At 61.7% G+C, this 56,893-nt stretch carries 50 protein-coding genes and 1 riboswitch (1 of these 51 only partly in view); of the genes, 27 read left to right on the forward strand and 23 right to left on the reverse strand.

The genetic code is table 11. From position 1 onward, the window contains the following. The 5 genes from ACIPSK_RS16950 to ACIPSK_RS16970 form a co-directional block, all read left to right on the forward strand. On the forward strand, positions 1–301 hold the end of the coding sequence (locus tag ACIPSK_RS16950) for an ABC transporter ATP-binding protein (RefSeq protein ID WP_162116700.1). It extends 491 nt beyond the left edge of the window; the window shows 301 of its 792 coding nt (coding positions 492–792); its start codon lies beyond the left edge, outside the window; it ends in the stop codon at positions 299–301. Then, positions 298–1,080, forward strand: a complete 783-nt coding sequence (locus ACIPSK_RS16955; protein ID WP_446532950.1) for an ABC transporter ATP-binding protein — start codon at positions 298–300, stop codon at positions 1,078–1,080. The genes ACIPSK_RS16950 and ACIPSK_RS16955 overlap by 4 nt, the downstream gene beginning before the upstream one ends. An 11-nt stretch (positions 1,081–1,091) precedes the next feature. After that, entirely contained in the window at positions 1,092–2,186 is a 1,095-nt protein-coding gene (locus tag ACIPSK_RS16960) for a pyridoxal-phosphate-dependent aminotransferase family protein (RefSeq protein WP_162116702.1), read from the forward strand. A gap of 72 nt (positions 2,187–2,258) precedes the next feature. After that, the gene (locus ACIPSK_RS16965) at positions 2,259–3,122 is read left to right on the forward strand and encodes a glycerophosphodiester phosphodiesterase (RefSeq protein WP_210254175.1); all 864 of its coding nucleotides are present in this window, start codon (positions 2,259–2,261) and stop codon (positions 3,120–3,122) included. Between the two features lie 129 nt (positions 3,123–3,251). Continuing rightward, a complete protein-coding gene (locus ACIPSK_RS16970) occupies positions 3,252–4,907 on the forward strand; it encodes a GGDEF domain-containing protein (protein WP_162116704.1) in 1,656 nt (551 codons plus the stop codon). A gap of 45 nt (positions 4,908–4,952) precedes the next feature. Here ACIPSK_RS16970 and ACIPSK_RS16975 read toward each other — a convergent pair whose 3' ends face one another. The 7 genes from ACIPSK_RS16975 to ACIPSK_RS17005 form a co-directional block, all read right to left on the reverse strand. Further along, complete coding sequence (locus tag ACIPSK_RS16975; protein ID WP_162116705.1) at positions 4,953–5,762, reverse strand: inositol monophosphatase family protein; 810 nt, start codon at positions 5,760–5,762, stop codon at positions 4,953–4,955. Further along, positions 5,762–6,766: a LacI family DNA-binding transcriptional regulator gene (locus ACIPSK_RS16980; RefSeq protein ID WP_162116706.1), complete on the reverse strand. Its 1,005-nt coding sequence runs from the start codon at positions 6,764–6,766 to the stop codon at positions 5,762–5,764. The genes ACIPSK_RS16975 and ACIPSK_RS16980 overlap by 1 nt, the downstream gene beginning before the upstream one ends. Continuing rightward, positions 6,750–7,529, reverse strand: coding sequence for a glycerophosphodiester phosphodiesterase (locus ACIPSK_RS16985; protein ID WP_162116707.1), 780 nt, complete (start codon positions 7,527–7,529; stop codon positions 6,750–6,752). Before ACIPSK_RS16985 ends, ACIPSK_RS16980 begins: the two co-directional genes overlap by 17 nt. Further along, complete coding sequence (locus ACIPSK_RS16990; protein ID WP_162116708.1) at positions 7,529–8,584, reverse strand: ABC transporter ATP-binding protein; 1,056 nt, start codon at positions 8,582–8,584, stop codon at positions 7,529–7,531. Before ACIPSK_RS16990 ends, ACIPSK_RS16985 begins: the two co-directional genes overlap by 1 nt. After that, entirely contained in the window at positions 8,584–9,426 is an 843-nt protein-coding gene (locus ACIPSK_RS16995) for a carbohydrate ABC transporter permease (protein WP_162116709.1), read from the reverse strand. The genes ACIPSK_RS16990 and ACIPSK_RS16995 overlap by 1 nt, the downstream gene beginning before the upstream one ends. Positions 9,427–9,428: 2 nt before the next feature. After that, on the reverse strand, positions 9,429–10,730 hold the full coding sequence (locus ACIPSK_RS17000) for a carbohydrate ABC transporter permease (RefSeq protein ID WP_162116710.1): 1,302 nt from the start codon (positions 10,728–10,730) through the stop codon (positions 9,429–9,431). 66 nt (positions 10,731–10,796) lie between these two features. Continuing rightward, positions 10,797–12,143 (reverse strand): extracellular solute-binding protein, encoded by a 1,347-nt coding sequence (locus tag ACIPSK_RS17005; protein WP_162116711.1) that lies wholly within the window; start codon positions 12,141–12,143, stop codon positions 10,797–10,799. Positions 12,144–12,392: 249 nt separating this feature from the next. Between ACIPSK_RS17005 and ACIPSK_RS17010 the strand changes: the two genes are divergently transcribed. Both ACIPSK_RS17010 and ACIPSK_RS17015 read left to right on the forward strand, forming a co-directional pair. Then, positions 12,393–12,851 carry a YbaK/EbsC family protein gene (locus tag ACIPSK_RS17010; protein ID WP_026154683.1) on the forward strand — a complete coding sequence of 153 codons (459 nt, stop codon included), beginning with the start codon at positions 12,393–12,395 and terminating at the stop codon, positions 12,849–12,851. 84 nt (positions 12,852–12,935) lie between these two features. Beyond that, the gene (locus ACIPSK_RS17015) at positions 12,936–13,931 is read left to right on the forward strand and encodes a Tim44 domain-containing protein (RefSeq protein WP_017969238.1); all 996 of its coding nucleotides are present in this window, start codon (positions 12,936–12,938) and stop codon (positions 13,929–13,931) included. A 25-nt stretch (positions 13,932–13,956) separates the two neighbouring features. Here ACIPSK_RS17015 and ACIPSK_RS17020 read toward each other — a convergent pair whose 3' ends face one another. Then, positions 13,957–14,988: a hydroxyacid dehydrogenase gene (locus ACIPSK_RS17020; RefSeq protein WP_162116712.1), complete on the reverse strand. Its 1,032-nt coding sequence runs from the start codon at positions 14,986–14,988 to the stop codon at positions 13,957–13,959. A gap of 276 nt (positions 14,989–15,264) precedes the next feature. Here ACIPSK_RS17020 and ACIPSK_RS17025 point away from each other — a divergent pair, with 276 nt between their 5' ends. From ACIPSK_RS17025 to cydX, 7 genes are all read left to right on the forward strand, one after another. Next, positions 15,265–15,864 (forward strand): HupE/UreJ family protein, encoded by a 600-nt coding sequence (locus ACIPSK_RS17025; protein ID WP_162116713.1) that lies wholly within the window; start codon positions 15,265–15,267, stop codon positions 15,862–15,864. A gap of 290 nt (positions 15,865–16,154) precedes the next feature. Beyond that, positions 16,155–16,733 carry a GbsR/MarR family transcriptional regulator gene (locus ACIPSK_RS17030; protein ID WP_026154685.1) on the forward strand — a complete coding sequence of 193 codons (579 nt, stop codon included), beginning with the start codon at positions 16,155–16,157 and terminating at the stop codon, positions 16,731–16,733. 4 nt (positions 16,734–16,737) lie between these two features. After that, positions 16,738–18,474, forward strand: a complete 1,737-nt coding sequence (cydD, locus tag ACIPSK_RS17035; protein ID WP_162116714.1) for a thiol reductant ABC exporter subunit CydD — start codon at positions 16,738–16,740, stop codon at positions 18,472–18,474. After that, a complete protein-coding gene (locus ACIPSK_RS17040; RefSeq protein WP_162116715.1) occupies positions 18,471–20,162 on the forward strand; it encodes an amino acid ABC transporter ATP-binding/permease protein in 1,692 nt (563 codons plus the stop codon). The genes cydD and ACIPSK_RS17040 overlap by 4 nt, the downstream gene beginning before the upstream one ends. A gap of 74 nt (positions 20,163–20,236) precedes the next feature. Further along, complete coding sequence (locus ACIPSK_RS17045; protein ID WP_162116716.1) at positions 20,237–21,817, forward strand: cytochrome ubiquinol oxidase subunit I; 1,581 nt, start codon at positions 20,237–20,239, stop codon at positions 21,815–21,817. A gap of 6 nt (positions 21,818–21,823) precedes the next feature. After that, complete coding sequence (gene cydB / locus ACIPSK_RS17050) at positions 21,824–22,978, forward strand: cytochrome d ubiquinol oxidase subunit II (RefSeq protein ID WP_162116717.1); 1,155 nt, start codon at positions 21,824–21,826, stop codon at positions 22,976–22,978. A gap of 99 nt (positions 22,979–23,077) precedes the next feature. Further along, complete coding sequence (gene cydX, locus ACIPSK_RS17055; RefSeq protein WP_162116718.1) at positions 23,078–23,200, forward strand: cytochrome bd-I oxidase subunit CydX; 123 nt, start codon at positions 23,078–23,080, stop codon at positions 23,198–23,200. A gap of 42 nt (positions 23,201–23,242) precedes the next feature. Here cydX and ACIPSK_RS17060 read toward each other — a convergent pair whose 3' ends face one another. The 5 genes from ACIPSK_RS17060 to ACIPSK_RS17080 form a co-directional block, all read right to left on the reverse strand. After that, the gene (locus ACIPSK_RS17060; protein WP_162116719.1) at positions 23,243–25,246 is read right to left on the reverse strand and encodes an aldo/keto reductase; all 2,004 of its coding nucleotides are present in this window, start codon (positions 25,244–25,246) and stop codon (positions 23,243–23,245) included. Between the two features lie 37 nt (positions 25,247–25,283). After that, a complete protein-coding gene (locus ACIPSK_RS17065; RefSeq protein WP_162116720.1) occupies positions 25,284–26,366 on the reverse strand; it encodes an ABC transporter ATP-binding protein in 1,083 nt (360 codons plus the stop codon). Positions 26,367–26,386: 20 nt separating this feature from the next. Then, positions 26,387–27,223 carry a carbohydrate ABC transporter permease gene (locus ACIPSK_RS17070; RefSeq protein ID WP_162116721.1) on the reverse strand — a complete coding sequence of 279 codons (837 nt, stop codon included), beginning with the start codon at positions 27,221–27,223 and terminating at the stop codon, positions 26,387–26,389. Next, positions 27,220–28,080, reverse strand: coding sequence for a carbohydrate ABC transporter permease (locus ACIPSK_RS17075; RefSeq protein WP_162116722.1), 861 nt, complete (start codon positions 28,078–28,080; stop codon positions 27,220–27,222). The genes ACIPSK_RS17070 and ACIPSK_RS17075 overlap by 4 nt, the downstream gene beginning before the upstream one ends. 87 nt (positions 28,081–28,167) lie before the next feature. Beyond that, positions 28,168–29,442 carry an extracellular solute-binding protein gene (locus ACIPSK_RS17080; RefSeq protein WP_162116723.1) on the reverse strand — a complete coding sequence of 425 codons (1,275 nt, stop codon included), beginning with the start codon at positions 29,440–29,442 and terminating at the stop codon, positions 28,168–28,170. An 84-nt stretch (positions 29,443–29,526) separates the two neighbouring features. On the opposite strand from ACIPSK_RS17080, the gene ACIPSK_RS17085 reads away from it, so the two are divergent. From ACIPSK_RS17085 to atzF, 8 genes are all read left to right on the forward strand, one after another. Then, the gene (locus tag ACIPSK_RS17085; RefSeq protein WP_162116724.1) at positions 29,527–30,444 is read left to right on the forward strand and encodes a helix-turn-helix domain-containing protein; all 918 of its coding nucleotides are present in this window, start codon (positions 29,527–29,529) and stop codon (positions 30,442–30,444) included. A gap of 212 nt (positions 30,445–30,656) precedes the next feature. After that, positions 30,657–30,765, forward strand: a riboswitch (guanidine-I (ykkC/yxkD leader). Positions 30,766–30,840: 75 nt separating this feature from the next. Beyond that, on the forward strand, positions 30,841–31,914 hold the full coding sequence (locus ACIPSK_RS17090) for a putative urea ABC transporter substrate-binding protein (RefSeq protein WP_162116725.1): 1,074 nt from the start codon (positions 30,841–30,843) through the stop codon (positions 31,912–31,914). 65 nt (positions 31,915–31,979) lie between these two features. Then, positions 31,980–32,798, forward strand: coding sequence for an ABC transporter permease (locus ACIPSK_RS17095; RefSeq protein ID WP_162116726.1), 819 nt, complete (start codon positions 31,980–31,982; stop codon positions 32,796–32,798). After that, positions 32,795–33,625 (forward strand): ABC transporter ATP-binding protein, encoded by an 831-nt coding sequence (locus ACIPSK_RS17100; RefSeq protein WP_162116727.1) that lies wholly within the window; start codon positions 32,795–32,797, stop codon positions 33,623–33,625. Before ACIPSK_RS17095 ends, ACIPSK_RS17100 begins: the two co-directional genes overlap by 4 nt. Then, positions 33,622–34,443 carry an urea amidolyase associated protein UAAP1 gene (locus ACIPSK_RS17105; protein ID WP_162116728.1) on the forward strand — a complete coding sequence of 274 codons (822 nt, stop codon included), beginning with the start codon at positions 33,622–33,624 and terminating at the stop codon, positions 34,441–34,443. Before ACIPSK_RS17100 ends, ACIPSK_RS17105 begins: the two co-directional genes overlap by 4 nt. 11 nt (positions 34,444–34,454) lie before the next feature. Beyond that, a complete protein-coding gene (locus ACIPSK_RS17110; RefSeq protein WP_017969257.1) occupies positions 34,455–35,105 on the forward strand; it encodes an urea amidolyase associated protein UAAP2 in 651 nt (216 codons plus the stop codon). Between the two features lie 3 nt (positions 35,106–35,108). Beyond that, positions 35,109–38,648 (forward strand): urea carboxylase, encoded by a 3,540-nt coding sequence (gene uca, locus ACIPSK_RS17115; RefSeq protein WP_162116729.1) that lies wholly within the window; start codon positions 35,109–35,111, stop codon positions 38,646–38,648. 1 nt (position 38,649) lies between these two features. Then, a complete protein-coding gene (gene atzF, locus ACIPSK_RS17120; RefSeq protein WP_162116730.1) occupies positions 38,650–40,455 on the forward strand; it encodes an allophanate hydrolase in 1,806 nt (601 codons plus the stop codon). Between the two features lie 97 nt (positions 40,456–40,552). On the opposite strand, the gene ACIPSK_RS17125 is transcribed toward atzF, so the two are convergent. Genes ACIPSK_RS17125 through ACIPSK_RS17135 form a run of 3 tightly spaced genes read right to left on the reverse strand, consistent with a single transcriptional unit; the run spans position 40,553 to position 43,100 of the window. Then, entirely contained in the window at positions 40,553–40,963 is a 411-nt protein-coding gene (locus tag ACIPSK_RS17125) for a VOC family protein (RefSeq protein ID WP_162116731.1), read from the reverse strand. A gap of 18 nt (positions 40,964–40,981) precedes the next feature. Beyond that, on the reverse strand, positions 40,982–42,079 hold the full coding sequence (locus tag ACIPSK_RS17130; RefSeq protein ID WP_162116732.1) for a Gfo/Idh/MocA family protein: 1,098 nt from the start codon (positions 42,077–42,079) through the stop codon (positions 40,982–40,984). Positions 42,080–42,089: 10 nt separating this feature from the next. Beyond that, complete coding sequence (locus tag ACIPSK_RS17135) at positions 42,090–43,100, reverse strand: Gfo/Idh/MocA family protein (protein WP_162116733.1); 1,011 nt, start codon at positions 43,098–43,100, stop codon at positions 42,090–42,092. Positions 43,101–43,466: 366 nt separating this feature from the next. Here ACIPSK_RS17135 and ACIPSK_RS17140 point away from each other — a divergent pair, with 366 nt between their 5' ends. Further along, positions 43,467–44,627: a fumarylacetoacetate hydrolase family protein gene (locus ACIPSK_RS17140; protein WP_162116734.1), complete on the forward strand. Its 1,161-nt coding sequence runs from the start codon at positions 43,467–43,469 to the stop codon at positions 44,625–44,627. Between the two features lies 1 nt (position 44,628). Here the strand turns inward: ACIPSK_RS17140 and scpA are convergent, their stop codons facing one another. Beyond that, complete coding sequence (gene scpA, locus ACIPSK_RS17145) at positions 44,629–46,767, reverse strand: methylmalonyl-CoA mutase (RefSeq protein WP_162116735.1); 2,139 nt, start codon at positions 46,765–46,767, stop codon at positions 44,629–44,631. Positions 46,768–46,887: 120 nt separating this feature from the next. On the opposite strand from scpA, the gene ACIPSK_RS17150 reads away from it, so the two are divergent. After that, positions 46,888–48,246 (forward strand): LLM class flavin-dependent oxidoreductase, encoded by a 1,359-nt coding sequence (locus ACIPSK_RS17150; protein ID WP_162116736.1) that lies wholly within the window; start codon positions 46,888–46,890, stop codon positions 48,244–48,246. Between the two features lies 1 nt (position 48,247). Here ACIPSK_RS17150 and ACIPSK_RS17155 read toward each other — a convergent pair whose 3' ends face one another. The 5 genes from ACIPSK_RS17155 to ACIPSK_RS17175 form a co-directional block, all read right to left on the reverse strand. Beyond that, positions 48,248–48,901, reverse strand: a complete 654-nt coding sequence (locus ACIPSK_RS17155) for a methionine ABC transporter permease (RefSeq protein ID WP_162116737.1) — start codon at positions 48,899–48,901, stop codon at positions 48,248–48,250. Then, positions 48,882–49,970, reverse strand: a complete 1,089-nt coding sequence (locus ACIPSK_RS17160; protein WP_162116738.1) for a methionine ABC transporter ATP-binding protein — start codon at positions 49,968–49,970, stop codon at positions 48,882–48,884. The genes ACIPSK_RS17155 and ACIPSK_RS17160 overlap by 20 nt, the downstream gene beginning before the upstream one ends. 361 nt (positions 49,971–50,331) lie before the next feature. Further along, positions 50,332–51,171: a MetQ/NlpA family lipoprotein gene (locus ACIPSK_RS17165; protein WP_162116739.1), complete on the reverse strand. Its 840-nt coding sequence runs from the start codon at positions 51,169–51,171 to the stop codon at positions 50,332–50,334. 241 nt (positions 51,172–51,412) lie between these two features. Then, a complete protein-coding gene (gene msuE, locus ACIPSK_RS17170) occupies positions 51,413–51,973 on the reverse strand; it encodes an FMN reductase (protein WP_162116740.1) in 561 nt (186 codons plus the stop codon). Positions 51,974–52,190: 217 nt separating this feature from the next. Further along, entirely contained in the window at positions 52,191–53,393 is a 1,203-nt protein-coding gene (locus ACIPSK_RS17175; RefSeq protein WP_162116741.1) for an MFS transporter, read from the reverse strand. Between the two features lie 356 nt (positions 53,394–53,749). On the opposite strand from ACIPSK_RS17175, the gene ACIPSK_RS17180 reads away from it, so the two are divergent. Both ACIPSK_RS17180 and ACIPSK_RS17185 read left to right on the forward strand, forming a co-directional pair. After that, the gene (locus ACIPSK_RS17180) at positions 53,750–54,208 is read left to right on the forward strand and encodes a helix-turn-helix domain-containing protein (RefSeq protein ID WP_162116742.1); all 459 of its coding nucleotides are present in this window, start codon (positions 53,750–53,752) and stop codon (positions 54,206–54,208) included. A 27-nt stretch (positions 54,209–54,235) separates the two neighbouring features. Next, positions 54,236–54,373 (forward strand): hypothetical protein, encoded by a 138-nt coding sequence (locus ACIPSK_RS17185; protein ID WP_162116578.1) that lies wholly within the window; start codon positions 54,236–54,238, stop codon positions 54,371–54,373. 666 nt (positions 54,374–55,039) lie between these two features. On the opposite strand, the gene ACIPSK_RS17190 is transcribed toward ACIPSK_RS17185, so the two are convergent. Then, the gene (locus ACIPSK_RS17190) at positions 55,040–55,186 is read right to left on the reverse strand and encodes a DUF1127 domain-containing protein (RefSeq protein WP_003552150.1); all 147 of its coding nucleotides are present in this window, start codon (positions 55,184–55,186) and stop codon (positions 55,040–55,042) included. A 716-nt stretch (positions 55,187–55,902) separates the two neighbouring features. Between ACIPSK_RS17190 and ACIPSK_RS17195 the strand changes: the two genes are divergently transcribed. Then, the gene (locus ACIPSK_RS17195) at positions 55,903–56,832 is read left to right on the forward strand and encodes a TauD/TfdA dioxygenase family protein (protein WP_162116743.1); all 930 of its coding nucleotides are present in this window, start codon (positions 55,903–55,905) and stop codon (positions 56,830–56,832) included. Positions 56,833–56,893: the final 61 nt, after the last annotated feature.

Here is a 56,893-nt window from a genome sequence, read left to right on the forward strand (position 1 = left end):
TGCCCTGCTGATCGCCGACGAGGCGACCAGCGCGCTCGACGTCGTCGTTCAGGCCGAGATCGTCCGCCTGCTCGACGGGCTGGTACGCGAAGACGGCATGACGCTTGTCTTCATCACCCACGACATCGCGCTTGCCTCCGGCTTCGTCGACCGCATGGCCGTTTTCCGCAATGCGAGACTGGTCGAGGCAGGTCCGGTCCGCTCGGTGCTTTCGGCGCCTGAGAGCGACTATACAGCCGCCCTTATCGCCAGCCATCGCGACCTCGCGACGCCGCCGCTGATCGCGGAGGTGCCGTCATGAACGACAGGCTGCTTTCCATCGAGAACCTGTCGAAAGGGTATTCTTCTGCGGGACGCCGGATTGCTGCCCTCGATAATGTGTCGCTCACCATTGCGGCCGGGGAAACGCTCGGTCTCGTCGGCGCCTCCGGCAGTGGAAAATCGACGCTGTCGCGCATCCTGCTGCGGCTTCTGAGCGCCGATGCCGGCTCGATCCGTTTTGAAGGAGAGGATTGGCTCGCGCTGAATGGCGCGTCTTTGCGCCGCCGGCGGGCGCGTATGCAGATGGTGTTTCAGGATCCGCTTGCAGCCTTCAATCCCCTGGCGAGCGTCGGTACAGTGCTCGATGATCCGCTTCGCATCCACGGCGTTGTCGCGAAAGATCGACGTGCTCGCGAGATCGCCAAGCTGCTCGAGCGAGTCGGCCTTACCCCAAGTCATGCCGCCCGGCCGGTGCGTTCGCTCTCCGGCGGCCAGCGCCAGCGCGTGGCGATTGCGCGGGCGATTGCGACGCGGCCGTCGCTGCTGGTGCTCGACGAGGCGGTCTCGGCGCTCGATGTGACCGTGCGCGGCCGGATCCTCGAACTCCTGGTCGATCTGCAGAAAGAACAGGGCATTGCCTGCCTGTTCATTTCGCACGATCTTGCCGTGGTCCGGGCCGTCTCCCACCGCATCGCGGTCATGGATGGCGGACGGATCGTCGAGACCGGCGCGGCAACGACGGTCGTTGCCGCGCCGCAATCCAATGCCGCCCGCGCGCTTATTGCCGCCGTCCCTCGTCTCGTGACCGATCCTTGCTGAAGGAAGTATCCATGTCCGATCTTGGTTGGAATCCCCTGCATGGCGTGCCCTCCTATCCCGCGGAGCGCTACGCCGTTCTCGCCGACAGAATCGGCGGCATATTGCGCAGCCGCAACGATATATTGCTGGTGCAGGCCGAGGCGGTGGTGGCGCTGGAGGCGGCGGCGGTCAGCGTTGCGCGCCCCGGCCTTTCAGCACTCAACATCGTCACTGGCCCCTATGGCGGCTGGTTCGGTCAATGGCTGCGGCGGGGTGGCGCAGCGGTCGCCGATATCGTCGCCGAACCGGGCCTGCCGATCGAGATCGAAGCAGTCGCAAAAGCGCTCGACGCCGGTCCTCACATCGATGTGCTCGCGCTGGTTCATGCCGAATCCGCGAGCGGCATTCTCAACCCCCTGCCAGAGATAGTGGTGCTCGCCCGTAATCGCGGCATCGTCACCGTCGTCGACGCGGTCGCGTCGGTCGGCGGCCATCAGCTCGATGTCGATGATCTCGGCATCGACATCGCCGTGATCGGCCCGCAGAAGGCGCTCGGCGGTCCGGCTGGCGTGTCCGCGCTTTCGGTCAGCGGCAGGGCCTGGGATCTGATGCTCAGTGACGGCGCACCGCGCGATTCGATCTTGTCTTTGGCCGATCTAAAGACCTGGGTCGATGGCGGCCGGCGTGGCCTGCCGGGAACACCGGCGCCGCTGGAATTCTTCGCGCTGGAGGCGGCGCTCGACCGCATCGAGGCTGAAGGCCTGGAGAATGTCGTCGCCCGCCATGCGCTGGCGGCATCGGCGACACGAGCCGGGCTTTCCGCACTCGGAGCCCCGGCCTGGGTGCCGGCAGTAAAGGCGTCGAACCTGGTCACGGCCGTGCCACTGCCGGAGGCGCTGGCGCCTGCTGCGCTGATCGCAACTGCTGGGCGGCTGGGGATTGAGCTGACCGAAGGCGTCGGAACCGCGCCGGTCCGTCTGGTGCGGCTGAACCACACGGGTTCGCGCGCCACATTCCAGACGGTGCTGTCGAATGTCGTGGCGTATGGCGCCGCCCTCAGGAAGGCAGGCCAACCCTCGGATATATCAGCCGCTTCGGAGGCAATATCCGCAGCCTACAGTCAATGAAAGCCATACTCGGCCCTTGATAATCATGGTTCATCAAGGCAGGAGAGTAGCAATCGTGGAGACTTGGTGCAGATGACAAGATTGCTGGATGCGCAGGGCCTGGAGATTTCGCATGAGGGGCACCGCACCCGCCTGAAATGGCACCGCTTGCGCAAGCAGTTTGCCGATCCGTTGTTCTCAGCCGAAGTGATGGCGGAGGGATTTGCAGCAGGCGCCTCGATGGAGCTCGATCTGCGCGTGCGTGCCGACGGCGGTTTCGTCGTGCTGCACGACAAGGAACTCGAAGGTGAGACGACAGGACATGGACCGGTCGCCGAAAAGAGCATCGGCGATCTCCGCAATATCAACATGCAAGAGGGCGACCGGCCGCTGATCCTCAGCGAGGATCTGGCCGCCATGATGCAATCGACGCATCCAGCCGCATTGCTGCAATTCGACATGAAGGACGACTACGAAGCCATCGGCGCCAGGGGCGTCGCGCATCTGGCAACGCATTTTAGGGATATCGCCGCCTCGGTGATCGTCAGCGGCGGCAGTCTCGATCTCATCGTCGCGGTCAAGGAGAAGCTTCCCCACCTCCTGCGCGGCATCGATCCCACCGACAAGCTCTACGATATCAGGAAGGCCAGCGGCTGGAAGGCGGTCGAGACGGAATTGCGCGCCGACCTCAGCGGCCCGTCCGAACCGGACACGATCTATCTCCACTGGCCGTTGATCCTGGATGCCGCCAATCAAGGGCTCGACCTGATCGCGCTCTGCCGGGATGAAGGCAAACGCGTCGATGCCTGGACCTTCACCTTGAAGGATCCGGAAGCCGGCTTCAGCGAAGAGGAATGGCAAGGCTTTTCGGCGCTGATGGCTCTGAAGCCGGATCAGATTACCACCGACGAGGCGCCGGCGACCGAACGTGCCTGGCGCCGTCGCATGGCGGATTAACCGGCGGACATTGGAGCATGATGCCGAAAGGTGTGAGAGGCTTTCGAGACCCTGATTCTAGGTTTGTCGCCTGTTTTTTGCAGTTTGCATCATTTTAAACTTCTAGTGCTATCCGTAGCCAGCAGACAAATGTTGGTGTCCGATATGCAAGGTGTTGATGCCGAAACAAATACTCGACAAGCAAATTCCAGCTTACAGGAAGCGTGGCATCTTGGGTGTACAGGCCGTTCGCTTGAGGCACTCACACTGGCCGGCGAAATCCTTGTTGATGCCGAGGCGCGGGGCGACGATCGCCTCGCCGCGCAATGCGACACCGACATTGCCTGGTACTGTTTTCAAATCGGCAAGGCCGAACTTGGACTGACTCATATCCGGCGGGCGGTAGACTTCTGGAAATTGAACGGGGAGCGCAAACAGGAAGCCTGCGCCCGGGCGTATTTCGGATGGTTGCTCTTGGAGCTGGGATTGCCGGAGGAAGCGATCGAAGAAGCGACCCGAGCGTTGGATCTGGCCGACAAGACGGCAGACCCGAAAGCACAAAGCCTGGCGACCAACGTCATTGGAATTATCTTCTGGTACAACAAGCAGCCCGACCGGGCCATCTTGATGAGCGAGAGGTCCGTCGCACTCGCCAGATCGATCGGCAACAAGACCTATGAAGGCTGGTGGCTCATCAATCTCGGCGGCGCTCATTCGGAAGCCGGATATATCGCGGAGGCGCTCGGTCGGCCTGAGGAAGGACGCCAGATGCTGGTGAGAGCGCTGGAACTGACCAAACTGGCGCTCGACATGGCAATCGAGACCGGCGACAGCTGGGCGGCTCGCATCTGTCTCGGCAATAAAGCCGAGTTCCACAGTCACCTGGGCGAACATGACGAGGCGCTCGAGTGCATGGTCCGCTACCGGCTATTCCAAGAGAACAGCTATATCAGGGACAGGCAGCAATATCTCTACACCCTGGGCCATATCTACAACAATTCCGGAAAATTCGAAGAAGCCCTGTCGCCGCTGCTCGAGGCGATGGAGCTGATCGACGCAGGCGGCAGTTTCGATTCCTGTATCCTGATCTATCTCTATCTGTCGCAGGCCTATGAGGGGCTGGGACAGTTCGATCCGGCGCTGGCGGCGCATAAAAAATACCACCAAGCCTATTTGCGCAATAGTGCCGAAAAAACCCAGCAGCGCGCACGTCTCGCCGAAATCTACTATGAAACCAGGCGGTTTAAAGAAGTTGCCGAAACGGAGTCGAAGCGCGCAGAAACGCTGGAGGCCTCCTATCAGAAATTGCAGGAGCAAACCGATATCCTTGCCAGTGCCGTCTATCTGGACGTACTGACCGGGCTCTATAACCGCAAATATCTCGACAGCCGCTTCAAAGAGTTGACATCTGAGAAGCGCCCATATTCCATCGCGATGCTGGATGTCGACCACTTCAAGTCGATCAACGACAACTTCTCTCACATGATCGGCGACCGGGTCCTGGGTGCCATTGGAACTATATTGCGCAGCCAGTTGCGTATTACCGATCAGGCAATTCGCTTTGGCGGCGAGGAGTTCGTCGTCCTGTTCGCCGGCGCTCCCCGAGGCGCCGCAGATCTCTGTGAGAGGCTGCGTTCAGCCATTGAACGATGGGACTGGTCCGAGATCTGCAACGGGCTGCACGTCACGATCAGCATTGGGCTGGCCAGTACTCTGTCTGCCAAGTCTCCGAACGATATTTTGGCGATCGCCGATCAGAATCTCTACGCGGCGAAAAAGACCGGTCGCAATCGCATTGTTTGGTAGCGCTCTCAGCTCCAATCGGGTGTCGCGTCTGTGGCAATGGTGTGTCTATAGCCCCTCGATGTCGAGGATGAAGGCAAACTCGGCGGCAAGCCCCGGCGAGTAGGCAATGACAGGTCCGCCGTTCATAAGCAGACTATCGACCGGCGGCATCACCACCATCGCGCCGCCCTCCTCGGCGATGAGTGCCCCGGCCAGCATGTCCCAGGCATTGAGGTAGCGTTCATAGTAGAGATCGGCGGCACCCTCGGCGACACGAACGAGGTCGATGGCGGCAGCACCCATGCGGCGATAATCCATGCCGCGTTCATGAAGCCGCTTGGAGAGCGCGAGATGGTCGTCAAAGCTTGTCTTGCGGGAATGGCCGAGAATGACAAGGGCATTGGCCGGATCGGCGGTCGCAGCCGCATGGACCGGAATCCCGTCCTTGAAGGCGCCGCTGCCACGGATGGCGTGAAAGACCTTGTCTCCGGCGGCGTCGTAAACCACGCCGATCTCCACCTTGCCGCCGACGACGAAGGCGATCGAGACGCCCCAGTGCCGGAAGCCCCTGATATAGTTGGTCGTGCCGTCGATCGGATCGACGACCCAGGTGCCGCCCTTACCCGATCGCCCGCCGCTCTCTTCGCCCATAAACGTATCATCGGGAAAGCGCGAGAGCAGGCCGTCGCGGATTGCCTGCTCAGCCCTCCTGTCGGCGATCGTGACGAAATCCTGCAATCCCTTGTTCTCGACGGTGAGCGAGGCGGAGTCGGAATCGTGCCGAAACCGGGCGGTTTCCCGCCCGACTTCGAGAGCAACGGTGATCGCGACCTCCGCCCGTGCGCGGATGGCGGCGGGATCGAATGCGGCATTCATCAGGCAGTCCTTCTTCTGATCAGTGTCACTGGCGTAAATTCGACACGCGCCGTCAGGTCCGGCTCGACGATCCGGCTCATCAGCAGGTCGACCGTCTTTTCGGCCTGGACGTCGCAGGGTTGGCGGATGGTCGTGAGATCGTAGGCGGTCCAGTTCGCCTGAGGAATGTCGTCATGGCCGATGATGGAGAGCGGCGGTGCATCATCGCGGCCGCGACCCTGCATGACCCGGTCGATGACGCCGCAGGCCATGTAATCGTTGGCGCAAAACAGTCCGTCGATGCCGGATGCGGCAAGTTCAGCAGCCGCATCATAGCCGCTCCGGTAGTCGTTGATCCTGACCTGCACGAACTCGGCCTCGACGCCGAGCTGCTTGCATCGCGCGATGAAGGCCTCGCTGCGTCGCCGCGCCGTATAGGATATGGCAGGGGCGGCCATCACGGCGGGCCTTTGCACGCCGCTGTCGATCAGGTGGGTTGCGGCGAGATGGCCGGCCATACAATCATCGGAGATGATGCGGTCTACGAAAGGGATGTCGTTGCCCTTGTTGATCAGCACGATCGGCACGCCCTCGGCCGCGCATTGCTCGCAGATCTCGGTCGGTGGGGCATCCGAGGTGACGATAACGCCCGATACGGCGTAATGCAGCAGTTGGCCGATGACCGTCGAAGTATCGGCCTCCGGCGAGGTTGGCAGCAGGATGGGGCGGAAATTGCGGGCGAGCAGCACTCTTGCCAGATTCTCGATCTGCAGCGTGCGGAACGGATTGTCGAGGCCGGCCGCGACGAGGCCGACGAGATCGGAGCGTTTGTTGGTCAGGCTTCGGGCAAGATAGTTCACCCGGTAGCCGAGCTCCTTGGCGGCTTGGTAGACCTTTTCGCGCGTCTTCGGCGAGACGCTTGCATCTGGCGTGAAGGCGCGCGACACGGCAGCGCGCGAGACGCCCGCCACGCGCGCCACGTCGAAGGAGGTTACCTTGCGCGGTCCCTTATCCCTGTCTGCCAACTGCTTTTTCCCTGCCTGCCGGTGGCCGCATCAGATCGGGCAGATCCGTGCAGATGCCGAGAACCGGAAGCTTCATGATATCAGCGAGGATGGCCGGCCGCTCCTCGTGCCAAAGCACGATCTCGCGGCTTTCCTCGAAGGCGCGACGCATTAACGCGTCGGTCACCAGATCCTGCGGACGCTCGCCTGCCTTCTCCCAACAAAGATGCAGAATATCGGCGTCGGCCTCGTCGCCGAGCGCATGCGGATCGTGGCCGACACGGATCAGCACCGAAAGTGGAAAATCGCAGGCTGCGTCGCGGAGTTCGCGCACCTGTGCCGTGTCGAAGGAGCCAAGACAGGCGAAACGCTGGTTCATCTCGGCAAGGTGCTGCCAGCAGCGCAGGCCTGTCCCGGGCGCCTTCAGCTCGACATAGAGGCCGCTCCCGGTCTCGCGGCCGAGCGCGGCCACCTCCGAAAAACTCGGCACGTCCACGCCGTCGAGCTCGGCAAGCTCCGCAGCCGTCATCTCGGAAATGCGGCGGTCGATGCCGAAGACGCGCTCGAGGTGGTCGTCATGCGAGACGACGACCACGCCGTCCCTGGTCAACTGCGTGTCGAGCTCCCACATCTCAGCCCCGAGTTCGGCGGCGCGGCGGAAGGCGGTGATAGTATTTTCACGTTCATGACCGCTGGCGCCGCGATGGCCGATGCAGAAGGGAAGCCGGCCCTTGGCCGTTGGCCAACCGTAACGCTGGAAGAATGCCGAGAAATCGCGGGGCATCAGAGCCTCCTGCCGTTTTCGTCGAAAACGAAGACTCCGCGGCTGTCGATCGCCCAGCGGACGTCGTCGCCGACGTGAACATCGCTACGCACCGGCTGGATCGAACGCAACAGCGGTCCGCCGGCAAGAGCCACGTCGTAGAGGTTCTCGCGACCCTGTGTCTCGGCAAAGGTGACCTTGCCCGGCACGGCGATGTCGCCTGCCGGCGTAAAATGCTCCGGCCGGACGCCGAGCATTAGCTTGGTGCCCTCGGCGGCGCCGACGGTATCGGGCAGCGGCACGCGGATCTCGCTTTGCGGGATTGTGAAGGCGCCTTTGTCCACGACGCCGCGCAGGAAGGTGATCGGCGGATTGCCGAGAAAACCGGCGACGAAAGCCGTCTTCGGATCGTTGTACATTTCGGCCGGCGTGGCGATCTGGACGATCTCGCCTTCCTTCATGATGGCGATGCGGTCACACATGCTCATCGCCTCCACCTGGTCGTGGGTGACGAGAATGGCGGTGATGCCGGTTTCGCGCTGCAGGCGGCGGATTTCCGATCGCATTTCGAGGCGCAGCTTGGCGTCGAGATTGGCGAGCGGCTCGTCGAGCAGCAGCACATCCGGCTTGCGGATCAGCGCCCGCGCCAGGGCCACGCGCTGCTGCTGGCCGCCGGAAAGCTCGGCTGGCCGGCGGCCCATCAGGTTGCCGATGTGAACGAGAGTGGCGATGCGGTCGACTTCCTTGCGGATTTCGGCGGCCGCTATGCCCTTCACCTTCAGCGGAAAGCCGATGTTCTCGGCAACCGTCATGTGCGGATAGAGCGCATAGGATTGGAAGACGACGCCGACATTGCGGGCCTGGCTCGGCAGGTCGGTGACGTCGCGGTCGCCGAAGAGGATGCGCCCGCCGCTTGGCCGATGGATGCCGCAGACGGAAAACAGCGTCGTCGATTTGCCGCAGCCGGAAGGGCCGAGCAGCGCCAGCATTTCGCCGTTGCCCACTTCAAGCGTCATGTTCTCGATGACTTTGGTGGAGCCGAAGCTCTTCGAAAAATTGTCGAGGAGGATGCGCATCAGCCTTTGCTCCCGCCGCCGTAGATGTTCATGAGATATTTGTTGAAGAGCGCGTAAACGATCAGCACCGGAACGAGGTAGAAGACGCCGACCGCTTTGAACATGTTGAAGTCATAGTTGTTATCGTCGGCGAGGAAGGCCGCGAGATAGACCGAAAGCACCTGCACCTGGTTACCAGGCGCCAGCACCTGCGGCAGGATGAATTCACCCCAGCCGGAGAGGAAAGAAAACAGGCCGAGCGCCATGATGCCGGGCTTGACCTGCGGCAGCACGAGGCTGCGCCAGACCCGGAAGCGCGAGGCGCCGTCGACGACGCCGGCCATTTCGATTTCCCAGGGCACGGTGTCGTAAAAGCCCTTCATCAGCCAGATGCCGAGCGGCAGGTCGATCGCCGCTTTTACCAGGATGACTCCGATCAGCGAATTGTAGAGGCCGATCATCTGCAGCACGATGAAGATGGCGATGATCAGCGTCACCGAGGGGAAGGCATGCAGCACCATGACGCCGGCAAGGAAGAAGCCGCGCGCCGGCACATTCAGCCGTGACAGCACGTAGCCCGCCATCGACGAGACGATAAGCACGAGGCTGGTCGTGCAGGCCGCAAAGAGCAGCGTATTCACAGTCACCTGCCAGATGTTCGCCTTGCCCTCTGTCGTCTGCCACAGGAAGCGCCAGTGCTGGAGCGTCAAGCCCGAAGGCAGCAGCGCATCCGCCTGCTTGACCGTCACGGTGTCGAGGAAGAGATAAACATACATCAGGAGCAGCGGCAGGCTGACGATGGTCAGCGCCGATATGACAGGCCAGCTGCGGTAATTTGCCGAGGGCTGCGATCGTTCGGCCATGGTCAATCCTCGATCAAGGGCTTGGCGACAAGCGTGCCGTAGTTGAAGACGCGCAGATAGAGCAGCGACAGCATCACGCCAATGACGACGAGCACCAATGCCATGGCGGCACCCAATCCGTATTCGAGATTGCCGGCATAGTTTCTGAGCGCCGTGTGGTAGGCGGAGAGCGCCCAGACCTCGGTCGCGTTCCCCGGTCCGCCATTGGTGGCAAGCAGGATTTCATTGAAGGAGGCAAGCAGCGACAGCGTCTGATAGCAGGTGACGAATAGGATCGGCCAACGCATCTGCGGCAGGACAATGTAGCGGATCTGTTGCCAGCGCGAGGCGCCATCGACCTCGCTCGCATAGAACTGGCTCTTCGGAATGGCCTTCATCGCCGAGGAGAACACCAGCATGCCCATCGAGGCGCCGATGAAGCCGTTGATTAACACGACGAAGAGCCAAGCGTTATAAGCGTTATCGAGAAGATAGTTCTTCGGCGGATAACCGAACTTTCCCATCAAGATAGAGATGAATCCGCTGTCCCAGGCGAGCCACTTCCACAACAGGACGTATATGACGACGGGCGTGATGCGCGGCAGGAGCCAGATGCCGCGGAAGATAGAGGCAGGCGTCGGCCGCATGTAATGCGTCAGGATGGCGAGCAGCAGCGCATAACCGACATTGAAGAGCATCAGCACCAGCGCAACGTAGAGCACTGTATTGAAAAGCACACGCGCCATGTCGGGCGACGTGGCCATGCGTGAGAAATTGTCGGTGGTCCAGGTCCAGCCGGTATAGGTGACCCTGGCGACGGTTTCCTTCTGTTCCGGTGTCAGCTTGAATCCCAGACTGTCCAGTGCCGAAAAGAGCTGCTCCTTGCTGTCGAAGCGGGTGTTGAGGACGGAGCGGTTGAACTGTTCGGAGATCTGTTTGACCTCGCGTGTCGAAGGTCTCTCGGCAAGATCCTTGATCATGCGCTCGACGTCGCGGCGCACCGTGAACACCTCACCTGCATGTTTGGCGCGCAACTCCGTGGCAATCCCAGGCGCAAGCCCGAGAGCCTCGACGGCTTTGAGGCCCGTTTCATCGATCGTGTAGCGCGGTTCGGCCATTTCGGCGGCAATGTCTGGTAATGCCGATTTCAGCGCGATCAGGGAGTTGGGCGCGATCTGGTAGACACCGCCGGAAATGCCCGTCGCCGTCGTCATGCTGGTCATCGAAAAGACCGCCGTCAGAACGACCGGCATCAGGAAGAAGAGGATGATCATGATCGCTGCAGGCGCGATCATCACCAGTCCGAGCGTTCTGGACGATTTCATGAAAGCCCTCTCATCGCGGACTGACCGGGCGGCGATGTGGCCGCCGCCCGGAAGAGTGCTTCGATCTTAGCGGATGACGATCTTGTCGCCGAGCGTGCTCTTCAGCTCGCTCTCTGCATCACCGACCGCGGCGTCTACGGTCTTGGCGCCGGTCCAGGATGCCTCGAGGTTCTTCCACATGATGTTCCAATATTTGCCGAAATCGGAATTGTTGGGCATCGCATTGGCATGCGGCAGCAGGCGCTCGGTGGCTTCACGTGTCCAGCGGTCGGCCGAGTAGAAGTCGACCGTCGATTCCGACTTGGAGATGCCGAGATGGGCTGATTTGACTGCATGCAGCGCGTTGGTGCGCGGCTCGGAGGCAATCTTGATCAGCTGGGCGGCAATCTCGGTGTCTTCCTGGTCGTGACCTGCGGTCAGCAGGTAGACGAGCGGATGGGTCAGCGTGTTGGCCTTGCCGCCTTCTCCGGCGGGGATCAGCGTGAAGATCACGTTGCCGAAGAAGTCCTTCAGGCCTTCCTGGTTGACGAGGCGGGCATAGTGCCAGGTGCCGCCGTCCCAAATGCCGGCCTTGCCGGTGGCGACTTCCTTCCACCACTGGTCGCCCGGCATGCCGATGTGGTTCTTCTTGGTGACGCCTGCCTTCACGGCATCGGCGAAGAACTGATAGGTGCGGGTCATCGCCGCCTTATCGAAAACGAGCTTGCCGCCTTCTTCCATCGTGCCGCCGAAGCTGGTGTAGAACTGCCAGTAATCGGGGCCGTTGCTCGTACGCGGATAAAAGCCGTAGCCGGCCTGGACGAGACCCTTGTCCTGCATCTTCTTGGCGTCTTCGAGCAGGTTCTTCATGGTGTACTTGCCGTCCTGGACGTTCTGCGGCAGCGCGTCCAGATCGGCATCGCTGTAACCGATCGCCTTCATGTAAGGCTTCCAGAAGAACATCGGGCGGGATTCAGCATCCTGCGGGATACCGTAGACCGTGCCGTTGTAGGACGCGATCTTCAACAGGTTTTCATAGATGTCGCTGAGCGGCCATGAGTCGAGATCAACATAATCTTCGATCGGAACGATGAGGCCCGCCTGCGACCAGGGCGCGATGTCTTCATGGCCGCTGACGACGATATTCGGGGCGGTCTTGGCTTCGGCGGCAAGGGTCAGCGCCTGCTTGAAGTCCTCCCAGGCCGAATAGGGCTTCTTCTCGACGGTGATCTTCAGGTCTTCGCCCTTGAGAGCAGCTTCGCGCTGCAGCTGCTGGGCTGCGATCTCGATGGCGTCGAGGCGATAGACATCGTTCGGGCCGGTGCCGCCGGCCCAGACGCTGATGTGAACGTCCTTGGCGAGTGCAATTGCGGAGGTCGAGGCCAGGATGGCGGCTGCGACGGCAAGCGATTTCAGTGTCGGCAAAATGGTCATCTTCTTCGTCTCCCTAGAAGAGCAGTGTGAGGCCTCTTGACGGGTCATCACTGTTGCGTGACGGCCGTTTCGAAAACCCCACGAAAACGTGGCGTATCCCGCTCTAGGGGTTGAACGTAACGGCCGAATGACAAAATTGAGCACGTGTGCAAAATTATTATGACGATGTCCGCGCGACTTGCAAGCGGCGGTTTTCGACAGGCGTCTTTTACGCTTCAAATTGCGTATTTCCTGGGCTAGCATCGCGTCATGAGCCTTGAATCCGTCCGCGCCTACTTCCGCGCCCATGCACCCGATATCGAAATCATCGAAACCGCCGAGAGCTCCTCGACGGTGGCGCTTGCCGCCGAAGCCCACGGCGTCGAGCCAGCCCAGATCGCCAAGACGATTTGCCTGCGCGTCGGCGAGCAGATGATGCTGGTCGTAGCCGGCGGTACGGCAAGGCTCGACAATCGCAAATTCAAGGACACCTTTGGCGCCAAGGGGCGCATGCTCGGCGCCGAAGAGGTCGTGGCGATCACCAGCCATCCGGTCGGCGGCGTCTGCCCCTTCGGCCTGCCTTCGCCGCTGCCCATCTATTGCGACATCTCGCTGAAACGCTTCGATGAAGTCGTGCCGGCGGCCGGCTCGACGAACTCGGCCGTGCGGATCGAAACTGGGCGGTTGGCCGAGCTGACCGGCGCCAGTTGGGTCGACGTCTGCCAGTAACGCAGCCGAAGAACTTCACACGGGGGAAAGACTACCTATATTAGGTCCCGACATGCCGTGATTGTGCATGACAGGAGATCAGGAATGCCGAGTGCCGTTTCGCGTTTTGCCAAGATCGCGGCAATTGCCGCACTGACGAGCGCCACCGTTTTTGCTTCCCTCGACGATGCCGAGGCGCGCCGCGCCGGCAGCTTCGGTTTCGGAAGCCGCGGCACGCGCACCTTTCAGGCGCCGCCTGTCACCCGCACCGCACCTGCCCCCACAGCGCCGATCGAACGGTCGATGACGCCACGTCCGCAGACCACGGCACCTGCTACCGCTCAGCAGCCTTTCGGCGCTCAGCGCCCCGGTTTCTTCGGCGGCTTCGGCCGCTCGATGATCGGCGGTCTGATTGCCGGTGGCCTTCTCGGCATGCTGCTCGGCCACGGTTTCGGCGGCGGCTTCGGTTTCCTCGGCATGTTGCTGCAGATCGCATTGATCGGCGGCGCCGTCATGCTCGCCATGCGTTATTTCGCCAACCGCCGCCAGCCTTCCTACGGCGTTGGCGGCCGGAGCCAGTCCTATAGCATGTCGCCCGCCAACAATTCGTCTTTCCAGATCCCGGCGATCGGTTCGGGTGCTGGTTCCCTCCAGTCCTCGCGCGGCAACCGCTCTAGCGACGAGATCGGATTGGCGAAGACCGATCTCGACAAGTTCGAGGAACTGCTGACCCAGGTGCAGACCGCTTACGGCGCCGAGGATTACGGCACGCTGCGCCGGCTGACGACGCCCGAAGCGATGTCCTATCTTGCCGAGGAACTCGGCGAAAACGCCACCAACGGCGTGCGCAACCGCGTCTCCGACGTCAAGCTGCTGCAGGGTGACATTGCCGAAGCTTGGCGCGAAGATGGTCAGGAATATGCAACGCTTGCCATGCGCTATTCCTCGATCGATGCCATGGTCGAACGCGACAGCGGCCGCGTCGTTTCAGGCGACGACCGCCGCCCGAGCGAAAGCACCGAGGTGTGGACCTTTGTGCGTAAGCCGGGCGCCGACTGGAAGCTTGCCGCCATCCAGGGCACCGAGCAGCGCGCCGCCTAGCGCGGTGCGCCAAATTGGCCTTCCCTTAATTCACCACGACAGGCTTGGAGCGCATGCGGGAAACCGTTTCGCGCTCCGCCCGCTTGCAGCGCATCGGCGGCAGGCCGCGGTCCATCAGGTCCATATCTTCGAGCACCATGTCGCCCATCTTCTTGAAGGCGCTGTCGAGCGCACCGGCCCGGTGCGCCGAGCGGAGGAAGCCATTCAGATTGCGCACCGGATGGCCGGGCGGCAACGGTTCTTCAGGGTAGACATCGCTCGCCGCCACGATATGGCCTGACGAGACGGCCGCCATCAGCGCATCAAAATCGACGACATCGGCGCGGCTGAGCAGGATGAAGGCGGCGCCCCGGCGCATGCTGGCGAAGGCCTCGGTGCCGAGAAATTTGCTGTTTTCGCTGGTGACGGCGGCAGCGACGAAAATGAAATCGCTCTTTGTCAGGACGTCCTGAAGGCTTGCGGGCTCGACGCCGCTTTCCTCGATGATCGAGCGCGGCAGCCAGGGATCGAACACCCGGATGCGCGCCCTGAAGCCGGACAGAACCCGGCGCAGCGCTTTGCCGAGATCGCCGAAGCCGACGATGCCGATCTCGGAGCCGGCGATCAGCCGCGCGCTTGCATTCCCCTCGCCGCCCCAGAGTTCCGTGCCCTGGCGGAAAGCGACATCCGCGTCGACGATGCCGCGCGCTAGAGCCAGCGCGAAACCGAGGCCGATTTCGGCGACCGGCTCGGCAAAGACCTGTCCTGTGGTAACGACATGGATGCCGCGCTGGAAGAGCACCTGATAGGGCATGTTGTTGAGAAGATTGCTTTCGACGTTGAGGATCGCGCGCAAGGCCGGCATTCTGGCCAGCGTTTCGGCCGAAAGCGGCGGCTGGCCGATAATGTAGCGCGCGCTTCCGAGGATCTCGTCGCCGAGTCCGGCGACATTCTCGGGATCGGCCTCGACGATCTCGTATTTCGCATGCAGTTCGGCGCGCGCCTTGTCGCTGAAGATCAGATCGAGCGTGCGCGGCTCCGGCGCACTAATCGCCAGCGGCCGTTCGGTATTCGTCATGACGTCTCCTCCATCGCGGCGGTCCGCGTCGATTACGCCGGACGATTGATAGCCTCTGTGCGCGATCGTTGCCAGTTCGATCTTGAGTCTCTGGGTGGTGAAAGACGCTACCGAAAGCGGCATCTGCCTGTCTGATAAGCAATTGAATCGGCTTGTTATTCACGGCATTTTCGTTGACGGCGCGAATTTTTTGATCTAGCGTGATGCACGCGAATTGGACACCATGCCAGTGTTCGGCGACCGCAGGATATTCGAAAACTCACGAGGGAATGAGCAATGAAATCAGCAATCAAGAGCGGCCTGCTTGCCTTGGCTGCCGCAGCGCTTCCAGCCGTCGCCTCCGCCCATCCCGCGATCGGCGAAGCTGCCGGCTTCAGCCATGGCTTTGCCCATCCGATGTCTGGCCTCGATCACGTCCTCGCCATGGTGATGGTCGGTGTTTTCGCATTTCAGCTCGGTGGCCGCGCCACCTGGCTCGTGCCGACGACCTTCGTCCTGGTGATGGCGCTCGGCGGTGCCCTCGGCGCTGCCGGCATTGCTGTTCCCTTCGTTGAAATCGGCATCGCGCTTTCCGTCGTCGTCCTCGGCGCCGTCGTCGCGCTCAACGTCAAGGCGCCGCTGGCCGCAGCACTTGGTGTCATCGGTGTCTTCGCTATCTTCCACGGTCACGCACATGGCGCCGAAATGCCGGAAAATGCCGCCGGCGCCGCCTATGCCGCCGGCTTTATGATCGCAACCTCACTGCTGCATATCGCCGGCCTTGCGCTTGGTTACGTCATCGGCCGCGCCGGTGAACGTCAGGGCATTTTCGTGACGCGCACGGCCGGTGGCCTTGCCGCCATATCAGGCGTCGGTCTTCTGGCCGGCTTGATCTGAGCCTGACGGCATTTCTGAACAAAAACCAGGCGGCGGCCTAGACATCCAATCCGACAGAACGCCCGGCATGCGTACCGCATCGCCGGGGCGTTTTTGCGTCGTCGCTGCAAAGCGCTACGGATTTGATCCAAGTCAAATTTAGCCACGTCGCGTCCGGCTATATCTAGCCAAGGATCAACGAACGGACATCCAAATTGACGCAGGCCAGCCTTGCCGATTGCCGGAGGAACGCAAAGGTCAGTATAGTGATTTCAGAAATTTCTGAAATCACAGACGCAACGGAAACGACCATGAACCTTCCGCCTCTCGTCCAGTCCTTCGTTCTCCATTTCGGCGAAATGGGATCGCGCTGGGGAATCAACCGCACGGTCGGTCAGATCTATGCCCTGCTCTTCGTTTCGCCAGCACCCGTCTGTGCCGAGGAGATCGCCGATTCTCTCGGCATCTCACGCTCAAATGTGTCGATGAGCCTGCGCGAGTTGCAGGCCTGGAACCTCGTCATCCTGAAACACAAGCCTGACGATCGCCGCGATTTCTTCACCACGCCTGATGATGTCTGGCACATTTTGCGGACGCTCGCCGAGGAACGGAAGAAGCGCGAAGTCGATCCGACGCTGTCTGTCTTACGCGAAATCCTGATGCAGCGGCCGGCCAGCGACGCCGAGCGCTATGCGCAGGAGCGCATGGGTGAGATGCACACGCTGATCGAGCAGCTGACGCATTGGTATGAAGATGTAAAACAACTTGAAACAGAAAGGCTTGCAACGCTACTCTCTTTGGGCGCGAAAGTGACGAAGCTTCTGGAGGCCAAGGACCGGGTGGTTTCGCTCGGCCGCAGCCGCCGGCCGAATCCTGCGAACAAGAGTTAGCGCCATGGGCACTGCTTTTTTCGACGCAAGAGACAGATCAGAGGCTCGGCCCCGGAATGGTTGTGCCGTTTCGCCTGACCGTGACACTGCGAAAAGCGGGCTGCGCAGGGCGGCGATGCTGCAGGCGCTGGCTGCGGCCATCTGGATTCCGCAGGCTGGATTGCTGGCCGTCTCGGTCGGCCGCATCGCCGATGGCGGCGGATTGCGTGGCGTCCTCTGGACCGCCTTCGGCATCCTTCTTCTCGGGATCGCAAAAAGCTGTCTCGACGCGGCTGGCGGCCGGCTGGCCTTTCATGCCGCACGCACCGAGCTCAGCCGCAGGCGGCAGATCGCCACCATGGCGCTTTCCACATCGTCGCCGATCGATTGCGACCGGCCAGCCTCCGGCAAAGCCGCAAGCGTGCTTGGCGAACAGGCCGAACTGATCGTGCCTTACCTCGCCCGTTTCCAGCCGGCACGCATGAAGGCGAGCCTCGTGCCGCTCATCATTCTTGCATTCATCCTGCCGGTCTCCTGGATCGCCGCGCTGGTTCTACTGTTTGCCGCGCCGCTGATCCCGATCTTCATGGCCCTGATCGGCTGGCGCGCTCAGGCGGCCAGCGAAAGGCAACTCGTCGCGACCGGCGGCCTCAACGGCTTCCTGCTCGATCGGCTGCGCGGACTGGCGACCATCCGTGCGCTCGACGCAGTCGATGCAACGGCACTGCGCTTGCAGTCGGAGGCGGAGTCGCTGCGTGTGCGCACCATGGCTGTGCTGAAGATCGCCTTTCTGTCGTCGGCGGTGCTCGAGCTTTTCGCCGCGCTCGGCGTGGCGATGATTGCCGTCTATGTCGGCTTCAGCCTGCTCGGCGAGATCCGCTTCGGCACTTGGCTAGGCCGGCTCGACCTGACCGAGGGACTGTTCATCCTGCTGCTCGCACCGGCCTTCTTCGAGCCTCTGCGCGAACTCTCGGCCGTCTGGCATGATCGGGCGGCGGGCGAAGCGGCGCTGAAGGCCCTGGACACCCTCGCTGCCGGCGGCCTGTCCATTCGAGGAGCAGTCGACGTCGCGCCAGCGGTCTCTGCCGTCGCCGAAGCGCCCGCCATCCGTCTAGAGAATATCGATTTCCGCTACGCCGCCACTGAGCCGTTGATCCTCGACGATTTCAACCTCGATATCCCAGCCGGCGAACATCTGGCGCTTCTTGGCACCAGCGGTTCCGGCAAGTCGACGCTTCTTTCTCTGATTTCAGGACTGGCGCCCTGCACCGGTGGCCGCATCGTCATCGGCGGCATCGAACTTGCGGATGACAGCGCCCAAGCCTTGCGCGTTGGCATGGCATGGATCGGCCAGAGGCCGCATATTTTTGCCGGCACCATCGCCGGCAATATCACGCTCGGCAGGCCCGGTCTCCTGCGTGGCGACGTGACGGAAGCGCTCGACGCCGCCAGGCTCGGAAAAGTCGCCGCCGCCTATGGCAACCGGCCGCTCGGCGAAGGCGGGATCGGGCTCTCCGGCGGCGAGGCGCTGCGGCTTGCGATCGCGCGGGCGGCCTGCAATCCGCATCTCCGGATTATCCTTGCCGACGAGCCGACCGCCCATCTCGACGCCGCCACCGCCGTCGAGGTTACCGACAGCCTGCTTTCGCTCGCCAGGGGCCGCACTTTGCTCGTTGCGACCCACGATCCGCTGCTTGCCGCCCGCATGCATCGCGCCATCCGCATCGATGCCGACATCTTCATGAGGGAGGCCGCCGAATGAGCGGATTTGCTGCAGACCTCAAGCCGATCCTGCGTCTGTTCCTTGCCGAGCGCCGGCGTGCGCTGCTGCTTGGCGCAGCACTTTCGGCAGCGACTGTGACAGCCGGCATCGCCCTGCTTGGCCTGTCCGGCTGGTTCATCACCGCCACCTCGCTCGCCGGGCTTTCGGCCGCTACCGCCATCACCTTCGACGTCTTTGCGCCCTCAGCCGGCATTCGCCTGCTCGCCATCATCCGTACGGCCGCGCGCTACGGCGAAAGGCTGGCGACCCATGACGCAACGCTCGGCGTGCTCGCCGCCCTGCGCGAAAGGCTGTTTCGCGGCTTTGCCGAACAGGGTGCGGCTCGCACCCTGTTGCATCGTCCCGCAAAGCTGCTTTTCCGGCTGACGGCCGATATCGATGCGCTCGATTCCCTCTACCTGCGCATCCTCGTGCCGGCTGCAGTCGCGATCGGTGCAGCCCTGGCGGCAAGCGTGGTGCTGGGGCTGATGCATCCCCTGTTCGGTCTGTGCTTCGGCCTTTTTCTCGCCGGTGCCGGCCTCGCCCTGCCACTGATCGCCGGGCGGGCGGCGCGCAAACATGCCCGCCGACGTGCCCATGGCATCGAGGCGCTGCGGTCGCGAACGATCGATCTCGTTGCCGGCCAGACCGATCTGCTGATGGCCGGTCGCCTTGCCGCGCAGACAAGCACCATCGCTGCGGCCGACGCCTACTCTGCCCGTGCCGACAACCGGCTGAACCGTGTCGAAACCGGCCTGACATTCGGCTTCGGCCTTGTCTCGACCCTGCTGCTGACGGCATCGCTGCTTGCCGTTGCGGCACTTGCGGAAACGAAGGTGATTGCCGCTCCTGTCGCCGCACTCGGCCTGCTCGTCGCCTTTGCGGCAGTCGAACCCTTCGCAGCTCTCCGCCGCGGCGCGCTTGAACTTGGGCGGACGCTGCTTGCGGCAAAGCGTATCGCGCCGCGGCTTGCCGTCGCGGCGGCACCCGAACCATTGGCAGTGCCGTTGCCGGGATGCGCCTTTTCGCTGGCGAAGGTGTCAGCCCTCCATGAAAACTCCGCCGTGCCGGCGCTCGAGGATATCGAACTCACGCTTCAACCGGGCGAACGCCTCGCCGTCATCGGTAGCAGCGGCGCCGGCAAGTCGAGCCTGCTTGCCCTCCTTTCCGGGGAATTGCCGGCAAGGACGGGAAGCGTTGCCGCGATGGCGGCGACGCTGCTGACACAACGGACGGAGCTTTTCGAGGACAGCCTGCGCGGCAACCTGCTCCTTGCAAACCCGGATGCGAACGAGGCCCGTCTTCGCGAAGCGCTCGCCGCCGCCGGGCTGCTTGCCGATATCGAGACCATGCCGCGGGGGATCGATACCCGGCTCGGCGAAGGCGGGCTCGGCCTTTCCGGTGGCCAGTCGCGCCGGCTGGCGCTTGCCCGGCTCTTCTTGCGCGACACGCCGCTCTGGCTGCTCGACGAGCCGACCGAGGGCCTCGATGGTGTCACCGCCCGCGACGTGCTCGCCCGTCTTTCCGCGATGGCGGCGGGCCGCTCGCTGGTGATCGCCACGCATATCCGCCGCGAGGCTGCGATTGCCGACCGCATCGCCGTCATCGAAGGCGGTCGCATCACAGAAATTTCGCGCCGCGGAGAGGCGGCCTTCGAAAAGGCGCTCGACCGGCTTCGGCCGGACTGAGCGAAACCGCATGCCCTGAGCGCTGATCGGCGCTGAGGAACGCTTGTATCCCGTGGGACCGTGGGAGAAACACAATGGAATTAGATATCGTAGCACTTTCGCGCTTCCAATTTGCGCTGACGGCGCTTTACCACTTTCTGTTCGTGCCCTTGACGCTCGGCCTGTCCGTGCTCTTGGCGATCATGGAAACCGTTTATGTCATGACCGGCCGCCAGATCTGGCGGCAGATGACGAAATTCTGGGGCACGCTGTTCGGCATCAATTTCGTGATCGGCGTCGCCACCGGCATCGTCATGGAATTCCAGTTCGGCATGAACTGGAGCTATTACAGCTATTATGTCGGCGACATCTTCGGCGCGCCGCTGGCGATCGAGGGCCTGATGGCCTTCTTCCTCGAGGCGACCTTCGTCGGGCTGTTCTTCTTCGGCTGGGACAAGCTGTCGAAGGTCGGCCATCTGGTCGCCACCTGGGCGGTGGCGCTCGGCTCAAACTTTTCCGCGCTCTGGATCCTGATCGCCAATGGCTGGATGCAGAACCCCGTCGGCTCGGCGCTCAATCCCCAGACGATGCGCATGGAGATCACAAGCTTCTTCGATGTGGTCTTCAACCCGGTTGCCCAGGCGAAATTCGTTCATACGGTGTCGGCAGGTTATGTCTGCGCCTCGATCTTCGTGCTCGGCGTTTCTGCCTGGTATATCCTCAAAGGCCGGCATATCGAACTTGCCAAGCGCTCGATGACGGTCGCCGCCTCCTTCGGCCTCGCCTCGGCTCTATCAGTCGTCGTGCTTGGCGACGAGAGCGGTTATCTCGCGACCGAGAACCAGAAGATGAAGCTCGCGGCAATCGAGGGCATGTGGAAGACGGAACCGGCGCCGGCGGCCTTCACCGCCTTTGGCTTCCCCGACCAGGAGGCGCGCGAAACGCATTTTGCCGTGCACATTCCCTGGGTCATGGGCCTGATCGGCACGCGCTCGCTGACGACCGAAATCCCCGGCATCGACAAGCTCGAACAGCAGGCCGAAATCCGCATCCGCGACGGCATCAAGGCTTACGACGCGCTGATGCAGATCCGTTCGGCACCGGCACAGGACCAGGTTGCGCAGGAAGTGCGCAGCTCCTTCGAGGATCTCGGCCATGATCTCGGTTACGCTCTTCTGCTGAAGCGTTACGTCGACGATCCGCGCCAGGCGACCGACGAGCAGATCGTTCAGGCCGCACGTGATACGATCCCGCACGTGCCAACGCTCTTCTGGTCCTTCCGCATCATGGTTGGCCTCGGTATCTTTTTCATCCTGCTGACCACCACCTTCTTCTGGCTGTCGGCGCGCCGCCATCTCGACAAATATCCGCTGCTTCTGAGGATTGCCGTGCTGGCGATCCCCCTGCCCTGGGTCGCCATCGAACTCGGCTGGGTCGTCGCCGAGTTTGGCCGCCAGCCCTGGGTGATCGAAGGCGTGCTGCCGACGGCCGCCGCCGTCTCCAGCCTCGGCGCCGGCACCGTGCTTCTGACCATCATCGGTTTTGCGGCACTCTACACGACGCTGATCGTCATCGAGATGGGCCTGATGATCAAGGCGATCAAGCAAGGGCCGGAGCCGGACGACGAGCCGGAAGCGGTTCTGATTTCCGAAACCCTCGTCCCGGCCGCGGAGTGACCTGCCATGATCCTTCACGAACTCATCGACTATGAAACCCTGCGTCTCATCTGGTGGCTGCTGCTCGGCGTATTGCTGATCGCCTTTGCGACGACAGGCGGTTTCGATCTCGGCGTCGGCACGCTGCTGCCTTTCGTTGCCCGGACCGATCCGGAACGGCGCGTGGCGATCAACACCATCGGCGCCACCTGGGAAGGTAACCAGGTCTGGCTGATCCTCGGCGGCGGCGCCATCTTCGCCGCCTGGCCGCCGCTTTATGCGGTCTCCTTCTCGGGCTTCTATCTGGCGATGTTCGCGATCCTGTTCGCGCTCATCCTGCGCCCGGTCGGTTTCAAGTATCGGTCGAAGCGGGAAAGCGCCAATTGGCGTAGTGGCTGGGACTGGGCACTCTTCGTCGGCGGCTTCGTGCCGTCGCTGATCTTCGGCGTTGCCGTCGGCAATGTGCTGCAGGGCGTGCCCTTCCGCTTTGCCGACGATATGCGGATCTTCTACGAAGGTTCGTTCTTCGCCCTGCTCAACCCTTATGCGCTGCTCTGCGGCCTACTTTCTCTGGCCATGCTGACGATGCATGGTGCGGCCTGGCTGGTGTTGAAGTCGAGTGGCCCGGTCGCCGAGCGTGCCAGAAGTTATGGCAGCATCGCCGCCCTTGCCGTTATCGTGCTTTTCGCACTCGGCGGCCTCTTCCTGTGGATCGGCGTCGGTGGCTATCGCATCACCAGCGATATCAGCCCGATCGGTCCCTCCAATCCGCTGCTGAAGACCGTGGCGCTGGAGAAAGGCGCGTGGCTTACCAATTATGCCACCCATGCGTGGATGATCGTCGCGCCCGTCCTCGGCTTTGTGGGCGCGGCACTGGCCTTCACTGCCTTGCGTGCAAGGCGCGAAATCATGACGCTGCTCTTCAGCAAGCTGGCGATCTTTGGGATCATTTCGACGGTCGGGCTGTCGATGTTCCCGTTCATCCTGCCCTCCTCGCTCGATCCGCGATCGAGCCTGACGGTCTGGGATGCATCCTCCAGCCACATGACGCTGTTCATCATGCTTGTGGTGACGGTGATCTTCCTGCCGATCATCTTTGCCTACACAGCCTGGGTCTACAAGGTTCTGTGGGGCAAGGTCGATGAGAAGTCCGTCACCGACAAGAACAGCCACGCCTACTAGAGCGGTTCGGCAGAACCGCTCTAACCTTTGTTTTTACCCAATTCCGGACGGAAAACCGCTTCGCAGTTTTCCTGGAATTGCTCTGAGGGAGATGAAACGATGTGGTATTTCGCATGGATCCTCGGCCTGCCGCTGGCCGCCGCCTTCGCCGTCCTCAACGCCATGTGGTATGAACTGATGGACGACGCAGCCAGGAACAAAGCGTCCGAGCCGCGCAAGTAGAAAAACAAAGGGCGCGGTTCAGGCCGCGCCCTCTCGCTTGCTTCAGCCTTCCAGCCACTTCACCTGCTCGGGTGTCAGTTTGATGTCGAGTGCCGAGAGGCTGTCTTCCAGTTCGGCGACGGTGCGCGGCCCGATCAGCGGAATGACCGGGAAAGGCTGGGCGATCACATAGGCGAGCGCGATGTGGATCGGATTGCGTGCGAGCTTGTTGGCAAGCTCGATAGCGCGGTCGCGGCGTCCAAAGTTGCGCTCGGAATACCAGACCCGGACGATCTCCTCGTCATCTCGCTTGTCGCGGCCGGCGCGATCGGTAAAGAAGCCGCGGCCCTGGCTCGACCAGGCAAAGTTCGGAATCTGCTTCTCGTTCAGCCATTTCTTCCAGTCGTCATCGGAAGCAGCAACACAGCCGGCCCAGATCGGGTCGAGCATCTCGGCGAGCGAGAAGTTGTTGGAAAGTGCTGCCGGCGCCGCCTTGCCAGTCTTTTCGGCATAGGCGATCGCTTCGTCGAAGCGGGCCCGCGTCCAGTTCGAGCCGCCGAATATGCCGCGGATGCGTCCACGCTTGACCTCGGCATCCATGGCATCGACGAACTCGCCGACGGGCACGTCGGTATTGTCGCGATGCATGAAATAGATGTCGACATAGTCGGTCTTCAGCCGGGAAAGCGACTGGTCGAGCTGCTTTGCGATCATATCGGGATAGCAGAGCGGCGAATGCGCACCCTTGCCGATCAGCACGATCTCCTCGCGCGGCACCTTTCGGCTCGTGTGCCAGTCGCCGAAGATCGCTTCCGTCTTGCCGCCGCCATAGACATAGGCCGTGTCGAAAGCGTTGCCGCCGGCCTCATAGAAGGCGTCGAGCGTCAGCGAGGCGGAGGCAAAATTCGGAAAGAACTCGAAGCCGAGTGTGACGACCGAGGCCGGCTTGGAAATGCCGGGAATCTGACGCTGCGGAACGCTGTTGCCGCGCACGACCGCGCCGCCGGCGATGTTTGCCGTGCGCTTGCTGGCTTTCTCCACGCCGTATTCGAGGCCGACCGAGGCACGCCACTGGTCGAGCACACGCAAGTTTCCGATCGAATCTGCCCAGCTCATGCCGGGAGAGCTGAATTCGGTCTTGCCGGCACGGATGGCATCGCCTGCCGCATCTGCCTCGAAGGAATAGAGCCAGCGATCCTCCCTGAGTTCGACAGTTTCTCGGCTGCCGGCCTTGAAGATCTCGATCTTGCCGACGCCGCCCTTGTGGCCGGAGGCGAACCAGAAGTCCTGGACCTCGATCCGGCCTTCCGAGCCTATGATGCGCAGAACATTGTCCTGCTGCGCCATGATCGAGCAGGAGACTTCGGCGATGATCTCGTTCGGGAATTTGAGCACGGCAGATGCCCATTCATCGACGCCGCTTTCTCCGAGATGGGCGACGCCCGAAACCTTCTCCGGTTCGAGGAAGGCCTTGCCCTCTGCGGCGCCTGATATCAGTCTGGCCATCGAGACCGGATAACCGCCGACATCGAGAATACCGCCGCCGGCGGTATCGTTGGCGAAAAGCCGGTGTTCCGGCTTGTAGCTGCCCATATTGAAGCCGAAGCTCGAGCGGATGATCCGAACGGTGCCGATGACGCCGCTTTTGACGAGTTCGACCAGCTTTTGCGTCTGCGGATGCACGCGGTACATGAAGGCCTCGCCAGCGAAGACGCCGGCCTTTTTCGCCTCGTAGTAAACGGCTTCGGCATCATAGGCCGATAGGGCGATCGGCTTTTCCACCAGGATGTGCTTGCCGGCGCGTGCCGCCTTTATCGCCCATTCGGCATGGCCGGTGTGGGGGACAGCAATATAGATCGCATCGATCTCATTGTCGGAGAGCAGCGCCTCGTAACCATCGACGATGCGGGCGCCGGGGAAACCTTCGGCAAGGCCCGACTTTGCCGGATTGCGGGTAGCGATCGCCACCAGCTTTCCTGTGCGAGAATGGGCGACGCCGTCGGCAAAGGTGCGGGCGATGGTGCCGGGACCGATGATGCCCCAGCGGATCGGTTGATCTGAAGTCATGGAAACCTCTTTCGTCTTTCTGTCCTGGGATTTTAGTTTAGCGAAGCCGTTTGCCGGCGCCGTCGAAAAGGAATGTGCGGTTGGCGGGAAGGCCGACTGTCAGCGTCTCGCGATTGCCGGCGACCCGCGATTCCGGTCGCTCGATGATCAGTTGCTCGGGGCCAATGGTGGCGTAGATGTAACTGGTATTGCCGAGGTGTTCGGCGACGTCGATGGTGACGGTGAGGTCGGCATCGCCGACGCCCGCATCGACGAAATGTTCGGGACGGATGCCGACCGTCACTTTTGCGCCGGCTTCAATGGGATCGGCGACCGGCAGCGTCAGACGCGTATTGGCGTCGCTTTCGAGCGCAATCACCGCCCTGCCCGGCTGCGTCTCCACCACCACGGCCTTGAGGAAATTCATCTTCGGCGAGCCGACGAAACCGGCGACGAACTGGTTTGCGGGGTCGTCGTAAAGGTCAAGCGGTGCGCCGATCTGTTCGATATTGCCGGCGCGCAGCACGACGATCCTGTCGGCGAGTGTCATCGCTTCTGTCTGGTCGTGGGTGACGTAGATCATCGTCGTGCCGAGCTGTTTGTGCAGCCTGGAGATCTCCACGCGCATCTGAACGCGCAGTTCGGCATCGAGGTTCGACAAAGGTTCGTCGAACAGGAAGACCTGGGGTTCGCGGACGATGGCGCGGCCGATCGCGACACGCTGGCGCTGACCGCCGGAAAGCTGCTTTGGCCGCCGCTTCATCAACTCGGTGATCTGCAGGATCTCGGCGACATGGCGCACGCGCCGCTCGGTGTCGGCCTTCGGATTGCCGTTCATGCGCAGGCCGAAGCTCAAATTTTCCTCGACCGTCAGGTGCGGATAGAGCGCATAGGACTGGAAGACCATGGCGATGCCACGGTCGGCCGGCTCGACGTCGTTGACGACCCGGCCGCCGATCTGAAGCTCGCCTGATGTAATGTCCTCGAGGCCGGCGATCATCCTGAGCAGCGTGGACTTGCCGCAGCCGGAGGGGCCGACGAAGACGACGAATTCGCCGTCCTTTACCTTCAGATTGGCGCCGTGGATGATCTCAAAGCCGCCGAAGCGCTTGACGATGTTGCTGAGTGAAAGCTCTGCCATGCGGCCTCCCTATTGTTCGATTATTTGATTGCGCCGGCCGCGATGCCGGCGATGAAATGGCGCTGGAGAGCCACGAAGATGACGAGGATCGGCGCCGTCAGCAGCACCGCGCCGGCCATGATGCCGCCCCACGAGACTTTGGTGAGGCCAATCAGCGTTCCCAACGCCACCGGCGCCGTCATCATTCCCGGTTTGGAATTGATCAGCAGCGGCCAGAGGTAGTTGTTCCACGATACGAGGAAGAGGATGATCGCCAGTGCGGCCATCGTCGGACGCGCCAGCGGCAGAGCGATGCGCAGGAAGATCTGCCATTCCTTGACGCCCTCAACTCGGGCCGCATCGAAGAGCTCGCCCGGCATCATCGAGAAGGATTGCCGCATGAACAGCACGCCGAGCGAATTGAACAGCGGCGGCACGATCAGCGCGACCCAGGTGTTTGCCAGCTTGAACTCGCGTGCCACCATGATGAATTGCGGGATGACGACCACCGAAAATGGCAGCGTGATCGTGCCGAGGATGATGGCGATCACGACGGAGCGGCCGACGAAACGGTAACGCGCCAGCGCCCAGCCCGCCATCGAAGTCAGCAACACCGAGAGCACTGTATAGATGAGCGCCACGCCGATGGAGATCGCCATTGCCCCGATGAAATCGGTATCGGCCTGCAGGTTCTTGAAATTCTCGACGAAGTTGGTCGATGGCCACAGCACGATGTCAGGGCTGAAGATGCCGTTGTCGGGCATGGTTGAGAAGACGAACATCATCCAGAGCGGAAACAGCCAGATGAGAGCGAGCGGCACTAGTGCGGCATGCAGTGCGATCTGTCGCAGCAGAAGGGATTGCGATTTGGATCTCATTTCGGATCCCTCCCGACCCAGAGATTGAGAAGCGAAATCGCCACGGCAAGCGCCGCCATCGTATAGGCGATCGCCGAGGCATAGCCGAAGTTCAGCGAGGTGAAGCCCTGGCGGTAGAGCAGCAGCCCGAGCGTCTCCGTGCCGCCGCCTGGGCCGCCGCGATAGGTGATGAGGTAGGGCTCAGTGAATAGCTGCATGGTGCCGATCACCGAGAGCACCACGCAGAAGAGGATGATCGGCTTCAGGAGTGGCAGGGTGATGTGGAAGAACTGCTGGATCTTGCTCACCCGGTCGAGCGTCGCCGCCTCATAGACATCCTCAGGAATCGACTGTAGGCCGGAAAGAATGATGATGGCGTTGTAGCCCGCCCAGCGCCATGTGACGGCGATAATGATCAATGCCATGGCGGCATTCGCATTGTCGAACCAGGAGACCGGGCTGAGACCGACAGCAGAGATCAGCTTGTTGATGATGCCGAAATCGAGGCTGAACATCAGCCGGAATACGGCAGCATAGGCGACCTCGCCGACGACGACAGGCGCAAAGAAGGCGAAGCGGAAGAGCGGCCGCGCTTTCAGCAGCGGCGAATTGAGCAGCACGGCCATGACGGTCGCAAGCGCAATCATCACAGGCACCTGGATCACCAGGATGATCAGCGTGTTGTAGAGCGCATTATAGAAGGCCGGGTCATAGAATAGCCGACCCCAATTGGACTGGAAACTGTATTTCCACGGATTGATGCGGGTGTTCTGAAAGGAAATCAGGAACGAGTTGATGATCGGCCAGACCCAGAAGGTGGCGAAAACCAGCAGATAGGGGGCAAGGAACGCATAGGCGCTTCGGGTTCTGAACGGCATCGGGCCTCCTCCTTACAAAACCAATGAATGACCGGCCGCCTTGCAAGCCGGGGAAAGCCGGGCGCCTGAAGCGCCCGGCTTCGTCATTCATTGTGCGATCGGAAGGCCGGTCGCCGAAGCGATCTGCTTGGCGGCATCATCGAGAGCGGCCTTCGCATCGGGATAGCCGCCGGAGAAGAACTTCGTCTGCGTCGCCTTGAAGATAGCATCGGCATCGCTCTGGAAGGCGGTGCCGCGGCTCGGTACGATCTTCGGCAGTGTCGCCAGAATATCCGCCCAAACCTTCTGGCCGCCCCAATAGGGCTGCGACTCGTTGACGAAGGGATCCTTCTCGGCCGAAAGCAGCGACGGGACCAGACCGAATTCCTTCAGCATGGTGATCTGGCCCTCATCTGTGCCGAGGGCGTAGTTGACGAATTTCCAGGCGGCTTCCTTATTCGCGGATGTCGCCGAAATGGCGAGCGACGAACCGCCGAGATTGGCCGCATGCGGGCCATCGGCCGTCAGGCTCGGCATTCTGTAGACGCCCCACTTGCCCTTCAGATCGGGAGAGGTCGAGCGCACGGTGCCCTCGTACCAGCCACCATACAGCTGGCTTGCAGCCTTGCCGGCGGTATTGGCCTGAATCTTTTCGTCCCAGTTTGCCGCCGTCAGCGTGCCGGCATCCTTCATTTCCTTCACCTTTTGCAGCGAAGCGACGCAGGCCGGCTGGTTGATGGTGATATTCTGGCCGTCGGTCGAGTAGTAGCCGCAGCCCTGTTCGTTGGCGATCATGCGGAACCATTCGCTGTCGCCGTTGAAGTCGGCCTGGGCCATGACGACGCCGGGATTGGCGGCTGATATTTTTTTGCCGGCAGCGATGAAATCGTCCCAGGTGCTGATCGTGCTCGGATCGACGCCGGCCTTTTCGTAGAGATCGCGGCGGTAGAAGACGGCGACGGGACCGGAATCCCACGGCATGGCGTAAGCGACATCGCCAACCTCGAGCTCGGTGCGCTTGAAATCAGGGAACTTCGCCTGGATATCGGCCGTGTAGCCGAGTTCCTTCAGATTGGCGAAGCAATCCGGGAAACGGCTCCAGAAGATTTCAGCCTCGAAATTCTCGATGCTGACGATGTCGGGCAAGCCGTCGCCGCCGGCAGCACACGCTGCCAGCGTCTTGTCGAAGACCTGGCTGTTGCCGAGGTCCTCGACGGTGATCTTGATATCGGGAAACTGCTTGTTGAAGCCTGGAAGCGTGGACTTCAATGCCGATGCAGCGACATTCCAGCTCCAGATGGTGAGATTGGCCGACTGCGCGAATGCGGAGCCGGAAGCAAGCACTGCGACCGCTGCGGTCGCAGCGAGAAGTTTGAAGCGCATTGAAAATCCTCCCTTTTCAATTGCCGATCTTACGAACGCGGTTAAACTATCTGCAAGGGAGCGGCTGTCTCCTAAAAAGGGAACATGGATTTGGCGGAAAGTAAGATCGGTACGCGTGCAATCTATCAGCCCGGCGCAAGCAGCATCGAGGGATTGCCGACGGCGCTGCAAATATTTCACGCTCATCCGCCTGTTATGGCCATGCCGCACTGGCACGCGCAGGTCGAGGTCAACTACGTGATTCGCGGCACCGTTCATTACCGCATGAGTGACCATGAATTCCGGTTGAACGCCGGCGAAATGTGCCTTTTCTGGGGTGGCCAGCCGCATCAGATGGATGAATCCTCAGACGATTCGCTCTATGCCGGCGCCCATCTGCCGCTCGTCTATTTCTTCCGGCTGCGCCTGCCGATCAGCGTTTCCAGCCGGCTGATGAAGGGCGAGACGCTGCTGACATCGGCAACAGACGCCGCCGACAACGAGAACTTCACCCGCTGGTTCCGCTATGCCAACTCAGGCGACCCCGCCAAGGCCCAGCACGCCGTCGACGAGCTGCTGCTGCGCATCGAGCGCATTGCGCTCGAACCCTATTCGATAACGTCGCAGGCAACCGTCAATCTCGACGGGGATCACCCGCATCCGCATTCCTCGCGAAGCGTCGCGCGCATGTGCGATTTTATCGCCGCTAATTTCCTGCACGACATCGATTCGGTCGACATCGCGCGTGCCGCCGACTTGCATCCGAAATATGCGATGAACCTGTTCAAACGATCGACCGGCATGACGCTCAGCAAATATGTGACACTGCTGCGGCTGTCGCGCGCCCAGGCGATGCTGATGAGCGAGGGCGCCAACGTGCTGCAAGTGGCGATGGACAGCGGCTTCGGCTCAATCAGCGCCTTCAACAAATCCTTCCGCCACATCGCCGGCATGTCACCATCGGACTTCCGCCGCGATATCCGGCTGGTGACGAGGGTTCCGGCCGGCGCCTTCCGCAACTAGCTCACGGCCAGCCGCAATTCGGCGTTCTATGCGTCTACCTGCGACTTGTTTTTCACTGGGTAAAAATGAACCAACGCCTAAGCTGGCGGCAGAATGCGCACATTTTATGTGCAAGTGCATGCACTATGCATTTCCGAGAGGATTTACGCCATCGCATTCTCAATGAAATCAATGTTTTATAATACTGGCACACCCTTTGCTTCGACATTAGCAGAGTTGGTGGCTAGGGTTCCGGCGTCGCAAGGCGTGGCTGGTCCGAGAGCTGCCACCGGCAGGGGAGACATCCCGCCGGGTGCACGGCGGGACAAAAGCCCGGGAGACCTCGTAAGCCAAGGGATTGGCGGCACGATGGTCATTGCCGATCCCTTTTTGAAGAAAAGCAAAAGGGGAATTTCAATGCAGACTTTTTCGAAGATTCTATCGATTACCGCACTGACGGCTTCCCTGGCGCTGGGACTCGGCTCCATCGCCAAGGCCGAACAGAAAACCGATTTCAAGGTCGCCTGGTCGATCTATGTCGGCTGGATGCCCTGGGGCTACGCCGCCGATCACGGCATCGTCAAGAAATGGGCCGACAAATACGGCATCAAGATCGAAGTCACCCAGTTCAACGACTATGTCGAATCGATGAACCAGTATACGGCCGGCGCCTTCGACGCCGTGACCCTCACCAACATGGACGGCCTGTCAATCCCGGCTGCTGGCGGCGTCGATACGACAGCTGTTATTGTCGGCGACTTCTCGAACGGCAACGATGCCGTCATCCTCAAGGACAAGACGAGCCTTGCCGACATCAAGGGCCAGAACGTCAATCTCGTCGAATTTTCCGTCTCGCATTATCTGCTTGCCCGCGCGCTCGAAAGCATCAAGCTGACCGAGCGTGACGTCAAGGTGGTCAACACGTCCGACGCCGATATGGTCGCCGCCTACAAAACGGCTGACGTGACCGCTGTCGTCACCTGGAACCCGCTGGTCTCGACCATTCTCGAGGATCCCACGGCCAAGAAGGTCTTCGACAGCTCGCAGGTGCCGGGCGAAATCATCGACCTGATGGTCGCCAATTCAGGTGTGCTGAAGGACAATCCGAATTTCGGCAAGGCGCTCGCCGGCATCTGGTATGAAACCGCGGCACTGCTGACCGCCGACAGCGCCGACGGCAAGGCCGCACGCGAGGCGATGGGCCAGGCATCGGGCACCGATCTCAAGGGCTTCGAATCCCAGCTCGCCGCCACCAAGCTGTTTGCCAAGCCGGCCGATGCGGTCGCTTTTACAGCCTCGGGCAGCCTGCCGAAGACCATGGATCTCGTCCGTAACTTCCTGTTCGAGAAGGGCTTGCTGGGTAACGGCGCGCCGTCGGCCGACGTCATCGGCATCGAAATGCCGGATGGCAAGATCCTCGGCGATAGCGGCAACGTCAAACTGCGTTTTACCGCCACCTACATGAAGGCAGCCGCCGACGGTTCGCTCTGAGCGATGTCCAAGCAGCGGCGCGGCTTTGACCGCGCCGCCCAACCTTCATCAGCGGAGCTTTCCTCATGCGCTGGATCAACACGAGGCCGAGCCGGGGCGCGCAGCTTGCCTTGACGCTGCTGCCCTTCGTGCTGCTGGTCATCGCCTACACGTTCGGCTCGGCGGCACGGCTGGCGGACAATGCCAATGACAAACTGCTGCCCGGTCTTGCCGGTTTTGCCGATGCGATCGATCGCCTGGCCTTCATCGCCGATCCGCGCACCGGGCAATATCTACTCTGGTCCGATACGGGCGCGAGCCTGGTCCGCCTGCTTGCCGGACTCGGCATCTCCACGATCATTGCGCTCGTCATCGGCATGCTGATCGGCATGCTGCCGTATCTCCGAGCGCTGCTCTCCCCTTTCGTTGCGGTCATCTCGATGGTGCCGCCGCTGGCCCTGCTGCCGATCCTCTTCATTGCCATGGGTCTCGGTGAAGCCTCGAAGATCGCGCTCATCGTCATCGGCGTTGCGCCGACGATCATCCGCGACCTTGCGCTGAAGGCGCTGGAGCTGCCGCGCGAACAGATCGTCAAGGCTGAAACGCTCGGCGGCTCCTCCTGGCAGATCGGCCTTCGTGTCGTGCTGCCGCAGATCCTGCCGCGGCTGATCACTTGCCTGAGGCTTCAACTCGGCCCCGCCTGGCTGTTCCTGATCGCCGCAGAGGCGATCTCGTCGGATTCCGGCCTCGGCTACCGCATCTTCCTCGTCCGCCGTTATCTCTCAATGGACATCATCTTTCCCTATGTCGTCTGGATCACGCTGCTCGCCGTGGTCATGAATTATATCCTCGATCGCATCCGCATCGCCGTCTTCCCCTGGTCTGAACTGGAGAAGCAGGCATGAGCGAGTTGGTGATCGAAAAGATCTGGAAAGAGTATGGCGACCAGATCGTCCTCGAAGACGTGTCGCTGACCGTCGCCGCGCGCGCCTTCGTCGCCCTTGTCGGCCCCTCCGGCTGCGGCAAGTCGACGTTCCTGCGCATGCTGCTCGGCCAGGAGCGGCCGACGCGAGGGACAATCCTGCTCGACGGCGAAGCCCTGCCGCAGGAGCCGGGGCCGGATCGCGGCGTCGTCTTCCAGCGCTATTCCGTATTCCCGCATCTGACCGTCCTCGGAAACGTACTGCTCGGGCGGGAACTCTCGGCGTCCCGCTACAAGGCCAAGCTTTTCGGCGCAGCCCGTCGCAACGCCATCGACGAGGCCAGGCAGCTGATTGCCGAAGTCGGTCTTTCCGGCGCCGAGGACAAATATCCGGCGCAACTATCAGGCGGCATGCAGCAGCGCTTAGCGCTGGCACAGGCCCTGATCATGAAGCCGAAGGTGCTGCTGCTCGACGAGCCCTTCGGCGCACTCGACCCCGGCATTCGCGCCGAGATCCACACATTGATGAAGCGGCTCTGGCACGAAACCCAGATGACCGTCGTCATGGTGACGCACGACATGCGCGAGGCCTTTACGCTGGCGACGCGCGTCGTCGCCTTCGAGCGCAAGCGTGACCGCCCGGAGGAAAAGGAGCGCTACGGCGCGACGATCACCAAGGACATTTCGATCTGGCCGCCGAGGCTCGCCGGCGCGCCCTCCATCTTCAGCCCCGACCGGGACGGCCCGGTCATTTCTCTGGGCCTTCGCCGGGACGACCCGGCTTCCAGTCCGTCAGGAGAAAAACCATGATGCATGTCAGACGTTCGCCCGAAGAAATTGCCGCCAACCGGCAGCGCTACGAGGAACATCAGAAGAAGGGGCTAGAATTTGCCCCGAAGGCCCTGCCGGCGCCGAGCCCCCTGCCCGCTCCCGCAATCGACGCGGCCGCGATCATCCATCAGGAAACCATCCCCGGCGGCTGGTACTGGTCGACTGCCCTGAAGCGCGGCGAGGCGCTCCGCATCGATCAGGGCGAAGGCGGATCGACCGTGGCGCTCGTCGCCTGGAACGCCACTGACACCAGCGAACGGCTCAATCTCGTCGACACGGTCAAAGTGCAGTGGACGACCGCCCTCGGCAAGGGCCGTGTCATCTTCTCGGATATGGGCCGAGTGATGTTTTCGCTGATCGAGGATAGCTCCGGCGCCCACGACTGCCTGATGGGCGGCTCGACGGCAGCTTCGAACGCTGCAAAATATCCTGGCATCAAGACCCGCAACACCCACGACAATCTCGTGCTCGTCGCCGGCAAGCTTGGTCTCACCAGGCGGGATATTCCTGCGATTCTCAATCTCTTCGCCCCCGTCCGCGTCGATGATGACGGCGGCTTCAGTTGGCGCGGCAAGCTCTCCAACAGCGGCGACTATGCCGAGCTGCGCGCCGAGATGGACATGATCGTCGGCGTCTCGAATTGCCCGCATCCGCTCGACCCCGACGCGGTCTATGCGCCGAAGCCGGTCATCGTCACGCGCTTTCGCGCGCCCGCACCCGCTGTCGACGACCTCGCACGCACGGCGACCGCTGAAGCCCTTCGCGGCTTCGAGAACAACGCCGCGATGCTGGCCTGAGGGAGAATACGATGACCGATTTCATCAAGACTTCAGCTTCGCGCAGCCTCGAAAACGCCGTGCAGGATCATTTCATTCCGGCCGAAGCGCCATGGTCCGGCATCGTCCGCAAGGGCCAGACCATCCGCATCGAGGACAGCTACGGCCAGCAGGCGATCGACACGCTGTTTTATCGCGCCGATGATTTTGCCGAGCGTTATTCCAACCAGGATACGATGCGGGTGCAGGGTGGCGCCTATATCGGCACCGGCACGAAGATCATCTCGAACGAGGGCAACGTCATGCTTGTCATGACGGCCGACAGTTGCGGCCGTCACGATACATCAGCCGGAGCCTGCTCCTGCGAAAGCAATACCGTGCGTTTCGGCCACGGCACCAAATACCTGCATGCCTGCCGCGACAATTTCGTGCTCGAGGTGACAAAACACGGCATGAGCAAGCGCGACATCGTGCCGAACATCAACTTCTTCATGAACGTGCCGATCAAGCCGAACGGCGAGATGACCATTGTCGACGGCATTTCCGCACCTGGCGATTATGTCGAGCTGGTCGCTGACATGGACGTGCTCTGCGTCATCTCCAATTGCCCACAGATCAACAATCCCTGCAACGGTTTCGATCCGACGCCGATCCGGGTGCTGATCTGGGACGGCGAGGACTGATCGATGTTTACCAAGGTCCTGATCGCCAACCGCGGCGAAATCGCCGTCCGCGTTATCCGCACATTGAAGAAGATGGGCATTGGCTCGGTTGCCGTCTATTCCGATGCCGATCGGTTCTCGAAGCCGGCGCTGAGCGCCGACGAGGCCGTGCGCCTCGGTCCGGCGCCGGCCGCCGAGAGCTATCTCAACGTCGATGCCGTCATCGCCGCCTGCAAGGCGACGGGAGCCGAGGCCGTGCATCCGGGCTATGGCTTCCTGTCGGAGAATATCGGCTTTGCCGAGCGGCTTGCCGCCGAAGGCATCGCCTTCATCGGCCCGCGGCCGGAACATCTGTCGGCCTTCGGCCTGAAACATACGGCGCGCGAACTGGCGAAAGCCAGCGGCGTGCCGCTGCTGCCCGGCACCGATCTCTTGCAGAGCGTCGAAGAGGCGCTTTCGGCCGCAGAAACTATAGGTTATCCCGTCATGCTGAAGAGCACGGCTGGCGGCGGCGGCATCGGCATGCAGCTCTGCGCCGATGCCGCAAGCCTCAAGGCCTCTTTCGAAAGCGTGCAGCGGACGGCGCGGGCCAGCTTCGGCGATGCGCGTGTCTATATCGAGCGCTTCGTCGCCGAAGCACGCCATGTCGAGGTGCAGATCTTCGGCGACGGCAAGGGTCGCGTGATTGCGCTCGGCGAACGCGACTGCTCGCTGCAGCGGCGGAACCAGAAGGTCGTCGAGGAAACCCCTGCACCTGGCCTTTCGGCGGAGATACGGGCGCGGCTGCACAAGGCGGCGATCGATTTGGGGAGCTCGGTCTCCTATGAATCGGCGGGCACCGTCGAATTCATCTATGATCCCCAGCGTGAGGAATTCTATTTCCTTGAGGTCAATACCCGCCTGCAGGTCGAACACCCCGTCACGGAAGCCGTCTTCGGCATCGACCTCGTCGAATGGATGATCCGGCAGGCGGCCGGCGAAGACGTGCTCTCGGGTGCTAAGACCCTGACGCCGAAAGGTGCGGCGATCGAGATGCGTATCTATGCCGAGATGCCGCACGCCGATTTCCGCCCGAGTGCCGGCCTTTTGACCGAAGTCATTTTTCCGGAAAGCGCCCGCGTCGACGGCTGGATCGAGACGGGAACCGAGGTCACGCCCTTCTATGATCCGATGCTTGCCAAGCTGATCGTGGCGGCGGAAGACCGCCCCGCGGCGATCGAAAAACTGAAGGCAGCACTCGCCGAAACGTCGATCTCAGGCATCGAGACCAATCTCGATTATTTGAGAACGATCGCCACTTCCGAATTACTTGCCGGCGCCAAGGTTAAGACGACGGCGTTGCGTGACTTCGCCTTCGTTCCCGACGTCGTCGAGGTGCTTGCTCCGGGCGCGCAGTCAAGCATTCAGGAACTGCCGGGCCGGCTCGGCCTCTGGCATGTCGGCGTGCCGCCGAGCGGTCCGATGGACGAGCACTCCTTCCGCCATGCCAACCGCCTCGTCGGCAATGCCGACGTGACGGCGGCACTCGAACTGACGGTTTCCGGCCCTACGCTGCGGTTTTATGCCGACCAGAGGATCGCGCTTGCGGGCGCCCGGATGGCGATGACATGTGACGGCATAAAGTTGCCGCACGATGCGCCAGTACTGATCCGCGCCGGTCAGATTCTATTGATCGGCACGATCGAAGGACCGGGGCAGCGCGCCTATCTCGCCGTCGCCGGCGGTTTTGCAGCACCCGTCGTGCTCGGCTCCCGGGCGACTTTCGGTCTTGGTCAGTTCGGCGGCAACGCCACCGGTACACTGAAAACGGGGCACGTGCTGCATTTTGCCCGCCAAGTGCCGGCCGAACCGGTGATACCGGCGACGGAGCCGGCCGCCTTGACGCGCGAATGGGATATCGGCGTGCTCTACGGCCCGCACGGCGCGCCAGATTTCTTCGAGGATAACGATATCGAGACGCTGTTTTCGACGGCCTACGAGGTGCATTTCAACAGCGCCCGCACCGGCGTTCGCCTCATCGGCCCTGCCCCGGTCTGGGCGCGCCACGATGGCGGCGAAGCGGGGCTGCACCCCTCCAACCTGCACGATAATGCCTATGCGATCGGGGCGCTCGATTTCACCGGCGACATGCCGATCATTCTCGGTCCTGACGGTCCGAGCCTCGGCGGCTTCGTCTGCCCGGCGGTGATTGCCCGCGACGAGCAGTGGAAGATGGGCCAGTTCAAGCCCGGCGACCGTATCCGTTTTCACGCAGTAGCGCGGCCGGAAGACCCAATCGCCGGCCCGGCGGTGCGGCAGGTCGCGGAAGAGACGGGTTCGCCGATCGTCGGCACCAGCGAGGACGGACCGGTTTCTGTCGTCTATCGCCGCCAGGGCGACGACAACCTGCTCGTCGAATATGGACCGATGTCGCTCGATATCGCGCTTCGGCTGCGGGTGCATCTGCTGATGCAGGCCGTTGTCGTGGCTCGGCTTCCCGGCATCGTCGACCTTACCCCCGGCATCCGCTCGCTACAGATCCATTATGACGGCACGCAGCTGACGCGCCGGCGCCTGCTGGGGCTGCTCTCCGAGATCGAGGCGACGCTTCCGGCAGCCCAGGAGGTCACGGTGCCGAGCCGCATCGTGCATCTGCCGCTTTCCTGGAACGATCCGGATGCGGAGCTTGCGATGCGCAAATATCAGGAGCTGGTGCGCCCCAACGCGCCCTGGTGCCCATCGAATATCGAGTTCATCCGCCGCATCAACGGTCTTCCCGACGAACAGGCCGTCCGCGATATCGTCTTTGATGCAAGCTACCTCGTGCTCGGTCTCGGCGATGTCTATCTCGGCGCGCCGGTTGCGACCCCGACCGATCCGCGTCACCGCCTCGTGACGACGAAATACAATCCGGCCCGCACCTGGACGCCGGAAAATGCCGTCGGCATCGGCGGCGCCTATATGTGCATCTACGGCATGGAAGGACCGGGCGGCTACCAGCTCTTTGGCCGCACCATCCAAGTCTGGAACACTTGGCGGGAGACGCCGGTCTTTGCCAAGGGAAAACCTTGGCTGCTGAACTTCTTCGACCAGATCCGCTTCTTCCCGGTCAGCAATCAGGAGCTGACGGAGGCGCGCGCCGCCTTCCCGCACGGGGGCTACCCAATCCGGATCGACGAGACGGAATTCTCCTATGCCGCCTACGAGAAGGAATTGCAGGCGAATTCGGCGTCGATCGGCCGCTTCAAGGCGACACAGCAGGCCGCCTTCGATACTGAGCGCCAGCGCTGGAAGGAAGCCGGGCTCGACAGCTTCGTCACCGACGAAGGCACGGGCGAAAGTCCCGATGGGGATATTCCCGACGGTTGCTTCGGGGTTGCCAGCGCCGTGCCCGGCAATATCTGGAAACTTCTGGTCGAGCCGGGCTCCCCGGTTGCGGCCGGCGATACACTTGCCATCATCGAATCGATGAAAATGGAAATCAACGTCACCGCCCATGCGGCAGGCCGCGTCCGCGACCTGCGCGCCGGGCCGGGGAGAAACGTCAAAGCCGGCGATATCATCGTCGTTCTGGAGGAATGCTGACATGCTGCCGACCATCCTCGATCTCTCAAGCCTTCGCGCCGCCTATCAATCCGGCCTGACGCCGCTCGACGCCATCGAAGAGGTGATCGCGCGGCGTGCCGCCTCGAGAGATCCGGCAATCTTCATCACCCCGGTGCCGGATGACGAACTGCGTGCCGCCGCGAAAGCCTTGATGGCACGCGCGCCTGAGGCAAACAGCCTGCCGCTCTGGGGCATTCCCTTTGCCGTGAAAGACAATATCGATGCCGCCGGCCTGCCGACGACTGCTGCCTGCCCGGCCTATGCGTATCGGCCGGAAGCGGACTCCACCGTCGTTGCCCGCTTGAAGGCGGCCGGCGCCATCATCATCGGCAAGACCAATCTCGACCAGTTCGCGACCGGCCTCAACGGCACGCGCTCGCCCTATGGCGCGCCGCGTTCGGTCTTCGATGCGGCCTATGTCTCCGGCGGCTCGAGCTCTGGATCGGCGGTCACGGTGGCTTCCGGCCTCGCCGCCTTCGCGCTCGGCACCGATACGGCGGGCTCCGGCCGCGTGCCGGCCGCCTTCAACAATCTGGTCGGCATCAAGCCGACGCCGGGTCTCTTGCCGAATACCGGCGCCATACCGGCCTGCAAGAGCGTCGACTGCATTACGATCTTCGCCGCGACCGTCGGCGACGGCGTTACGATCCGCAAGGTCGCCGAAGGGTTCGATGCCGCCGATGCTTTCTCGCGTCACGCCATGCCGGCGAAGCTGCCGGTATCGGGCTTGCGCATCGGCGTTCTCACCGATGCCGAGCGGGAATTCTTCGGTGACAAGGAGGTGGAGGCGCTCTACGACCAGGCAATCGACCGAGCCAGAGGGCTCGGAGCGACCATCGTGCCTTTCGATTACGCGCCATTCCGCGAGGCGGCGGCCCTTCTCTATGACGGGCCGTGGGTCGCCGAACGCCTGGCGGCGGTCGAGACCTTCCTCGCCACGAACGCAGCCGATTTCGACCCGACGGTCAGGGGGATTATCGAAGGCGCCAAGGGCAAGACCGCGGTCGAGGCTTTCAACGGCCGATACCGGCTGGAAGAATTGCGTCGCAAGACCGAGGCCGAATGGGAAAAGGCCGACGTGCTTCTGCTTCCGACCGCACCGACCAGCTACACCGTAGCAGACATGCTGGCCAATCCCGTCGTGCTCAACGGCCGCCTCGGCCGCTACACCAATTTCGTCAACCTGCTCGATTGCGCAGCGATCGCCGTTCCGGCCGGCTTCGGCAAAGGTGGGCTGCCGGGCGGTGTTACCGTTATCGCACCTGCCTTCACCGACGATGCGCTGGCGCCGCTTGCCGATGCGCTGCACCGCGCAGCAGGTTCCGGCATGGGGATCGACCGGCAGGCTGAGATCCCCGAAGCAAGCCGTGTTTTGCCTGGCGATGACGGTTTCATCGAGATCGCGGTTGTCGGTGCGCATCTGACCGGCATGCCGCTCAATCACGAATTGGCAGGCTCCGGCGGGCGTCTGGTCAAGACCTGCCGCACATCAGGCGACTATCGCCTCTTCGTTCTGCCCAATACCACACCAGCGAAACCGGGGCTGCTGCGCGAACCCGGCCATAAGGGTCAGGGGCTGGAGGTCGAGGTCTGGGCACTGCCGGCCGATGCTTTCGGCAGGTTCGTCCAGAAGATTCCGGCACCACTCGGCATCGGTAAGCTGACGCTCGAAGACGGTTCCAGCGTCTCCGGCTTTGTCTGCGAGGCCCATGCAGTGAAAGGTGCCGAGGAAATCACCTCACTTGGCGGCTGGCGCAACTATATCAGCGCCAAGCTGGCGAGCTGAAGAGAGTCTTGCACGGCGGCAAAACTCATCCGGCACCTGATCGATCTGCTGCGGGACGGTCTGACCGCCCGCAGCGAAGCGATCGGCGGCGCCTGTGTCAGCCCTGGCGGCTCTGAGAGCGTTCGGCAAGCTCGACGATGATGCCGTCAGGATCGCGAACGAAGGCGATCTTGTTCAGCATCTCAGAATGGACGGCAAAGCGCGGCCGCTCCTTGATCTCGACGCCCGCCTGTTCAAGGCGGGCGAAAGTCTCTTCGACATTGTCGAAATGGAAGGTGAGGTGCCGGACGCCGGCCGTATCTTCAGGCACGTCGACCGCTCTCGACGCGCCGCCGGGCGGCGCAAAGACCTCGAGCATGCCGCCGCCTGCATCGAGGAACGCGACCTGCATGCCATTCGCCATCGTCTTGCGCAGCACGAGGCTGAGACCGAGCAGGCCGCAGTAGAAATCGACGGTGCGGTCCATGTCGCTGACCGTCATGCCGACATGCTCAAAGGATCTCAGCATCGGAGCGCCCTTCCCGGTTCAGACGGTGGCCGCAGCACGCCATTCCCCTGCCGGAAGCCAGGAGCGATAGAGCGGATGATCGGCGGCGATCGGCATCGGCGTCGGTTGTCCGGTTCGCTGCGAGAAATAGGCGGCCGTTACCAGTTCCAAAGAATTGCGGGCATCCTGTAATGTCACCGGTGGGTCGGTGTCCTCGATGATCGCCTTGTGGAAGAGCTCGAACTGACGGGTGTAGCCATCCTCGCCAGGCACGTAGGCGGCGAGCACTTCGTCGATCCGCGCCTGATGTTCCTCGGTCCCGGCGACGAACGTCCACGGATCACGGCCCATCGTATAGGGTTCGATGATGCTTTCGGCGACGAGGTCGTTGAAGCAGAAGCGCAGCCGCGAGATCTCCTTGCGCGAGCCGAGCGTCATCGACAGCGTCGCCAGCGAGCCATTCTGCATCTTCACCGAAAGGGCTGCCGTATCCTCGACCTCGATCGGATTGACCAGCGTCGCCCCATAGGAAAACACCTCGGCGCAGGGACCGTGCACATAGTTCAGCATGTCATGGGCGTGGATGGCGTGGCCGAGAAGGCCACCGCCGAGTTCGCTCGCCCATTTGCCGCGCCACGGCACGGCGTAATAATCCGGGCCGCGCCACCAATGTGTCTCGATCGTCGTCAGGAACGGCTTGCCGGCAAGGCCGCGCTCGATCAGCAGCTTCAGTTTCTGCAGGCCGGAGCCGTAGCGGTACTGGAAGATCGGCATCAGCTTTCTGCCGGGGTAACGGGCAAGAATGCGGCCCATCTCGTCGACCTCGGCGATCGAGCCGAACAGCGGCTTCTCGCAGATCACATGCTTGCCGGATTCGATGCCCTTGCGGCAGAGTTCGAAATGCGAGCTCGGCGGCGTCGAAATGTCGATGATGTCGAGATCGTCACGGGCAAACAGCGAATCCGCATCCTGCGCATATTCGCCAATGCCGTATTCCTCGCACAGCGCCTTGCCGCGTTCCTCGTCGAGCGAGCAGAGCACAGGAACCTCGAAAAGCTCCTTGTTCCAGCCGAAGCCGGCCAGATGCCGCGCAGCGATGCCTGCGCCGATGACGCCGACGCGCAATTTCCTGGTCATGATATCCTCCTCAGCGAGCGCCGATGCGCGCGGCTTTCGTCTGGGCTTCCAGCGAAAGACGGCAGACTTCAAAAACATGATCCTGGGTCATCGCCGTCTGCGTGCGGTTGCCGACGTCGGCGGTGAAGGCGTCGAAATAGTCGAGCTTTTCGCCGCTGCAATCGATATGGGTCATTTCCTTGCCGTTGACCAGGAAGAGATGATCCTTGCCCGGCCGGCCGGTAATGTCGATATATTTGCGCAGTTCGATGTAGCCTTCGGTGCCGAGAATAGTGAGGCGCCCGTCGCCCCAGGTCGGCAGCGCCTCCGGCGTGAACCAGTCGACACGGACATAACCCGCCGCCTTGTCGGAGCGCAGAAGCACCTCGCCGAAATCCTCGAAGGCGGGCTTGTCGGGCATGCCGAAATTGCCGATCGAGCTGGCGATGACCTCGCCTGTGGTCGAGCCGGTATAAAACAGGAACTGGTCGACCTGGTGTGAAGCGATATCGACGATGATGCCACCGAAGGCTGCCGGGTCGAAGAACCAGTCCGGTCGGATCGGCAGCTGCAGCCGGTGTGGACCGACACCGAGCGTCTGGATTACCTTGCCGATCGCGCCTTCGGCGACGAGCTTGCCGGCCTTGACGGCGGAGCGCACGCAGTGGCGTTCGGAAAAGCAGATCGAGAAGATCTTGCCGGTCTCGGCAACGGTGCGCCTGACCTCCTCGAGCTGGGCGAAGGTCGTCACGCCGGGCTTGTCGGTCATCACGTCCTTGCCCGATCTCATCGCGCGGATGGCAAGCCCGGCACGGTCACGGGGGATTGCGGAAATGCAGATGACATCGATCGACGGATCGTCGAACAGCTTTCCCCGGTCGATCTGCGGCGCGTCAGGATAGGTCTTCTCAAAGGCCTCGCGCAATGCCGGCACCGAGGTCTGAGGGCAATAGCCGACGAACTCGCCGCCTGCGGCCAGCAATCCCTTCACGTGATCGAACGTGTGCCCATGGTCGATTCCGACGACGGCAAATCTCAACATCGCTGCAATATCCTCCTGGGATTTTCGTGTGGCCGGGTAATGCCAGCCTCCTCCATGTTGGGCAAAACAGATAACGAAAGCCGGCTCCTGTCAAGGCGAGATGGAGGGCAAAATCGTCACGGCCTGTATTTAAATATTTGAAATTTAACAGTTATTTTGTATCTAAATAGTTATTTTGAGGGCTTTTGCGATTGGATTCCCGAGGAAGCCCGCCGCTTGAGCCGATCGAGAAAAAGTCTTTTTCCCCAACGCATCTTGCCCCGTCTTCATGAATGTGATCGATTTTGGTCGCCGCCGGGTTGGAGGGCGGCAACACCCCGCAATTTTCAAAAGAGCGATTCTCGCTCGTCTTGACGGAAGATCACCATGTCTCAAGCTCTTCTCGATGTCGCCGCTTCCGATGGTCTTTTCGTTGGCCGCGTCTGGAATCCCGAGGTTGCCGGACCGAGCATTGTGACATCACGCGAGGGCGTGCTGGTCGACATCACGTCGCGCGAGGCGCCGACGCTGAGCGCTCTGCTCGAGCGGCAGGATGCCGCCGGCTTCATCCGCGCCGCAAGTGGCAAGGCGGTCGGTTCACTGGAGCAGATTGTCGCCAACAGTACGGGAACGCCGGATCAAACGCGCGCCTATCTCCTTGCACCCGTCGACCTGCAGGCCGTCAAGGCCTGCGGTGTTACTTTCGCGCAGTCGATGATCGAGCGCGTTATCGAGGAGAAGGCGGCCGGCAATCCGGAACGCGCCGCCTCGATCCGCGAGCGTGTCAGCACGCTGATCGGCGGCAGCCTCACCAATCTGAAGGCCGGTTCGCCGGAGGCGGCCAAGGTCAAGCAGGCACTGATCGACGAGGGCATGTGGTCGCAATATCTCGAGGTCGGCATCGGGCCGGACGCCGAAGTCTTCACCAAGGCGCCGGTGCTCTCCTCGGTCGGCTGGGGTGCCGATGTCGGCCTGCATCCGATCTCGACCTGGAACAACCCCGAGCCGGAAATCGTGCTCGCGGTCAACAGCCGCGGCGAAATCAAGGGGGCGACGCTCGGCAACGACGTCAATCTGCGCGACGTCGAGGGCCGCTCGGCACTGCTGCTCGGCAAGGCCAAGGACAACAACGCCTCCTGCTCGATCGGTCCTTTCATCCGCCTGTTCGATGCCGGCTACAGCCTGGATGACGTCCGCAACGCCGAACTCGACCTGAAAGTCACCGGCCAGGACGGTTTCGTGCTGCACGGCAAGAGTTCGATGTCAAAGATCAGCCGCGACCCGACCGATCTCGTCAAGCAGACGGTCGGCGCCCATCACCAATATCCCGATGGTTTCATGCTCTTTCTCGGCACGCTGTTTGCGCCGACGCAGGACCGCGACGCGCCAAAGCAAGGCTTCACCCACAAGATCGGTGATGTGGTCGAGATTTCCTCGGTAGGGCTCGGCGCGCTCGTCAACACCGTTCGGCTCTCTACCGAATGCCCGCCCTGGACCTTCGGTATTTCGGCGCTGATGAGCAACCTCGCAAAGCGCGGTCTGCTCTAAACTACTGGTTTCGCCGCCTGCCCTGCAGCAAGTCGAGAACGGAGTTTGCCGCCTCGAGAATGTTTGTCCCCGGGCCAAACACGGCTGCAACGCCGTGTTCGTGCAGGAATTCATAGTCCTGACGCGGGATGACGCCGCCGCAGACGACGATGATATCACCACCGCCCTGTTCTCTCAGCCTGTCGATCAGCTGCGGTAGCAGCGTCCTGTGACCGGCCGCCAGCGACGAGACGCCGACGACATTGACCTTTTCGCTGAGCGCGACGCCGGCAGCTTCCTCCGGTGTCTGGAAGAGGGGACCGGCGAGTACATCGAAGCCGATATCGCCGAAGGCCGAAGCGATCACTTTGGCGCCTCGGTCGTGTCCGTCCTGACCGAGCTTGGCGACCATGATTTTCGGCCGGTGACCCATCGCTTCCGTCACTTCGGTCATGCGGGTCATCAACACAGCGAGCTCCGGCTCGTTTTCATATGCTTCGCCGTAGACGCCTTTGATGACTTCAGGAATGGCGGCATGATCGCCGAAGGCAGTGCGCATCGCATCCGATATCTCGCCGACCGTGGCGCGGGCCCGCGCCGCCGCGATCGCGGCTTCCAGCAGGTTGCCCTTGCCGCTCTGTGCGATCTCTGCCAGGGCCGCCAGCGCCTCGCGCACGGCTCCGCCATCGCGCCGCCGCTTCGTTTCCTCGATACGTCTGATTTGCGCTTTGCGTACCGCGCTATTGTCGATCTCCAGAATGTCGATCGGCTGCTCGTTGTCGAGCCGGTAGCGGTTGACGCCGACGATGACCTCCTCGCCCTTGTCGACAGCTGCCTGGCGGCGCGCGGCCGCTTCCTCGATCAGCCGTTTCGGCAGGCCATCGGCCACGGCCTTGGTCATGCCGCCCAGAGCCTCGACCTCCTCCATCAAGGCCCAGGCCTTATCGGCAAGCTCGGCCGTCAGGCTTTCGACATAGTAGGAGCCCGCCAGGGGATCGACCACTTTTGTCACGCCCGTTTCGTGGCTCAGGATCAGCTGCGTATTACGCGCAATGCGCGAGGAAAATTCCGTCGGCAGCGCGATCGCCTCGTCGAAGGAGTTGGTGTGCAGCGACTGCGTACCGCCGAGCACGGCCGACATCGCCTCGAAAGCGGTGCGGATGATGTTGTTATAGGGGTCCTGTTCCTGCAGCGAGACGCCGGAGGTCTGGCAATGGGTGCGCAGCATCAGCGAGGACTGTTTCTTCGGATGAAACCCTTCCATGATCCGCGTCCAGAGCAGGCGGGCGGCGCGCAGCTTGGCGGCTTCCATGAAGAAGTTCATGCCGATGGCGAAGAAGAATGAAAGGCGGCCGGCGAACTCGTCGACGCTCAAGCCTTTGGCGATGGCGGCGCGGACATATTCGCGGCCGTCGGCCAGCGTGAAGGCCAGTTCCTGCACCAGCGTCGCGCCGGCTTCCTGCATGTGGTAGCCGGAGATCGAGATGGAGTTGAACTTCGGCATCTCGCGGGCGGTATAGTCGATGATATCGGCAACGATCCGCATCGAGGGTTCGGGCGGATAGATATAGGTGTTGCGGACCATGAACTCCTTGAGGATGTCGTTCTGGATGGTGCCAGAAAGTTCGGCCCGTGGAACGCCCTGCTCCTCGCCGGCGACGATGAAGGAGGCAAGGATCGGGATGACGGCGCCGTTCATGGTCATCGACACCGACATTTCGCCGAGCGGAATGCCGTCGAACAGGATCTTCATGTCCTCGACGCTGTCGATTGCCACACCCGCCTTGCCGACATCGCCCTCGACGCGCGGATGATCGCTGTCGTAACCGCGGTGGGTGGCAAGATCGAAGGCGACCGACAGGCCCTTCTGGCCGGCCGCCAGATTGCGGCGATAAAAGGCATTCGATTCCTCTGCCGTCGAAAAGCCGGCATATTGGCGGATCGTCCAGGGCCGGCCGGCATACATCGTCGCCCGCGGGCCGCGGGTGAAGGGGGCAAAACCGGGAAGCGAACCAAGGTGCCCGGCGCCGTCGAGATCCTCGGCCGTATAGAGCGGCTTGACGGCAATGCCTTCCGGCGTCTGCCAGGTCAGCGTTTCGGGCGAGCTGCGCAGTTCCTTTTGCGCAAGCTCCGCCCAATCCGACAGCGTCTTCTTCGTCATGCGGTTCCTCCGGCTCTTTCATCCGCACCCTACCATTTCACAGGCTCTTCGTGCGATACAGCTTGGGATAATAACGCGGCAAATCCTTGATTTCTATTGCCGGCTTTGGGAACCCGCCTCATGAAGACCATGCAGATCTATGCCTTCGACATGAACTGCGTCGGCCATATCAACCACGGCCTGTGGACGCATCCGCGCGACCGCTCAGCGCAGTATACCGATCTCGACTACTGGACGGAGTTTGCCAAGACCGCCGAACGCGGCAAGCTGGACGGCATTTTCCTGGCCGACATCGTCGGTGTCTACGATGTCTACAGGGGTAGCCCGTCGCCGGTGATCGAGACTGGCGCGCAGATCCCGGTCAATGATCCGCTGATGCCAATTTCGGCGATGGCCTATGTCACCAAACATCTGGGTTTCGGGGTGACCGTCAACACGACTTATGAGCCACCCTTCCTGCTGGCGCGGCGCATGTCGACGCTCGATCACCTGACCAAGGGACGGATCGGCTGGAACATCGTCACCGGTTATCTCGACAGTGCCGCCCGCAGCATGGGTCTCGACACGCTGCCGGAACATGATGCGCGCTACGACGCAGCCGAAGAATATCTCGAGATCCTCTACAAGCTCTGGGAAGGCAGCTGGGACGACGATGCGGTGCTGCGCGACAAGGCGGGCGGCACCTATGCCGATCCCTCCAAAGTGCGCTCTGTCCGTCACGACGGCAAATATTACCGGATGGAAGGCATCCATCTTTCCGAGCCCTCGCCGCAGCGCACGCCCCTGCTCTTTCAGGCCGGCGCCTCGGCCCGCGGCCAGGACTTTGCCGCTCGCCACGCCGAATGCGTCTTCATTGCCGGGCCTAATCCCAAGGCGGCCAGGCCGACCGTCGATGCGCTGCGGGCGAAGGCGGAAGAATTCGGCCGCGGCGCCGACGCATTGAAGATCCTGAGCCTGATCACTGTTGTCGTCGGGCGGACGGAGAAGGAAGCCCAGGACAAGCTCGAGGATTATCGCCGCCATGCGAGCGTCGAGGCCTCGCTTGCGCATTACTCCGCTTCGACAGGCATCGATTTTTCGAAGTATGAATTGGACGACGTCATCGACCAGAGCTCGACCAACGCCAATCAATCCGCACTTGCGGCCATCACGAAACAGGCAGCGAAGCCGGTGACGCTGCGTGACATCATCGACCAGATGATACTCGGCAGCCGGATGAAACCGGTGGTCGGCTCACCTGAGCAGATCGCCGATCATCTCACGACATGGATCGAAGAGGGCGGCATCGACGGCTTCAATCTGGCGCGGACGGTGGCGCCGGAAAGCCTGCGCGATTTCGTCGATCTGGTCGTGCCGGTGCTGCAGGAGCGCGGCATCTTCAAGGCGGACTATGCTGCCGGACCCTTGCGGCAGAAGCTCTTCGGCGGCGAGAACGGCAGGTTGCCCGCTGCTCATCCCGCCGCCCAGTTCCGACGCTGACTTATCGGTGGTCTAGCCTGGCGACCAGTCGGTCGCCAAGCCACTGGATGCCGCAGACAAGCACAATGAGGACGGCTACCACCGCGATCATCACACTGGTTTCGAAACGCTGATAGCCATAGCGGATGGCGAGATCGCCGAGGCCGCCGGCGCCGATTGCGCCCGCCACGGCCGAGGCGCCGATCAGCGTCACCAGCGTGACGGTGAAACCGGCGACGATGCCCGGCAGCGCTTCAGGCACCAGCACCTCGCGAATGATCGTCCAGCGATTTCCACCCATGGCGCGCACGGCATCGATCAGCCCGCGGTCGACCTCGCGCAGCGATACTTCGGCGATACGGGCGTAATAGGGCGTTGCGGCGATGGCGAGCGGCACGATGGCCGCCCAGGTGCCGAGCGCTGTCCCGACGATCAGCCGCGTCAGCGGAATCAGCGCCACCAGCAGGATGATGAAGGGCACCGATCGGAAACCATTGATGACTGCGCCGAGCACGCGATTGATCCAAAGGTTTTCGGCGATGCCGCCGCGCGCCGTCGCAACCAGGGCCAGGCCGAGCGGCAGGCCGGCGACGAGCGAGATCACCCCCGAGGCGAGGGTCATCAGGACCGTCTCCCAAAGGGAGCGAATAAGCAGTTCAAACATGATCGGCGTCATAACCAAGCAGCTCCACCCGGGCGGACCGGGCCGTCAGGAATTGTTCGACCTTTCCGACAAGCGCGGGGTCGCGTGCGGGAACGGCGATGAAGAACCGTGCCACCGGCTGGTTCTGGATATGATCGATACCGCCATGGACGAGGCGGAAGGAATGCGGCAATACTGCCGAGAGTTCGGCAAACAGCGCGCCCTGTGCCTGTGGCCCGGCGAGATCGACGCTGAGGATCGCTTCGCTGCCCGCCGTCGCCGACAGCCGGCCGGCGATATGCGCAGGAAGCTGCGGGCGGATGCCGCCGAGCAGGCTCCCGGTGATTTCAGCCTGCGGATTGGCGAAGACTGACCAGACCTGCCCTTCCTCGACGATCCGCCCGGCATCGATGACCGCGACGCGATCGGCAATGCCGCGGACCACTTCCATCTCATGCGTGATCAGCAGAATGGTCAGCCCGAGCTTACGGTTGATATCCTTGAGCAGCGCCAGGATCGACCGGGTCGTTTCCGGATCGAGCGCCGATGTCGCCTCGTCGGACAACAGCAGCGCCGGGCGCGCCGCGAGCGCCCTGGCGATGCCGACGCGTTGTTTCTGGCCGCCGGACAGCGATGCAGGATAAGCCTTCGCCTTGTCTGCAAGGCCGACAAGCTCGAGCAGTTCATGGGCTCGTTTCAGGCGCTCGCCCTTTGCAAGACCCTCGATCTTCAGGGGCAGCGCGACGTTTTCCTCGACGGTTTTGGCAGAAAGCAGATTGAAATGCTGAAAGATCATGCCGATGCGGCGGCGCAGCGGCTGCAGTTCCTGTTCTGAAAGTCCGGTGATGTCTCGGCCTTCGATGAGGATCTCGCCGCCATCGGCGCGCTCCAGGCCGTTCAGGCAGCGGATCAGCGTCGATTTGCCGGCGCCGCTGCGGCCGATGATGCCGAGAATCTCACCTCTCTTCACCGCCAGCGAAATGCCGTCGAGGGCTGCAGTGGCTCCGAACCGTCTTTTCACGTCGGTCAGCCTCACCACCTCTTCGGAAGCCGCCGCTTGAGACTGCGCCTCGATCACCGTGGTGGAAACAAGGGAATTCATGTGATTTTCCTTACAAATACTGAAGGCGGTCCGGGCAGAGAACGCCCGGACCGCCTTTCGGCAGGCCTTAGAGCCTTTCCGGGTTAGATTGAAGCATTCTGCCGGAGCAGATTTTCGTCAGGATCAAAGGCGATTGGCGAAGGGCATACCCCTTGGTACGTCCGAGCCGATCGCCTTTGATCCCGGCGGAAAGATGCCCGGCCCTTCGGGTTGGCTGAAACGGGCCGGCTGATCGACCGGCCGGCTTGGCCGTAGAACCGGGCTACGACACGCGCCGGCCGGTCGACCATCCGACTCCGTTTGAGCCAACAGAATGCTGCAATCTAACCCGGAAAGGCTCTAACCCCAGCCCCGCCTCGGATCAATAGGCGCTGAGACCGGTGCCCTTGTAGACCTTATCGAATTCGGCCTTGACGGTGTCGTTCTGATAAGAAGACACAAGCGTCTTAACCCATTCGGCATCCTTGTTGTCGTCCTTGACGGCGATGAAGTTGCGGTATGGATTATCAGTGATCGGCTCCTGGGCGATGCGTTCGGCCGGAGAAAGACCGCTTTTCAACGCCCAGTCGGTGTTGACGATACCGGCATCCAGATCGTCGATCGAGCGGCCGACGATGCCGGCGTCGAGCTCTTTGATCTCGATCTTCTTCGGATTGTCGGTGACGTCGGCGACGGTCGCGAGAATACCGGTGCCCTCCTTCAGTTTGATCAGGCCTTCGTTCTGGAGAACGCGCAGCGCACGGCCTTCGTTCGAAGGATCGTTCGGCACGCCGATGACAGCACCTTCCGGGATCTCGGCGACGGACTTGTATTTCTTGGTGTAAAGGCCGATCGGCCAGACCCCGGTATAACCGACGCGAATGATGTGATAGCCGTGCTGCTGGATCTGGTTGTCGAGATAGGGCTGGTGCTGGAAGGCGTTGGCATCGATTTCGCCGCGTTCCAGCGCTTCATTCGGCTGGGTGTAGTCGTTGAAGATGACGGTCTCGATCTTGAGACCCTTCTTGGCCGCCTCGCTCGCGACTACGCGCCAAATATCCTCCTCCTCGCCGGCCATGATGCCGACCTTGATCGATTTGTCCTCGGCAAAGGAAGAAGCGGGTGCTGCAAGGGTAAAGAGTGCGGCAGCGGAAACGGCCACGGCGGCAAGAGCCGCCCGGCGCGAAAGGTGGAGGCCGTGAAGATTTTTGTTCTTGGTCATTTTATATCCCGTCTGACTGAATGAGGCCGACGCCCCGAGCAGGCCAATCATGGCAAATGCGCGCATTGGGAGCGAAGTACGAATGTCTGATGTGGAAGAAGGGCCGGAAAAACTCTTGCCCTGCCATCGATATCGGCAGGATAAATTTCCATCAAATTAGTGGATTATACCTGGCCGCGAGGATGGCGCGAAAGCGAAAACGACGCCTTAGCGGCGCCGTTTCAAGTCTATCCCGCACGCTTCACTCGGCAGCGATTAGCGCCTGATTCCGGTTGGGAAAGAAGGCCGCGAGCTCGCCGATGACCTCCCCGATCCGATTGCAAAGCGGGTCGGATGAGACACGGTAATCGGTGAAGTCGCGGTCGGATGCATAAACGGCGGTCGGCAGCGTGTAAGACATGAAAAAACCGAAGAGCGGGCGGAGCTGGTGCTCGACCATCAGCGCATGCCGGTCGCCGCCGCCGGTTGCGGTGATGACGATGGGCTTGGCGCGCAGCTCATGCGGGTCGATCAGGTCGATCAGATGCTTGAAAAGGCCGGGATAGCTGCCCTTGTAGGTCGGCGCTCCGATGACCAGCACATCGGCATTGACGATGTCGTCGATGACTTCCTTGGCGCGATTATCGAGATCGTCACGGCGCAGCGCCAAACCAAGCGAGGGGCCGACATCGGTCAGGTCGTGGACAGTGTTGTCGAAGCCGTATTTCTCGCTGGCGAGACCGGCAATATTTTCGACAAGCGCAAAGGTCTTCGACGGGCGGTTGAAACTACCCGCTAGGCCGACCAGTTTGGGAGCAGACATGCCATTTCCTTCCAATATCGTGCCGAAACCGACGTCATTATTCTCACGAATATTATCTATAAAAATAGTGGATTAAAGGAATGGCGATCCCTCTTCCTCGTAGGAGGAGAAAAATACGTTCGAGCCAATGGGCGGTTGCGACGTGCGACACTGGATGCATCGAGCCGGAGTCCCGGTGACATTTTGGCTCGATGCATTGTCAGTGAGCGATGTCGCCTCAGACCGGTTTCTGCTTAGGAATGCGCGGCAGGAAGACCGTCAGGAGACCGAGCAGCGGCAGGTAGGAGCAGATACGGTAGACGAAATCGATGCCGTGGGTATCAGCGAAATCGCCGAGCAGCGCCGCCCCAAGCCCCCCTGCCCCGAAGGCGAAGCCGAAGAAGACGCCGGCAATCAGCCCGACGCGCCCGGGCACCAGTTCCTGTGCGAAGACGACGATTGCCGAGAAAGCCGAAGCGAAGATCAGGCCGATGACGATGCTGAGCACGCCCGTCCAGAAAAGGTTCGCATAGGGAAGCAGGAGCGCGAAGGGAATGACGCCGAGGATCGAGAACCAGATGACGAAACGCGCGCCGAAGCGGTCACCGATCGGCCCGCCGAGGAAGGTGCCGATGGCGACCGAGCCGAGGAACAGAAAGAGCATTAGCTGTGCCTGCTGCACGCTGAGCTCGAACTTGTCGATGACGTAGAAGGTGAAGTAGCTCGACACGCTGGCCATGTAGACATTCTTCGTCGCCGTCAGCAGCACGAGAATGAGCAGCGCCCAGATGACCCGGTTCTGCGGCAGCGGCAGGCTCCGGCTGATTGGCGGCTTGCTGGCATTCTGGCGCCTGTGGCTGATGTACCAGTTGCCGACCCAGCTCAGCACGATCATGCCGACCATGGCGATGGCGGCGAACCAGGAAACGCTGTGCTGGCCGAGCGGCAGCACGATGAAGGCGGCAAGCAGCGGACCGATCGCCTGGCCGGCATTGCCACCGACCTGGAAGAAGGATTGCGCGAAACCGTGACGACCACCGGAGGCAAGACGGGCGACGCGCGACGATTCCGGATGGAAGACCGCCGAGCCGAAGCCGATCAGGCTTGCGGCAACCAGCAGCAGTTCGAAGCTGCCGGCATTGCCGAGCAGAATTAGGCCGCAAAAGGTACTCGCCATGCCCACAGGCAGCGAATAGGGCATCGGCCAGCGGTCGGTGACGATGCCGACCAGCGGCTGCAGCAGCGAAGCCGTGACCTGGAAAGTCATGGTAAGGAGGCCGATCTGGACAAAATCGAGATCGTAGTTCGCCTTGAACAGCGGATAGAGCGAGGCGAGCAGTGACTGCATGATGTCGTTCAGCATGTGGCAGAAGCTGACCGCCATGAGGATGGACATGGTTGTTTTTTCGAAACGGGGCGCGCTCTCGGCAACGGTTGCCATCAATACTTCTCCTGCATAGGCACGGCCGGTGCCGTGCCACGTCGCTTTTGTTCGATGGATTTTCGGGCGATCGGGGCTGGGAAGACACTCCTGCGACGGTCGCTGAAGTGCATTTAGCGTAAGCGGAGACGCAATTACAGCCCGGTTTTATCCGTATTGGTACGGCTTTTGTTCGATTTTTTCTCCGAACAAGTGATTTCTGCCTGGCTTAACGTCTTTCCAGGCGGGCTTTCATACCACAGTCGGTCGCGATCATCGCATATCCAGTATGCTATGTGAAAACAACCATGGAAAAGCCATGCAGGGGATACTACAGCTTCCCCGATTGAAAATGCGATCGAGGCTGAAAACACACGATGAATGTCAAGACAGCGAATGCAATAGACAGCTATGTCGGAGCGCGCATAAGAATGCGCCGCCAGTTGCTCGGGATGAGCCAGGAACGGCTTGCCGAGCAGATCGGCGTGACCTTTCAGCAGGTTCAAAAATACGAGAAGGGCATCAACCGCATCGGCGCAAGCCGGCTTCAGCGGATCGCCGATGTGCTTCACACGTCGGTGAGCTTCTTCTTCGAACAGGAGAATTCCGAGCCGTTAACGCTGCAAGGGCTGGATCTGTCGGCGAATACCGACCCGGTCGCTGAATTCCTGCGAACAAAAGAGGGATTGGTGCTCAATCGCGCCTTTCTTAAAATTGCCGACCGCAATATCCGCGATACGGTCATCGCGCTGGTAAAGGCGATGGCGCAGGCGGAAAGTCGCGGCGTAACATTGGGAGCCTCCGGAGCGGATATCACTCTTCCGCTCGGAGAATAGCCAGGGATATCGGCAGGCAGTATCCGCATGAAGCTCAGGCTCGAGTCATTTTCTGAGTTGCGGCTGATCGATCCGACCGGGCAACCCGTGGCGTTCCCGGAAAAGGGTCTGCTTGCGATCTGCTATCTGCCGGATCGGTATCTGCAGGACGGAGCCGGGAGCTAATATCCGCGCTCGGCGTTGGCGTGGTTCCTATGAATCCTGAGATCATGGCCAACACGGCGATGAGGTCATCTGGGCCGAGCGTTTCAGCCTCCAGAAATATGATTTGATAAGTCACCGGCGCGACATCGCGCGGCGGACCGCCAGGGAGCTTGCCGGCCAAGTTCGCCGGTATGAAACCAAGCGCCACTCCTTCGAGGCAATTCGGCCGCCTATCACAGCTACCTTCTTGGTCTGCGGGATATGAAGCGGCTTTCTCTCCCGATATTCGACGTGGGAACAGCCGCACTCGATCTCGATCTTTAGCAGGGAAGGCTCAGGATACGAAAAAGCCTGCCACGGGAGGAGGTGCGGCAGGCTTTCTGAAAACCGAACAGCGACTGGGAGGAGGAATGCCGCTGTTCTGACAGACGTCCCTTGGGAGGAGGAGTGGGCCGTCCGAAAGTCGAAGCTTTGCGGGAGGAGGTGCATTGCTTCGATCGTCTTCATCATACACCGACCACGGATGGTGCCAATGTCTTATGCTGCACTGCAGCTATGCAAGGACTACAAGGCGGAAAGCTTACAATGCGAACAAGGATCCCAACGAGCTCAGCCACGGAACTCGACGCAAAAACGCCCGCGTCGGGAACGGGCGTCAAGCAGTACTAGATATTACGCGCTGTGCGGTTAGCGCGCGATCGATGCGCGGGCAACGCTGCGGATGTCAGCGCGGTCGATGCCGAGGTCCTGCAGCTCACGGCTGGACATGCGGCCGAGCTCGGTGACGGTCTGACGGAACTTGCGCCAGTTGTTGAAAGAGCGTGCTACGTTCATGATAATCCCCTTTCCCGAGGGCTGTCTGACGTCAGCAACCTTGCTTCGTTCCGGCGTCGTTTCGATGGTTGGAATATAAGCGGTTCAATCGGTTTAAAACAGCGACAATCTCTCACCTCAGCTATGCGATATATGCATGGGCTGTTTCTTTTTTGAGCGAAATGCTCTCTTTTTCAAGCCCGGAGGTGAAAGCCGTCGGATCGACGGGTTCCTGACTCGCGTCACAGAGTGAACCCGATGCTGCGAACAGTACTTAATGACACGTGTTGAGTTCCGAGCGCCCGAAGTTATCCGACATATCCGGACGGAAGCGCTCAGCGGCATATCCCAACGCCACGGCGTAACGATATCGGGGCCTAAATTCTCCGAAGAAATAAGCAGGATCCCTGCCACGCTGAGCGTCTTGCTGAACAAAATCGATTGGCCAGGGCACTGCTGGTCTGCGGACCCTGATTTGCGGAAGTGCACCAGCGCCTTCGGGTGAAATGATGCATCGCTGAAGGCCCCAAGTGAGGAATTCGTTGGGAAGAAGGGACTATCGAAGGCGGCTGTTTCGGGCAAACGGCCAAAATTAGAAAATTCTATCTATGGATTTATAGATTATATCGTTCCATAGCCCTGTCGATTTTGACAATGAGATTTTCGAACGCCCTGCGGATGCTTCGCTGGGCGCATGTGACTTGCCGTCTTCTTCCAAGATCAACCAGGAGATTTCCATGAGCAATCCAATTCTCGTCAATCAGGTCATTCCCGAGTCCGATGTCGTGCCGCTGACTGGCCGCGTCGGCGCCGAAATCAGGGGCATCCGCCTCAGCGGAGACCTTTCGGACGCAACGGTGGCGGCCATCAACCAGCTTCTCCTGAAACACAAAGTCGTCTTCTTCCGCGACCAGGAACATCTTGACGATGCCCAACAGGAATTATTCGCACGCCGCCTGGGCGACCTTGTGCCTCATCCAACCCAGGGTCCGGTGACCGGCACGGCCTCCATCCTCAATCTCGATTCCAGCCGCGGCGGCGGCAGGGCGGACCAATGGCACACAGATGTCACCTTCGTGGATGCCTATCCTAAATTCTCGATCCTTCGTGGCGTCGTCATTCCGGCAGCTGGAGGTGATACGATCTGGTCCAACACCCATGCCGCACACGAAAGTCTGCCAGCACCGCTCAAATTGCTGGCGGACAATTTATGGGCCATTCACAGCAATGCCTATGACTACGCAGCCGTGCGCCCTCGTGCCACCGCTGAAGAGAAGAAGCATTTCGAGGACGTTTTCACTTCGACCATCTACGAGACCGAGCATCCAGTCGTGCGTGTCCATCCCGAAACCGGCGAAAGATCGCTGCTGCTCGGCAATTTCGTTCAGCGCCTGGTCGGCTTGTCGAAAAGCGACTCCGCGAAACTCTACGAGGTGTTCCAGTCCTACGTTACCGCCCCGGAAAATACCGTGCGCTGGCGCTGGAGAGCCGGGGATGTGGCGATCTGGGATAATCGCGCGACCCAGCACTATGCTGTCAACGACTACGGCGACCAGCACCGGGTCGTGCGCCGCGCCACCGTTGACGGCGACGTCCCCGTCAGCGTCGACGGCCGCCACAGCATAACCCACGTCAAGGCCGCCAAGCCGAAAGCAAAGGCCGCGTGAGCGCGGCCGGACAGGGGGCGACCATGCAGCTTCATATACCGCGGCGCCTGCCGCCGCTTGC

The sequence above is a fragment of the Rhizobium sp. LARHSG275 genome, assembly GCF_052871115.1.

Bases quoted from the DNA above. Each gene is read 5' to 3' on its own strand.
- scpA (WP_162116735.1), bottom strand. From the start codon at position 46,767: ATGACGAAGAAGACGCTGTCGGATTGGGCGGAGCTTGCGCAAAAGGAA.
- ACIPSK_RS17190 (WP_003552150.1), bottom strand. From the start codon at position 55,186: ATGAACGTAGCACGCTCTTTCAACAACTGGCGCAAGTTCCGTCAGACC.
- ACIPSK_RS17090 (WP_162116725.1), top strand. From the start codon at position 30,841: ATGCAGACTTTTTCGAAGATTCTATCGATTACCGCACTGACGGCTTCC.
- ACIPSK_RS16995 (WP_162116709.1), bottom strand. From the start codon at position 9,426: ATGGCCGAACGATCGCAGCCCTCGGCAAATTACCGCAGCTGGCCTGTC.
- ACIPSK_RS17165 (WP_162116739.1), bottom strand. From the start codon at position 51,171: ATGACCAAGAACAAAAATCTTCACGGCCTCCACCTTTCGCGCCGGGCG.
- uca (WP_162116729.1), top strand. From the start codon at position 35,109: ATGTTTACCAAGGTCCTGATCGCCAACCGCGGCGAAATCGCCGTCCGC.
- ACIPSK_RS17150 (WP_162116736.1), top strand. From the start codon at position 46,888: ATGAAGACCATGCAGATCTATGCCTTCGACATGAACTGCGTCGGCCAT.
- cydX (WP_162116718.1), top strand. From the start codon at position 23,078: ATGTGGTATTTCGCATGGATCCTCGGCCTGCCGCTGGCCGCCGCCTTC.
- ACIPSK_RS17180 (WP_162116742.1), top strand. From the start codon at position 53,750: ATGAATGTCAAGACAGCGAATGCAATAGACAGCTATGTCGGAGCGCGC.
- atzF (WP_162116730.1), top strand. From the start codon at position 38,650: ATGCTGCCGACCATCCTCGATCTCTCAAGCCTTCGCGCCGCCTATCAA.
- ACIPSK_RS16965 (WP_210254175.1), top strand. From the start codon at position 2,259: ATGACAAGATTGCTGGATGCGCAGGGCCTGGAGATTTCGCATGAGGGG.
- ACIPSK_RS17005 (WP_162116711.1), bottom strand. From the start codon at position 12,143: ATGACCATTTTGCCGACACTGAAATCGCTTGCCGTCGCAGCCGCCATC.
- ACIPSK_RS17070 (WP_162116721.1), bottom strand. From the start codon at position 27,223: ATGAGATCCAAATCGCAATCCCTTCTGCTGCGACAGATCGCACTGCAT.
- ACIPSK_RS17105 (WP_162116728.1), top strand. From the start codon at position 33,622: ATGATGCATGTCAGACGTTCGCCCGAAGAAATTGCCGCCAACCGGCAG.
- ACIPSK_RS16975 (WP_162116705.1), bottom strand. From the start codon at position 5,762: ATGAATGCCGCATTCGATCCCGCCGCCATCCGCGCACGGGCGGAGGTC.
- ACIPSK_RS17080 (WP_162116723.1), bottom strand. From the start codon at position 29,442: ATGCGCTTCAAACTTCTCGCTGCGACCGCAGCGGTCGCAGTGCTTGCT.
- ACIPSK_RS16970 (WP_162116704.1), top strand. From the start codon at position 3,252: ATGTTGGTGTCCGATATGCAAGGTGTTGATGCCGAAACAAATACTCGA.
- ACIPSK_RS16990 (WP_162116708.1), bottom strand. From the start codon at position 8,584: ATGCGCATCCTCCTCGACAATTTTTCGAAGAGCTTCGGCTCCACCAAA.
- ACIPSK_RS17140 (WP_162116734.1), top strand. From the start codon at position 43,467: ATGTCTCAAGCTCTTCTCGATGTCGCCGCTTCCGATGGTCTTTTCGTT.
- ACIPSK_RS17015 (WP_017969238.1), top strand. From the start codon at position 12,936: ATGCCGAGTGCCGTTTCGCGTTTTGCCAAGATCGCGGCAATTGCCGCA.
- msuE (WP_162116740.1), bottom strand. From the start codon at position 51,973: ATGTCTGCTCCCAAACTGGTCGGCCTAGCGGGTAGTTTCAACCGCCCG.
- ACIPSK_RS17110 (WP_017969257.1), top strand. From the start codon at position 34,455: ATGACCGATTTCATCAAGACTTCAGCTTCGCGCAGCCTCGAAAACGCC.
- ACIPSK_RS17025 (WP_162116713.1), top strand. From the start codon at position 15,265: ATGAAATCAGCAATCAAGAGCGGCCTGCTTGCCTTGGCTGCCGCAGCG.
- ACIPSK_RS17195 (WP_162116743.1), top strand. From the start codon at position 55,903: ATGAGCAATCCAATTCTCGTCAATCAGGTCATTCCCGAGTCCGATGTC.
- ACIPSK_RS17085 (WP_162116724.1), top strand. From the start codon at position 29,527: ATGGATTTGGCGGAAAGTAAGATCGGTACGCGTGCAATCTATCAGCCC.
- ACIPSK_RS17175 (WP_162116741.1), bottom strand. From the start codon at position 53,393: ATGGCAACCGTTGCCGAGAGCGCGCCCCGTTTCGAAAAAACAACCATG.
- ACIPSK_RS17060 (WP_162116719.1), bottom strand. From the start codon at position 25,246: ATGACTTCAGATCAACCGATCCGCTGGGGCATCATCGGTCCCGGCACC.
- ACIPSK_RS17010 (WP_026154683.1), top strand. From the start codon at position 12,393: ATGAGCCTTGAATCCGTCCGCGCCTACTTCCGCGCCCATGCACCCGAT.
- ACIPSK_RS17100 (WP_162116727.1), top strand. From the start codon at position 32,795: ATGAGCGAGTTGGTGATCGAAAAGATCTGGAAAGAGTATGGCGACCAG.
- ACIPSK_RS17020 (WP_162116712.1), bottom strand. From the start codon at position 14,988: ATGACGAATACCGAACGGCCGCTGGCGATTAGTGCGCCGGAGCCGCGC.
- ACIPSK_RS17155 (WP_162116737.1), bottom strand. From the start codon at position 48,901: ATGACGCCGATCATGTTTGAACTGCTTATTCGCTCCCTTTGGGAGACG.
- cydB (WP_162116717.1), top strand. From the start codon at position 21,824: ATGATCCTTCACGAACTCATCGACTATGAAACCCTGCGTCTCATCTGG.
- ACIPSK_RS17185 (WP_162116578.1), top strand. From the start codon at position 54,236: ATGAAGCTCAGGCTCGAGTCATTTTCTGAGTTGCGGCTGATCGATCCG.
- ACIPSK_RS17000 (WP_162116710.1), bottom strand. From the start codon at position 10,730: ATGAAATCGTCCAGAACGCTCGGACTGGTGATGATCGCGCCTGCAGCG.
- ACIPSK_RS16985 (WP_162116707.1), bottom strand. From the start codon at position 7,529: ATGCCCCGCGATTTCTCGGCATTCTTCCAGCGTTACGGTTGGCCAACG.
- ACIPSK_RS17135 (WP_162116733.1), bottom strand. From the start codon at position 43,100: ATGTTGAGATTTGCCGTCGTCGGAATCGACCATGGGCACACGTTCGAT.
- ACIPSK_RS17160 (WP_162116738.1), bottom strand. From the start codon at position 49,970: ATGAATTCCCTTGTTTCCACCACGGTGATCGAGGCGCAGTCTCAAGCG.
- ACIPSK_RS16955 (WP_446532950.1), top strand. From the start codon at position 298: ATGAACGACAGGCTGCTTTCCATCGAGAACCTGTCGAAAGGGTATTCT.
- ACIPSK_RS17065 (WP_162116720.1), bottom strand. From the start codon at position 26,366: ATGGCAGAGCTTTCACTCAGCAACATCGTCAAGCGCTTCGGCGGCTTT.
- ACIPSK_RS16960 (WP_162116702.1), top strand. From the start codon at position 1,092: ATGTCCGATCTTGGTTGGAATCCCCTGCATGGCGTGCCCTCCTATCCC.
- ACIPSK_RS17040 (WP_162116715.1), top strand. From the start codon at position 18,471: ATGAGCGGATTTGCTGCAGACCTCAAGCCGATCCTGCGTCTGTTCCTT.
- ACIPSK_RS17125 (WP_162116731.1), bottom strand. From the start codon at position 40,963: ATGCTGAGATCCTTTGAGCATGTCGGCATGACGGTCAGCGACATGGAC.
- ACIPSK_RS17045 (WP_162116716.1), top strand. From the start codon at position 20,237: ATGGAATTAGATATCGTAGCACTTTCGCGCTTCCAATTTGCGCTGACG.
- ACIPSK_RS17030 (WP_026154685.1), top strand. From the start codon at position 16,155: ATGAACCTTCCGCCTCTCGTCCAGTCCTTCGTTCTCCATTTCGGCGAA.
- ACIPSK_RS17075 (WP_162116722.1), bottom strand. From the start codon at position 28,080: ATGCCGTTCAGAACCCGAAGCGCCTATGCGTTCCTTGCCCCCTATCTG.
- ACIPSK_RS17130 (WP_162116732.1), bottom strand. From the start codon at position 42,079: ATGACCAGGAAATTGCGCGTCGGCGTCATCGGCGCAGGCATCGCTGCG.
- ACIPSK_RS17095 (WP_162116726.1), top strand. From the start codon at position 31,980: ATGCGCTGGATCAACACGAGGCCGAGCCGGGGCGCGCAGCTTGCCTTG.
- cydD (WP_162116714.1), top strand. From the start codon at position 16,738: ATGGGCACTGCTTTTTTCGACGCAAGAGACAGATCAGAGGCTCGGCCC.